Origin of the sequence: Burkholderia sp. BE12 (genome assembly GCF_002959955.1) — a bacterium.
Classification (GTDB): Bacteria; Pseudomonadota; Gammaproteobacteria; order Burkholderiales; family Burkholderiaceae; genus Burkholderia.
Genome location: NZ_PREY01000002.1, coordinates 113742 through 169517 on the forward strand (window position 1 = coordinate 113742; position 55776 = coordinate 169517).

A 55776-nucleotide genomic window follows, 5' to 3' on the forward strand; every position below is an offset into this window, starting at 1 on the left:
CGCAGCGATTCGCGCAGGATGCCGAAGCCCGAGCCCTCGATGCCGCGCAAGCCGAAGCCCGTGCCGTCCGATACGAGCGCGTAGTCGCGCTGCCCGAGGAACGTGAAATGATCGGCGGCCATCCATTCGAGGAATGCGCGCGCCTCGATGTCCTCCGCGGTCGATTCGCGCGCCTTCATCTCCTTGATCGTCGCGCGGACGATGTCGACGATCTTCGGCCAGTCCTCGACCGACGCGCGCACGTCGCCGAGCACGCGTGCGATGTCCTCGCGCAGCGTGTCGAGCAACGCGGCGTCGCCGCAGCGGTCGACTTCGAAATGGATGAACGACGCGAGCTGCGACTGGCCGTCGCTGGACGTCGCGCCGCCCGCGTCGACGCGCTCGATGCCGCCGCCGGCGCCGCGCCAGATGCGGAACACCGGATGCAGCGCCGAATGCAGCGCGAGCCCGAGACGGTTGATGGCCATCGTCACCGAGTCGACCAGGAACGGCATGTCGTCGTTGACGATCTCGATCACCGTATGGTCGGAATGCCAGCCGTGCTGTTCGAGAATCGGGTTGTACACGCGCAGGCGCTCGCTGCCGGGCACGAATTTCTGGGCGGTCTGCCAGTGCGCCATCGCGGCGCCGTACAGGTCGGCGATGCCGCGGTTCTGCAGATCGTCGGCATCGACGAAATCGTAGTAATGACGCAGGAAAGGTTCGACGATCCGGAAGGTGGCTTCGGGCAACCGAGCGCGCGCGAATTCGACGACGTCGGAGAGCAGGTGTGTGACCACTTCCTCGTTCTTCGCTTCCATGGCGGTCTCCGTCGGGTGGCCATTGGCTGCTGAGTCTGTCCGGCATTATGCGCCGATTGCGTGACAAAGCGATGTGCGGGCGCACAACGGGCGAGGGCCGGTGCTGTGGAAGCCGCTCCCAACGCCGCGACGGGCGGCGCGGGCCGGGATCATGAGAGTTCGGGCGACTTCAGGTCGGGGTGGCGTGCATGGAGCGGATTCATGAAGTCGACCAGCATCGTGGTCAACAGCGACGAAACGAATGTGCGATAGATCACGAACTCGGCGTCGGGACACGACGCTTTCACTGTCAGCAGGGAGCGGTCCAGATCGGCGCCCATTTGCAGGATCAGATCATTCAGCGCACGTGCGACGTGTTTGTCCGAAATCATGTGTTGCCTGTTGGTACGATCATTGGCGAATATTTCGCTCGGGTATTTCTCTCCGCGTTCGACGCCGCGGCAGGGTCTCGAGCGCGTTGCAGGTGGTCGGGTTGCCGACGAAAACAACAACGCTGCTTCGCGTACCAAGGAATAAATAATGATTCGTTATGCGAATATATTTGCATAAAAAATCTGCAGAAAATATTTGATTCACTTCGCAGTTGGATCGGAATGCTCCCTGGGCGCGGCGATGTTCTCGAAAGTTAGTGGTAGCGAGAATCGTTGTCAACGGCGATATATCGAGATAGCTGCCGGCGATCGGGTATTTGAAGAGGCTGCAGGATGTCGATCGAGAGGGCGGTCAGATCGGAACCGCATCGCGACCAGACGATGACGACGCGCTGCCCTGTTTCGGAAGCGCGTCGTTTTGGTGCGACGCGCTTTTAGAGCTCGTCGCTCCGCAGCTTCCCGGCGGTCGCCCAGTTCTCCTTCTTCACGTCGGTGATGATGATGTCGACCGAGCCCGGCGTGCAGCCGAGCGTCTCGCACGTGACGCGCGTGATCGCTTCGACGAATGCGCGCTTCTGCTCGACGGTGCGGCCTTCGAACAGCTGGATATTGAAAGTCGGCATGACACATGCTCCGGTTGGGATTGAACGATTGACGATGAACGATTCGGTGGGGTGCGGCGACGGCGTCAGTCGCGATACGACGGATCGATCCGGTCGAGCCGGCGCAGCAGCGCCGGCCATTCCAGCTCGCCTTCGATCGCGCCGCCGTCGCGCAGTTGTTCGGCGGTGCGGTCCGCGACGGCCGGGTCCGGCAGCACGAGCGACCCGCCGCCTGCCTGCGCGCGGATCTGGATGTAGCACGCCTTGATCAGCGTATCCATCAGCACATAGGCTTCGGCAACGGTCCGGCCGACCGTCAGCGTGCCGTGATTGCGCAGCAGCATCGCGGATTTCGCGCCGAGGCTCGCGGTCAGCCGCATGCCTTCGGCCGGCGAGAACGCGAGCGCTTCATAGTCGTGGTACGCGAGATCGCCATGAAAGCGCAACGCGTGCTGCGACGCGGGCAGCAGCCCGTCGCTCTGGATCGATACGGCGATGCCGGCCGTATTGTGCAGATGCATCACGCAGACGGCATCGGCGCGTGCGGTGTGCACGGCCGCATGCAGCGCGAAGCCGGTCACGTTGACGGCGTGCTCGCTGTCGCCGATCCGGTGGCCGGCCAGGTCGATCTTCACGAGGTTCGAGGCGCGCACCTCGTCGAACGTGAGGCCGAACGGGTTGATCAGAAAGTGGCCGGGCTCGCCGGGCACGGTCGCGGACAAATGCGTGTAGATCAAGTCGTCCCAGCCGTTCAGCGCGACGAGCCGGTAGGCGGCGGCGAGGTCGACGCGCAGCCGGCGCTCGGCGTCCGAGATCGGGCCGCTGGGCTTCACGGCATCAGGACGGTGTGCGAATGACATCGGGTTCTCCGAGGGTGAGGCGGCGCGCGACGGCTACGGTCACCCACGACGCGAGCGCGAACGGGGCCGTGAGCACGGGGATGCCCGCGCGCATCGCGAGCCACTGGATCAGCGCGGCGAGTGCGGCGGCCGCGAGCGCCGCACGCGGCCCGCGCGGCATCAGCGCCAGCGCGGCGAGCGCGCCGTTGAAGCCGAGCAGGCCGTCGGCGAACGCCGCGCCGCTTGCGCCGAGTGCGATCAGCAGCACGGTCGACACGAGCGCGCCGCCCAGCGCGAACGCGGTCGCGCGGCGGGATGCGACGGCGAGGCCCGCGATGACCAGCGCGCCGGCCCATGCGCCGTGCGCGAAGGTGGTTTGAGCGACGCCCGACAGCAGCGCGTCGGTTGCGGAAGCCAGCGTCAGCAGCGGGCCGGCGGTGGCGCCGTCCGCATGCTGCGATGCGACAAACGGGAGCCACAGCGCGGTGACGGCTAGGCACGGGCTCGAATATGGGCACTGGCGCCAGCGGGCGAGCGGCCTGCGCATCGTGCGCTGTACGAGTGCCGCGCCGATCGCGGCCAGCGGCGTCAGCCTGAGGGCGACGTGGGGATCGGGTGCGAATACAACGGCGATCAGCGCGGCCAGCGCGCCGTTGAAGCCATGCAGCCCCTGTTCGACGTCGCGGCGTTCGGCGCCCGTCAGCACGGCCGTCATGCTCGCCGCGGCCGAGCCGACCAGCGCCGCGCACGCGAGCCGCAGGTCGGTCAGCGCCAGCGCGACGAGCAGCAGCGCGCCGGTGAGCGCGTTCGCCTGCAGCACGATCTGCCCGATGCCGCGCAGCAGAATGCGCGGGTCGATCGACGGCGAGGCGGGGCGGGCGGTAGGCATGATGGCGGCGGAACAGGACGAGCCGCGAGCATAGGACACAATTCCATGCACCGGAATAGGGAATTCTGGATAGTCAGGATTTGTGGTCGATGCCCTGAAATGGGGCGTGAAAGGGATGTATTCGGGCGTTTGTTAGCGTTTTGGTTAGCTTTATACGGTTTATTAGCAAATTCGCGCCATTACTATCGTTTTCGCGCGCATCCAGCGATTTGCGCACGTCATCGCGCAATATTGCGGTCGTATCGACGCTCCACTAAGCGCCTCGAGCCTGCGTACGCTGCAGGCCGGCATTCTGGGCCACGATGCGTTTGGCTTGGGGGTGCGGCGTTCACCCGTCTTCGTGGGGCAGGCTACGATGCGCGAAAATATCGTGCATTACATTGCCCCCGCGTTCGAAGACGTGACGCCTATGCTGGCGGGGCTCGGCGAATTCGAGATAGCGACGCGAGGTGCCGAGCCGCTGGCACGTGCTGCTGCGTTGGCGTTCGGCTTCGTTTATATCCATCCCATGCGTGACGGCAACGGCCGGATTCATCGCTTCTTGATCAATGACTCACTGGCGCGGGACAAGGCGGTGCCGGATGGCGTGATATTGCCGATCTCGGCAACCATCACGAGCTCGACGGAGTTCCGTGCCGGCTACGATCGCACGCTCGAGGGGTTTTCTCGCTGTGTCATGCGGCGCTACGCAACGTCCTTTCGGTTCGGGGAACTCGTGACCTATGACGACGGAACGCGCAGCAACTTCGATTTCGACAGCTACGAAGATGCGCGTTTCGTCTGGCGCTATCCAGATCTGACGGCTCACGTTCTGTATACCGCGCGAGTCGTCGAGCACACGATTCGCACAGAGATGGCCGATGAAGCTAGAACACTGGTTATCTTTCAACTTGCCCAGGAGCGACTCAAGGAGGTCGTGGAGATGCCGAACCTGGATGCAGACCGGATCATTCGCTCCGTTAGGGAAAACGGCTGGCAAATCTCTCGCAAGCTCAAACAGCAGTATCCGCAGCTCGAGGACGAGCACAGAGCGGCGCGAGTCGTGGAAGCTATCCGGTCAGCGTTTGAGGGGCCGGACATAGACGTCGAACACAAATGACGCACGCTGGACTCGTCGACGGTGGCATTCTCGATTGCCGGGATTTGTGCGACGATGCCCCGCAATGGCGGAAACCGGGAGGCGGAACGATGCGTGAAGTGCGATGGGCGTCGCTCGAAGGCGACGGGGTCGAACATCTGACGTTCGACCGGAGCGGCGGCGCGATCGTCGTCGAAAGCGCGGTGGTCGGCCAGCGGTACGGCCGCGCCTACGGGCTTGCATATCGCGTCGAGTGCGATGCTCGATGGCGCGTGAGTTACGCCGTGCTCAAGGTGATGGGCGGCGGCACGCTTGAACTGCACGACGACGGGGCGGGGCATTGGCGCGACGGTTCAGGCCGTGCACTGCCGGAACTGGACGGTTGCATCGACATCGACATCGCGGCGACGCCGTTCACGAATTCGCTGCCGATCGGCCGCCTCGGTCTCGCGCGCGACGAGCGGCGGCCGATCGACGTCGCGTACATCTCCACGCCGGACCTGACGGTCACGCCGGTCAAGCAGGCTTATGCGTGCATCGAACCGGGCCGCCGCTATCGCTACGAAGGGATCTTCCGGAATTTCACCGCGGAGATGGACATCGACGACGACGGGCTCGTCGTCGATTACGAGACGCTGTTCAGACGCCTGCCGGCGCCGCCGACGGCGCGCTGAACCGCGGCGTTCGTCACCGCCGGCCGCTCCTGCGCGGACGCGAAGCGGTCGATCCGCGACGCGATCATGTCCGGGTGACGCAGCACGATCCAGTGCGTGCCGTCGATTTCCTCGCGCACGTGTTCGCCGAGCCAGCGATCGAGGCCGACCGACATCTCGGGCGTCACGTAGCGGTCGCGCACCGGAACCAGGATCTGCACCGGCGCCTGCGCGTACCGTTCGCGCGGCTTGCGGGCTCGCGCAAGGAAATTCGCACGGTACATCTGCATCCCGTTCAGCGCGTTCTTCAGTTGCACGGGATCGCGCTCGGCGCGCACGTGTTCGGTGATCTGGAGCCAGCGCGGCCACAGCGCCGCACCGCCGAGCCGCCACACCAGCGACGGTACGAGCGGCAGGTGGAAGAACGCGATGTACCACGACTTCAGGCTCTGCTTGACGCGCATCTTCGCGCGGAACACGTGATCGAGGCACGGGCCCGAGATCGACGTGTACGACGCGATGCGGCCGCGCCACGCAGGGTCGGTCACGGCCTCCCAGCACTGGATCGAGCCCCAGTCGTGGCCGACCAGGTGGAACGGCCGGCCGCCGCAGGTCGCGTCGGCCACGGCCTTCAGGTCGCCGGTGAGCCGTTCGAGCGTGTAGTCGGCACGGCGGCGCGGCGCATCGGATGCACCGGCGCCGCGCACGTCGTATGCGATCACGCGGTAGCGTTTCGCGAGCCGCGCGCGGATCGGCGCCCATACGGCCGCCGAATCGGGATAGCCATGCACGAGGATCAGCGGCGGCGCGCGACGCGACCCGCTTATGTAGACGGCGAGTTTCACGTCGCCGGACTGCACGGTCAGCATCTCGTGAGCGCGCGCCATGGCGTCATGCCTGCGCAACCGAATGCAGCGGCACGCGGCGCGGCGCGGCTTGCGCCGCATAGCGCGCGTTGGTCGCGTCGATGTTCTCGAGCAGCGTGTCGAGCCCCTGCAAGTACTGATGGTTATCGTGATCCCACGGGTGGAAGCCCGGGCGGAAGTAGTCGAGCCATTCGCGCGCGATACTCGGGAACACGCCGTTCTTCGGGCTGTACAGATACTTCACGAGGCGCCACATGCCGCCGAACTTGCCGTGTTCGCGACGGTGGGCGCGCATCAGCCGCACGTGGAAGTCGAACACGATGGCCCAGAAGAACACGGTCGTCGTCAGCATCGTGCCGGTGCGCAGCAGGTAGCTGCCGAGGCCCGGCTTCATCACGGTGCGCCACACGTCATAGGACACCGCCTTGTGCTCGGTTTCCTCCATCGCGTGCCACATCCACATCTGCTGGTAGCCTTCGACCGAACCGTCGATCCGGTGTTCGTGACCCGACAGCAACTGGTTCGCGAGGATCGCCGTGTAATGCTCGAGCGCGATCGTGATCGCGAGCTGCATCGAGTGCGGCAGCACCTTCTTGAACCAGCCGAGGATCGTCCACAGGCGCTTGTCGAGCTTGTGCGCGGGCAGGCCGGACGCCTGCAGCAGGTCGTTGTACTCGATGTGCTCGCGCGTGTGCATCGCTTCCTGGCCGATGAAGCCGAGCACCTGCTTCTTCAGCTCGGGATCCTCGATCCGGTCGCGGTAGTTGCGCACCGAATCCATGAAGAAGCGTTCGCCGGCCGGGAACAGCAGCGACAGCGCGTTCATGAAGTGCGTGACCGGCACGCCCTGCACATGCCAGTCCTTCGCGCGTTCGGGCGGCAGCGCGAAACGGATGTCGCGCCGCACGGGCATCATGTTCGGTGTCGTCATGATTGTTCTCCCTGATTGCCTGCATTGTTGTAGGTGGCGTGCACCGGCGCCGGCGCCGGCGTGCCGCGTGCGGCATGGCGGCGGGCCTTCGCGGCCTCGCGGCGCGTCGCGAGCACGACGAGCGCCTGGTAGGCGGCCGGCAGGATGCGCGCCATCCAGTCCGCGCCCTTCGCGTCGCGGCCGATCAGCACGCGGCGCTTGTTCTTGCGCACGCCGGCGAGGATCGTGCGCGCGGCGTCGTCGGCGGTCGTGATGAAGAACTTCTCGAAGCTGTCCTTGCCTTGCTGTTCGCTCTCGACGATGAAGCCGACCATGTTCTTCGCGACGCGGCTCGACTGCGCGATGTTCGTGCGGATGCCGCCCGGGTGCACGCAGGTGGCCGACACGCCGCACTTCATCATGTCGAGCTCCTGGCGCAGCGATTCGGTGAAGCCGCGCACCGCGAACTTGGTCGCGTTGTAGCCGCTCATGCCCGGCTGCGCGAAGATCCCGAAGATGCTCGACGTGTTGATCACGTGGCCGTCGCCCGATGCCTTCAGGTGCGGCAGGAACGCTTTCGTGCCGTGCAGGACGCCCCAGAAATTGATGTTCACGATCCACTCGAGATCGCTGTATTCCATGCCTTCGATCGTGCTCGACAGCGCGACGCCCGCATTGTTGAAGATCAGGTTGACCTTGCCGTGCTCCTTCGCGGTGTCGTCGGCCCACGCGAACATCGCGTCGCGATCGCCGACGTCGAGCACGCGCGTCGAGACACGCACGTTCGGCGCGATCGCGCGGACGATCCGTTCGGTTTCGGCAAGGCCGACGCCGTTCTTGTCGGCGAGCGACACGTGGCAGCCGGCCTGCGCGAGCTGGATCGCGAGCGCGCGGCCCATGCCCGAGCCGGCACCCGTGATCGCGGCGACCTTGTTGGCGAAATCTCTCATGTCGATGGCTCCTTGTCTGGCTCAGGCCGCTTCGGCGGACGTGGAAGCGGAAGCGGCCGGCGCGGCGACGGGCCGCGCGGTCGTGTCGTGCCGAGGCGCGCGATACGCGTGGTAATCGGCGATCGAGAAGCGCGCGGTTGCCTGGCGGAAGCGCCACGTGAAGCCCGGCCACAGTGTCGTGTTCTTGCCGGTGCGCGGGTCGAGGTACCAGCTCTTGCAGCCGCCCGTCGACCAGATCGCCTTTTTGAGCTTGCCCTGCAGGTCGCTGTTGAACTGCGCCTCGACGAGCGGGCGTACCTCGATCGCATCCGCGCGTTCGCGGTGCATCGCCTGCAGCGCGCCGAGGATGTATTCGATCTGCGACTCGATCATGAACACCATCGAGTTGTGGCCGAGGCCCGTGTTCGGGCCGACGATCATGAAGAAGTTCGGGTAGCCCGGCAGCGTCGTGCCGAGATACGCGTGCGCGCCGTCGCGCCACGTGTCGACGATGTCGAGGCCGCCGCGGCCGATGATCGCGCCGCGCGGATACGGATCGGCCACCTGGAAGCCGGTGCCGTAGATCAGGCAGTCGACTTCATGACGCTTGCCGTCGGCCGTCACGACCGCGTCGGCTTCGATGTGATCGATGCCGGTCGTGATCACGTCGACGTTCTTGCGCGACAGTGCCGGGTAGTAGTCGTTCGAGATCAGTACGCGCTTGCAGCCGAGCGTGTAGTTCGGCGTGACCGTCTTGCGCAGCTCCGGATCGGGAATCTGCTTGCGGATGTGGCGCAGCGCGAGCTTCTGCACGTTCTTCATCAGCGACGGATGGATCGCGAAGCCGAGCACGCGCGATTCGAGCATCCAGTAGATGCCGCTGCGCACGATCTTCTGCGTGAACGGCAGCGTGCGGAACAGCCATTTCTCGAAGCCGGTCAGGTTGCGGTCGGGCTTCGGCATGATCCACGGCGGCGTGCGCTGGAACAGCGCGAGCGCCTTCACGCGCGGCGCGATCTGCGGCACGAACTGGATCGCGCTCGCGCCGGTGCCGATCACCGCGACGCGTTTGCCTTCGAGCGCGTAGTCGTGATCCCACTGCTGCGAATGGAATGCGCGGCCCTGGAAGTTTTCGACGCCGGGAATCGCCGGCAGCGCGGCGCGCGACAGGCCGCCCATTCCCGACACCAGCACGCGCGCGGACAGCCGCTTGCCGTTCGCGAACGTGAGGCGCCAGCGTTGCGCGGCTTCGTCGTACTCGGCGCGCTGCAGTTCGTGATTCATCCGCAGGTGCGGGCCGATGCCGAAGCGCTGCACGCAGTCTTCCAGATACGCGCGGATCTCCGGCTGCGGCGCGAACATGCGCGTCCAGCGCGGGTTCGGCGCGAACGAGAACGAATAGACGTGCGATTGCACGTCGCATGCACACCCGGGGTAATGATTGTCGCGCCATGTGCCGCCGACCGACGCGGCCTTTTCGAGGACGACGAAGTCGGTCACGCCCGTTTGTTTCAGGCGGATCGCCATCCCGAGACCGGCGAAGCCGGTGCCGATGATGGCGATGTCGATGGTTTCGTCCAGGCCGTCATGGCCGGGTGGACCGAAAGGCAACGTGCGAGCATTCATCCGGGTGTCTCCGATTTGGCTCATTTCTGAATGTTACATTGTTTGATGTAACGATAGAGGGTGAGCCCGGAAACCGCAAGAGGCTAGAAGCGGCGCTCTAAGGGCCGGGAACCACGCGGGAAAAGGCTGAGCGGGGTTTGGAACGGTGCGCTTTCCGCGATGCGGGATGAGCGGAAAAGGCCGTCGACAGGGCGAGTCAGGGAAGAAGCATGACCGCCGGCGTGCGGCGGCCTGTTTGAAACGGTATCAGGGACGGATCGATCGGGCGGCCGTCTCATGGAAAACCCCGGCCACGATCGTGACCTGCGCGAGCGCATAGAGGCTCCAGATCCCATAGTCGATGCCCGGAAAACCGCCGAGGAACCGGCCGACGCCGATCAGCGTGTCGGAGCCGACGAAGATCAGGCTGCCGATCGCGACCAGCGGACCGCGCGTGCGGGCGGCGAGCGCGAAGCTCGCCATCACGCACAGCACGAGCATGTAGACGGCGACCGGCGCCAGCAGCTCGCCGAGGTGCGGGAAGAACGCCGCGTAGAACGCCGGCGCGGCGATCCACAGCCCGACGAGCGCAACGATGCGCCAGCCGTGCGGCCGCGCGCGCCACCGAAAGAAAATCGCGCAATAACACAGGTGCGTGAGCAGGAACGCGCCGAGGCCGAGGACGAACGACAGCGGCCAGTCGGGCAGCGCGAGCAGCACGTCGCCGAGTACGGCGGTCGCGAGCGCCGTGCACAGCCACGCGCGTTCGCGCGGCGCGCTGCAGGTGCTGCCCGCCGCGAGCAGCAGGATGCCCATCGCGGCTTTCGCGGCGGCCTGGCCCGGATAGGGCGCGGCGGCGAGCGACAGCCCGTAGAGCAGCGCCGCGGCGATGGCGAGCGGCCAGAGCCGGCGGTAGGCGGCGGGAAGTGTGGCGATCAAGGCGGGTGTCTCCGGTTCGTTGTCGTCCGCGGCGGACGGCGCGGTCGACGGCGCGGCTGCCGGCCATTATCCGGAAGAACCGGTGCGCGAAAACCGGCGAATCCTTCTAGGAAACGACCGCGACGGGCCGCGATGCCGCCATCGGATTTTTCCGCACGTTGCCCCGGTTGAACCGGGGCAATGGCTGCGAATCGGCTTGCTATGATCGCCGCGGTATTGCCGTTGCCGATGTCCCGCCTCGCGTCGCGACTGGATGCGCGAGCCGGTGCATGCCCGATGAATCCATGCCGTGCCCGGCCCGCGTGCGCAGTCGAAGCGGGGCCGCCCGGCCACCACGAAAACAAGCCCGACCATGACCGAACTTCTCCACGGCGACGGTGCGATCCGTCGCACGACGCCGTACGGTTCCTCGATCGAAAACACCTATGCGGGCGTGCTGTCGTTCATGCGCCGCAACTACTCGCGTGCGCTCGACGGTGTCGATGTCGCGATCTCGGGCGTGCCGCTCGATCTCGCGACGACCTATCGTTCCGGTGCGCGGCTCGGGCCGGCCGCGATTCGCGCGGCGAGCGTGCAGCTCGCGGAGCTCAATCCGTATCCGTGGGGCTTCGATCCGTTCGACGATCTCGCGGCCGTCGACTACGGCGACTGCTGGTTCGACGCGCACAACCCGCTGTCGATCAAGCCGGCGATCGTCGAGCATGCGCGCACGATCCTGCGCTCGGGCGCGAAGATGCTGACGCTCGGCGGCGACCACTACATCACGTATCCGCTGCTGGTCGCGCACGCGGAGCGCTACGGCAAGCCGCTGTCGCTGATCCATTTCGACGCGCACTGCGATACGTGGGCCGACGACGATCCGGACAGCCTCAATCACGGGACGATGTTCTACAAGGCGGTGAAGGAAGGGCTGATCGATCCCGCGACGTCGGTGCAGGTCGGGATCCGCACGTGGAACGACGACTTTCTCGGAATCGAGCGGCTCGATGCCGCCTGGGTGCATGACCATGGTTCGCGGGCGGCGGTCGAACGGATCGTCGAGATCGTCGGCGCGCGGCCTGCATATCTGACGTTCGATATCGATTGTCTCGATCCCGCATTCGCGCCGGGAACGGGGACGCCGGTGGCCGGCGGGTTGTCGTCGGCGCAGGCGCTGGCGATCGTGCGGGGGCTCGGGGCGGTGAATCTGGTCGGGGCGGATGTGGTGGAGGTGGCGCCTGCGTACGATCACGCCGACATCACGGCGATCGCGGCCGCGCATGTGGCTTGCGATCTTCTCTGCTTGTGGCGGCAGAAGAAGGTGGCGGGTCGCTGAAGTCGGTGAACGGACGTGTGAGGCAGGAGGCCGGTGGGCAGCTTGCCCGCCGGTTTTTTGATGGCCGTCTGCGCTGATATCGCGAGTACGTCGTCAACGTCCGCGCGAGAGGGCGCAGCTTGACGACGACATCGAAGGGACGATCCGGAAGTTCGAACCGACCGCACCGACGACTCATGCGCGATGAGTGCCGGTACTGGGGGCGCTGCCGTCAACCGCGCGTATCGACCCAGTTGCGTGCCCAGCGCGCCGAATGCGCCAGCGCCTGCGCTTCGCTCGTGAAGTAATCGAGCGAATAGAACTGGTAGCGGCCTTCGTCGTGCGCGCTATCGGCACGTTCGAGCAGCAGATTGGAAGAAAAACGCCCGTCGGGCAGGCGATGCGCCGAGGGTTGGACGGCATAGCCGTTGTACTGTTGAATTCGTTGGTTATGCATTTTAATTTTAATGATGATCGAGTGCGCGCGTGCCGTGCGAAATACGCACGGGTATGCCGATTCAATGCCATTGCGAGCTGAATCTGACGCAGTCGGAAAGCGAAAATAAGGCGTTGCGGCCGGAGGGGGGATGAAGTGCAACGAGACGTGTGGCGCTGGGCAAGCTGCTAACTAAACCGATGCAGCTCAAGCCGATCGCGCCAACTTTAGGAGACGAAGCTCCGTGAGGATGTCGCTGCGACCCGGCGTCCGTCGCGGGATGCCGGGCCCTTCAAACGTTACAGCGGCTGGATGTTGGCCGCTTGCAGACCCTTCGGGCCTTGCTTCGTTTCGAAGCTCACTTTTTGATTCTCAGCCAGCGTCTTGAAGCCGTCGGTGCGAATTTCGGAGAAGTGAGCGAACAGGTCGTCGCCGCCCTTGTCCGGAGTGATGAAGCCAAAGCCTTTGCTGTCGTTGAACCACTTGACGATACCGGTATCCATGAAGATTCCTTGAGAAAAATATACGAAGATTTGCTCTGTTGAAGAGCGCCTGAAGCGTCAAGGAGGGAGAGGACAACGAATACCGCTGGGAGGAGCGAGCAATTGATGAACAGCAATCGGACTTCTTGGACTTCGACGCATACATTAACCGCCGGGCGGGTTGGCGTCAACCGATAACTTGTAACTGTTTTCGCGGCGCGGCCGTTACCGTGAGCGCAGCGATGCGACGGCGTCCGGCTGGAATGAGGGCCGACCGGCGCTGCCGGCCGTTCGCCGACCCATGCGAGCGGCGGTTCTCCCCTGCAACGGCCGCCGGTCTTTCCGCGAACCGGATACGCACGCGTTGTAGCGACGAGCCGACGCATGCATGACGGGGCGGCGGCCCTATGCGTCGTCGCCGTCGCCTTGCGTATCGCTCGTACCGGAGTGCCGCGCCGCTTCGTCGCTGAGCTTCTTGTCGAGGATCGTCGCGACCCGCCCGCCGAGATACGCGCTGGCGGCAGTTTCGAGTGCGCGGTTCGTCTCGCCTTCGACGAACACGGCCGCGAGCGGGCGCAAGCGCCAGATCGCGTCGACCAGTTCGGGCACGTCGGTGGCCGGCGGCAGCGTGCCGGCGTCGTAGCGGTCGAGCCGCTTCACGACGAGATCGACGAGCAGCCGCGCGATTGCGTCGAAATGCGGCCGCGCGAGGCTGATCACGTCGAGCAGCTCGCGCGGCGGAATCCCTTCCTTCGTCATCGCGGCCGCCGCCTCGAGCAGCGCGGGGCTTTTCGCGACGAACGACAGGCCGTGCCGTTCGAGCAGCCCGAGCTCGGTCACGCGCGACAGTTGCGTGGTCGCCTGCGGGCCGAACATCTGGGCGAGCGCGGCGAGCGAATAGGTTTTCGGCAACTCGTGCGACCAGCGGCTGCCGATCGCGTTTTCGAGGCCGAGGATCGAGCGCAGGTCGTGGCCTTCGTCGATCGCCTTGATCAGGTCCTGGATGTTCGACAGCGTGTAGCCGCGCGCGAGCAGATGGTTGATCAGCTTCAGGCGCGCGACGTGCGTGTCGTCGTAGATGCCGACGCGCCCGCGTTTCTCGGGCGGTGCGAGCAGCCCGCGATCCTGGTAGGCGCGGACGTTGCGCACGGTGGTATCGGACACGCGCGCGAGTTCGTCGACCGTGTACTCGTTGCGGGAATCCGGCGCGGCCTCGTCGGGCGTGGAATGAGTCTGTTTTGACATGCGGCCATTCTAGCGCGGGGCGGCAGGCTCGGGCGAGGCGGGGCGCGTGTTCGCGCCGTCGCCGAGCGGGCGCTGCAGCAGCGCCGTGTCGATCCAGCGGCCGTGCTTGAAACCGACCGCTTTCAGCAGGCCGGCCGGCTCGAAGCCGAACGCGCGATGCAGCGACGTCGAGCCGCCGGTGCCGCCGTCGGCGATCACCGCGATCATCTGTCGCCACGGGCCGCCTTCGCAGTGGGCGATCAGCGCCGCGAGCAACGCGCGGCCGATTCCGCGCCCACGCTGGGCATCGTCGATATAGATCGAATCCTCGATCGTGAAGCGGTACGCGCTGCGCGTGCGGTACGGCGTCGCGTAGGCGTAGCCGGCTACGCGGCCGTCGCATTCGGCGACGAGATACGGCAACCCGTGGCGCAGCACCGCGTCGCGGCGTGTGCGCAGTTCGGCGACGTCGGGCGGCGTTTCCTCGAACGACGCGACGCTGTGGTGAACGTGGTGCGCATAGATCGCGTGGATCGCATCGAGGTCGGCGTCGGTCGCGTCGCGCACGACGCAGGCGAGAGCGGTAGGCATGGCGGCAGGGCGAGTGAAATCAGAACGCTACCATGCCGGCCGCCGCCGCGCGTGGCAAAGCCGTTTGCGGTGTCGGCGGCTTACAGCCGGCCGTCCGCCGCATGCACCGCGTCGGCGATCGCGTCGGCGACGCGCTGCACGCGCGGCGAACGGCGCACGTCCGGATGAACGACGAGCCAGATCTCGCGCTCGATGTCGCAGCGCGGCGCGGCCGTCAGCTCGACGAGCGGCGCACCGGCGTGCGCGGCCGGATCGTCGACGAGAAACCGCGGCAGCAGCGCGACGCCGGCCCCGGCTGCGCACGCGCGATGCTGCGCGGCCAGGTCGTTGGCGATGAACGCAAAACGGCGTCCGGCCGCGAAGCGTTCGAGCCATTGCTGCTGCGGCGTTTGCGCGAGCGCATCGTCGTAGCCGACGAATGGCCAGGTGTCGGGCGGCGCGTCGGCCCATTCCGGCGCCGCGCACAGCGCGAAGCGCATCGTGCCGAGCCGGCGCGCGGCGAGCCCCGGTTCGCTTGGCCGCGACAGCCGCACCGCGAGATCGGCTTCGCGCGCGTACAGGTTCGCCGCATGCATCTCGCCCATCAGGTCGATCCGCAGCGCCGGCCATGCGCGCTGCGCGCGGGCCAGGCGCGGCGCGAGGAAATGGCTGGCGAATACCGGCGACGCCGATACGCGCACCGCGCCGTCGAGCGCGGCCGCGCCTTGCGCCGCGCGCGCGAATGCATGCGCGTCGGCTTCGAGGCGCGCGGCGTGCTCGGCGAGGTGCAGCCCTTCGTCGGTCGGCGGCCAGCCGCGCGGCAGCCGGTCGAACAGCCGGATCCCGAGTGCCGACTCCAGCGCGTCGATGCGCCGCGCGACCGTCGAATGCTGGACCTGCAGCGCCCGCGCTGCCGCCGACAGGCTGCCGCCGCGCATCACCGCCACGAAGTAGCGGATGTCATCCCAGCTCATCGGCAGCGCGGGCGCGGCGGCAGACTCGTGATCGGTCGAATTTTGCACAGTAGATGGGTGTTAATCGTGAATTCCGTTCGATTATGCACGATGAGATGATCGTGTCACTTCATTCAATAGCGAGGAACGTCATGACCCAAACCGCCAACGCCATCCGGATCGGGATCGACCGTTACGGCGACGCCAGCGTGCTGCGCCGCGTCGATGCGCCCGTCGCGCCGCCCGGCGCCGGCGAAGTACGGATTCGCCAGACCGCGATCGGCGTGAATTTCGTCGACATCTATTTCAGGACGGGCGCGCACGCGTTGCCCGCGCTGCCGGCGGCACTCGGTGTCGAGGCGGCCGGCGTGATCGACGCGGTCGGGCCGGGCGTGACGGATCTCGTGCCCGGTCAGCGCGTCGCGTATGGCGGCATGCCGACCGGCAGCTATGCGAGCCTGCGAACGATGCCGGCCGAACGCGTGCTGCCGATTCCCGACGGGCTGAGCGACGAAGCCGCCGCCGCGGGACTGCTGAAGGGGATTACCGTCTACATGCTGCTGCATCGCGTCCGGCAGGTCGGCGCCGGCGATACGGTGCTCGTGCATGCGGCGGCCGGCGGCGTCGGGCTGCTGGCGACGCAGTGGGCGCGCGCGCTCGGCGCGCGGGTGATCGGCACGGTCGGATCGGCCGCGAAAGCCGCGCTGGTGCGCGCGCACGGCGCGGAAGCGGTGGTCGATTATCGCGAGGAGGATTTCGTCGCGGCCGCGCGTGCATTCGGCGGCGGGGCGGGCGTCGATTACGCGATCGACGGAATCGGCGGCGACGTGCTGACCCGCACGCTCGGGGCGGTTCGTCCATTCGGGATGGTCGCGAGCATCGGGCAGGTGGCCGCGATCGGCACGCGGCAGACGTTCGATCTCGACGAATTGGGCCCGGCCCGTTCGATTGCGCTTGCGCGGCCGAGCGTGCTCGGTTTCATCGCGCGCGACGTCGGCGCGTATCGGGACGCCGCGCGTGCGACGCTCGACCGGCTGGCGGGCGGAATGCACGTCGAGATCGGCGCGCGGCTGCCGCTCGAACAGGCGGCCGATGCACACCGGTTGCTGGAGTCGCGCGCGACGACGGGCGGTGTCGTGCTGCTGGCGTGACGGCGGGCGCGGGCGGCTCGCGAGGCGGCTCGACGGTCGCTCGGCGAGCCGCGGGCGCTCAGTTGTGCTTGCGCAGCGGTGCATCCTCGACGAACCACGCGAGCACGAACGCGATCGCGATCACCGTCGCGGCCGACAGATACACGACGTGCAGCGAGCCGGCGAACGCGTGCAGGTACGCGTCGCGCACGGCGTCCGGCAACTGGTGCACGGCGAGCGGGCCGAGCGCGGCTGGCAGCTCGGTGCCGGCCGGCAGCGCGTTCATCATCCGCGATTGCAACCCGTGCGAAAACAGCGCGCCGAATGCGGCGACGCCGAGCGAGCCGCCGATCGAGCGGAACAGCGTCGCGCCCGACGTCGCCACACCCATGTGCCGGAATTCGACCGTGTTCTGCACGGCGAGCGTCAGCACGGGCATCACCATCCCGAGCCCGATCCCGAGCAACGCCATGTACGCGTACATCGTGTGCAGCGGCGTATCGAGCGTCAGCGTCGACAGCAGCGCCATCGCGACGCCGCCCATCAGCGTCCCCGCGATCGGAAACGGCCGGTACGATCCGAACCGCGAGATCAGCCGCCCGCTGACGATCGAGGTCACGAGCATCCCGCCCATCATCGGCAGCAACTGCATGCCGGCCTGCGACGGCGTCGAACCCTTCACGACCTGCAGGTAGAGCGGGATGAACGTGACCGAGCCGAACAGCGCGATGCCGACCACGAAGCCGATCAGGCTGACCAGCACGAAGGTGCGATGACGGAACAGCTCGAGCGGCATGATCGGCTCGGCCGCGACGCGCTCCTCATAAATGAAGCCGCCGATCGCGACGAGACCGAGCACGAGCGTCATCCACAGCTGGGGCGACGTCCACGGCAGCAGCGAGCCGCCTTCGCTCGTGAACAGGATCACGCAGGTGAGGGCGGTCGCGAGGAACGCGGCGCCCATGTAGTCGATCCGGTGCTTCACGTGCGCGGTGTGCGGCCGGAACGCCATGCCGATCACCGCGAGCGCGAGCAGGCCGAGCGGCAGGTTGATCGTGAAGATCCAGCGCCAGGAAAGATGCTCGACCAGGAAGCCGCCGAGCAGCGGGCCGACGATCGTCGCGAGGCCGTAGACGCCGCCGAACATCCCCTGGTAGCGCGCCCGGCGATCGGGTGGGACCAGATCGCCGATCGCAGCCATCGTGACGACCATCAGGCCGCCGCCGCCGAGCCCCTGCAGCGCGCGCAGCACGATCAGTTGCGTCATGTCCTGCGCGATGCCGCATAGGGCGGAGCCGGCGAGGAACAGCACGATCGCGACCTGCAGCACGATCTTGCGGCCGTACAGGTCGCCGAGCTTGCCGTACAGCGGCAGCACCACGGTGGACGACAGCAGGTACGCGGTGACGACCCACGACAACTGATCGAGCCCGCCGAGTTCGCCGACGATCGTCGGCAGCGCGGTCGACACGATCGTCTGGTCGAGCGCGGACAGCAGCATGACGAGCAGCAGCGCGGCGACGATCAGCCCGGTCGGCGCGTCGCGGCGGGCCGCGTCGGCGGCCGGCGGAGTGAGGAAAGTGTCGGTTGTCATCGAGATATCTGCCATGGCAGGGAATTGAATCGAAATATAGCCATGGATGGTTGACTAGTCAATTTCTGCTCAGCCTCGATATGTTGCAGTCGTAACCGGAGATTGCCGCCCCAGGAATTGACCCCGATCAGCTGCAAAGCAGGGACGGACTCAAGTTTTTTGCAGGCAAACCGTAATACAGCATGCCGCGGACCGATTGCCGCGGCACTTTTCATCGCTCACGTGCCGTCATGAACCTGAACGCCCTGTTTTCCCGTTTCTCGATCCGTACGCGGATTTTCTCCACGCTCGGCCTCGTCGCCGTGCTGCTCGTCGTGTCGGGCCTGATCGGCCTCGCGGGCATGCAGAGCTCGAACCGCGCGCTCGACGAGGCCTATACGCGGCAACTCGCCGCAAAGACCGCGCTGTCCGCGGCGAGCCTGAACCTGACGATCGTGCGCACGACGCTCGACCGCGCGCTGCTGCACCCGGAAGCGCCGGACGTACCCGATCTCGTGAAGAAGGCCGAGGGCTATCTCGCGAAGGCCGACACGGCGTGGCGCAACTACGCGGCGATGCCGCACGGCGACGACGAAGGTCCGCTCGCGAGCCGCCTCGATGCCGCGCGCCAGGCGCTGATCGGGCAGGCGCTGAAGCCGCTGATCGACGCGATTCGCGAAGGGCGGCGCGACGAAGCCGACCGGTTGCTGATGACGGTCGCACCGCCGCTGTCGGTCGCGCTCACGCAGGCGACCGACGCGCTCGATGCGTACCAGGCCGCGCGCGGCAAGGACGTGTACGACACCGCGCAGACCTATTACGGCTGGATGCGCATGGGCGCGATCGCGGGCATCGCATTTGGCCTGGCCGCGTGCCTCGGTTGCGCGATCGGCCTGCATTTCGCGATCACGCAACCGGTGAATCGCCTGCTGTCGCATTTCCGCCGGCTGTCGGACGGCGATCTCACGTCGGAAGTGCGCTGGTCGTCGCGCGACGAGATGGCCGAACTGGTCAAGGGCGTGACCGGCATGCAGCGCAGCCTCGCCGATACGGTGCGCCAGGTGAGCCAGGGATCCGAGGCGATCTCGACGGCGACGCACCAGATCGCGGCCGGCAACACCGACCTGTCGCAGCGCACCGAGGAACAGGCGTCGGCGCTGCAGGAGACGGCCGCGAGCATGGAGCAATTGACGGCAACGGTAAAGCAGAACGCCGACCACGCGCTCGAGGCGCAGGCCTGCGCGGACAGCGCGGGCGAGATCGCGACGCGCGGCGCGACGGTCGTCGGCGAGGTGATCGGCACGATGAACGAGATCGACCGGAGCTCGCAGAAGGTCGCCGACATCATCGGCACGATTGAGGGGATCGCGTTCCAGACCAACATCCTCGCGTTGAATGCGGCGGTCGAAGCCGCGCGCGCGGGCGAGCAGGGCCGCGGCTTCGCGGTGGTCGCGGGCGAGGTGCGCACGCTGGCGCAACGCTCGGCGTCCGCGGCGAAGGAAATCCGCACGCTGATCGGCGAATCGGTCGAACGCGTCGCGACCGGCTCGCGGCTCGTGGGCATGGCCGGCACGACGATGCAGGACATCCAGCAGGCGATCGGGCGCGTGACGGGCATCATGACGGAGATCGCGGCCGCATCGAGCGAGCAGCGCGACGGGATCGAGCAGGTGAACCGCGCGGTGTCGCAGATGGATCAGGTGTCGCAGCAGAACGCGGCGCTGGTCGAGCAGGCGGCCGCGGCGGCCGCGTCGCTCGAGGAACAGGCGGATGGGCTGCGTCGCGCGGTAGGGGCGTTTCGGGTGGCTTGACGGACGGTGGCCGGCGGCGGGGCGGGCACTCGCCTGCAGTCGTTGCGCGCCGCGCAACGGCCGCTCGCCCGCCGCGTCAACCCGCCGCGAGTTGCGCGGCCGCCCGTGACGACGCGACGATCAGCAGCTTCATCGTCGCGCGCGTCGCGCCGACGAACAGCTTGCGCGCGGCACGCGCGTCGAGCGTGTCGAAGTCGACTTCGGTCAGGATCACGCACGGCGCCGATTGGCCCTTGAAGCGGTAGATCGAATCGAGCAGCACGTCGCCTTCGCGATACTCGGGGTTGCCGAACAGATCGTACTTGCCGGTGAAGCGTTTGATCCGGTGCGGGCCGAGCTGGTCGAGCGGCGCCAGCACCGAGCCTTCGCGGCCGCGGTACGACAGCACCGCGATGTCCTGCTTGCGGAAGCCGAGCGACAACGCATGCGTGATCGCACGCTTGGTCGCGTCGATGCAGGCTTGCGCCAAGGCGTCGTCCGACGCGCCATCTTCGCCGTATGCCGACACCGACGGATCGGAGCCGTCGAACGGGCTGCCCGAGCGCAGTTCGGCCGCGAGCGGCTCGGCCCGGCCGACGACGTCGCGCACGAATTCGAGCAGGTCGCGCGGGCTGCGGTAATTCGTGAGCGCCTTCAGCGTGATCCAGCCGGGCAGCGCGACGGGTTCGCGCATGTACAGGTTCTGCAGCGGATCTTCCAGCCACCACCATGCGCCGTCCGGCGCGAGCAAGCGCTCCAGCGCGGCCGCCCACGGCGCGTGGAAATCCTGCCCTTCGTCGACCACCAGCACGTCGAAGCGCCAGCGTTCGGGAATCGGCGTTTGCGCGAAGCGCGCCTCGAGCCGCTCGAATTCGCCGGGCACCTGGAAGTCGGGCGTATAGCCGCCGTCGCGCGCGACCCAGTCGCACAGCTGGTGGTAGTTCGCGATCTTCGCGCCGGGCGGCGCGATGCGCGCGATGTAGTCGGCGAGCGGCCGGTTGAAGCATACGTAGAGCACACGCTGGCCGGCCGCGACGGCATCTCGCATCACCTGCACCGCGAGCTGGGTCTTGCCCGAACCCGCGGTGCCGGTGACGCGCAGCCGGAACGGCGTGAACTCGAGCTGGCGCGCCCATGCGGCGAGCCCGCCCGACAGCCGTGTGACGAGCGTGCCGGCCTGTCCGACGAGCGCGCTCGTATCGGGCGTGAGCGCGAGTTCGTCCGCGAGGAAATGGTGGAGCTTCGGCGCGTTCGGAAAGGGCTCGTCGTCCTCGGGCAGGATCTGCAGGATCACTTGCGCGAGCTGCGCCTTGCGCGACGCATCGACGATGCGCTCGGGCGCGACGCCGGCGATCGACGCGTCGCGGATCGAATAGTCGGGGCAGTACAGCAGCGCCTCGACGCCGTAGACGCCCGCGCCGAGCGCGGCCGTCAGGCGCCGATGCAGCGTCTCCTGCGTGCGCGCGAGCTGGATCGGGACATTGCGCTCCTTCTGCAGGTAGACCTTCACGAGCCCTTTCGGGGTTTCGCGCAGGAAGCCGGCCTTCTGCTCGATCAGCAGCACGCGGCCGGCCGGACTCACGACGACGAACGCGGCTTCGCCGAACACCGAGAACGCCTGGTCGGCGCGCGTCCAGTGGACGCCGTGATACACGGTGTAGCCGTCGGGCAGCGCGTGTTCGAGCGCGGCGAGCGTCTCGCGCTCGCGTTCGGCCGCGCCGGTCGCGGCGAGGCTTTTCCAGTCGTCGGGGATGAGGCGGGCCATGGAGTCGGGCGGCGGATGCCGGCGTGCGCGTGAACGGGTGCGGCTATTGTACTGAGGAACCGCTCCATGCCCGCGACGCTGCGCGTGCGTTGGCCGTTCGACGGGCGGCCGGCCCGTCGGACGTCAGCCGCGCGCGAGGCGCTTCGCGAGATCGGCGCTGAGGATCGCCATGCGCGCGGGTTTTTCGTAGCACACCACGTCGAACGCGCGGATCACTTCGCTGATGTCGGCTTCGCTCGCGCGGCCGGTGAGCAGGTCGCCCGTCAACACGAAAATCGGCGCGCCCGGGTTGTCGGACGTGCGCACGGCCTTGATCGCGGTCGCGGCCGTCCCGTCGTCGAACAGCCATTCGGTCAGGACCGCGTCGAAGGCCTGGCCCTGCAGCGCGTCGACGAAGGCCGCGAGCCCGTCGAACGCGGCCGTCGCGAAACCCTGCCGTTCGAGATAGCGGCACAGCTCGGTCGCGCTGACGCGATCGGGGTCGATCACCGCGACGACGAGCTTGTCGCTCTCCGCGCGGCGCGGATAGATCTCGATCTTGTGCACGTCGTACGCGTTCTGGTACAGCACGCCGGTATGGCGCAGCACGCGCCAGCGGCCGTTCTGTTCGTACGCGACGAACTCGGGGCGCGCACCGGCTTCGAGCGGCGCGCCGATCCATGCGGTGCACGGAATCTCGGCGACGCCCGCATACAGGACGGCTTCCTGCGAATAGGCGCCGACCATGCCGGGGTCGAGCGTTTGCGCGCCGAACAGCTGGGCGGCGGGTTCGCCGTACGCTTCGGCGACTTTCTTGATCTGCGCGAGCGTCCAGGGGCTGCTGCCGCGCAGTTTGCGGTGGCCTTGCGAGAAACTCAGATCGAGGATGCGGCACAGCTCGGTGGTCTGCTGGCGCTTGCCGATGCCGTTGCGGGTCATCAACTCGCGCACGCGCTCGGCAACCGCGAGGGAATCCGTGGTGATTGCTTCAGTGGTCATGCTACGGGGACGGATCGTGACGTTCAGAACGACGCCTTGCGGCAGTCTCGGCGGACAGTCTTCATGACGTCCAATGGCGAGCCGACCGGCCACGCACGGAAAAGATAACTTTACCGCAAAATGGTCGTCATTCAGTGTGGTGAAAGGTGCGTTTGTGTGAAAGGTGTGTCATGAAGTTACGCCCGGCCTGCCGCGGCGCGTATGCGCGACGGTGCGTTCGACACCTTCCGGTCTGCATTTCGATGGGCTCGGATGCGATTCCATACGAGACGGCAAGTAATCGCCGCATGATGCACCAACGCGGGGCGTGTACTCGCTCGGCCCGACGTATTCAACTCATTTTTACAGGATATCGCGCAGCGGACGGTCGAGGCCCTCGTCGGACGATCGATCGATAGTTTCCTCTAGTGAAACCGACGTGGATACATTTTCGAGGCCCGCGCAGCCGCATGCTACGATTTTGCCGTCTCAAAAAAGTGTTGAACCGATGCAGAAGAAATTCTTGATGCGCGGATACGAAATGAACTGCGAGCCGCGCGTGACGGAGGCCGGCAAATACGCCGCGCAGGTCGAGGTCACGAAAGTGGGTTTCAGCCGTGAGGCTGCGTTCCGCAAGCTGGGTGAATTCGAGACCGAAGCCGAAGCGGTCGCATACGCGAGACAATTCTCCGAAGAATGGCTGAGCCGCTATGCGTAGTGCAGGGCATGCCCGTGCAATGCGGGCGTCGGGTCGGCCGGCGGTGCGGCGCCCCGAACGACGGGAAATTGCTGCCTGAATATTGCGAATACGTCCGGAAATTTGTAGATTGACGACTCCTGTTGTGAGGTATCGACCGTCCGAAGGCGACGCAATCGGAGACTGCGAATGTCCACTTTGTGCATGCAGACCGTCGTTCACGGCAAAACTGTCCAGATCGTGCTGTCGCCCGAGCAGCGCACGGCCAGGATCGACATCATCGATGACGAAGGCGGCAGCTATCCGCCCCGCACGATGAGCATCGAGCGGTACGTCAACGCGGGCATGGCCGACGACGAAATCGCGCGGCATGTTCTCGAAGTCGTCACGATGTCGATCGAGCAGCTTGCGAGGCTGCAGCCGTTCGATCGCGCGGCAGGCACGCAAACGCGCTATTCGCACTGAGGGCGCCGGCGTAGCGGCGGCCTCCCGCGCAGACCGCGAAGTCCTGGGCCGAATGGCCGCGTGGTTTATCGAGCGCTCGACATGTCGCCGTCGACGCCATCGAGCCGGCACGCATCGAGTGCGCGTTCGCGCTACGTCGGCATGTACATGAACGGCTCGCCGTCGTCTCGCTCGACGGACGACAGCCGCCGAAGCTGACCCAGCGCGAACGGCTCCGGCATCGATCGGGCATCGTCCGTCATTACATTTGCAGTCCTGATCGATAAAAATCCGGATGGGCGAGGGGGCATCGTGTCGGGCATCGCTCCCGTCGGCGCAGCAGTTCGCGTTACGCTCGGCGAGCTTGCATTGTCGAATGGCATTTCCGCGACCGCGTTGGGTGTCGGCGAGCCGGCATCGGCCGACAATTCCACCGCTGCCGGTATCGACGCGCAAGCGACGGCAACCGTCGGTACAACATGCGGCCGCGGCGCCGTGGCATCGTCAGGCCGCGCCACCGCGGTCGGCGTCGATGCGATGACGGACCCCGAAGGGATGGCCGAATGACGGTCTTCTGAAATTTATCGCTTCATGTGACGACGTTGCCGCGATAAGCTTTGCCGGTCATGCATCGATACCCGACAAAAAACAATGACCACCACCTATCCGCTGCACGACGCATTGAGCCACGCCGATACGGCGTTTCCGCTTGACGCCGACGTCGTCATCGCCGGCGCCGGCATCATGGGCTGCGCGGCCGCTTACTACCTCGGCCTGCGCGGCCTGAAAGCCGTCGTGCTCGACAAGTCGCGCATCGCCGGCCAGCAATCGACGCGCGCGTGGGGCTTCGTGCGACAGCAGGGGCGCGAATCGGCCGAAGTGCCGCTGATGATGGCCGGCATGCGAATCTGGGAAGGCCTGGAGCAGGCGCTCGGCTTCGATCTCGAATGGCGGCAGGGCGGCTGCCTCTACATGGCGGACAACGAAGACGACTGGGCCTCGTTCCAGGGGTGGCTCGCTGTCGCGCGCGAGCACGGGCTCGACACGCGCACGCTGACGCGCGCACAGATCGACGAGCGCGTGAGCGGGCTGTCGGCGCACGCGCGTACCCTCGGCGGCTTGTATACGGCAACCGACGGGCAGGCCGAGCCGCGTCGCGTGGCCGCCGCATTCGCGGCGCGCGCGACCGAGGCCGGCGCGCGTTTCTTCGAAGGATGCGGTGTGACCGCGATCGAGACGGCCGGCGGCGCGGTCGTCGGCGTCGCGACCGAACGCGGCACGATCCGCACGCGTCGCGTGATCTGCGCGGCCGGCGCGACCAGTTTCCGGCTGCTCGACGGCGTCGGCATCCGGCTGCCGCAGCAGGCCGTGCGCGGTACCTGCATGCGCACCAACGTGGTCCCGCCGGTGTCCGCTGCGACGGTGTGGGGCCATGGTCTCGGCATTCGGCAGCGCAAGAACGGCGCGATCAATCTCGCCGACGACATGCAGGTCGACGTCGATATGACGCTCGGCCATCTGCGCGGATTGAGCCTCTTCTGGCCGGAATTCTGGTCGCAGCGCGACAAGTTCCGGCTGCACCTCAATGCGTCCGCATGGCGCGACGTGCTCGCACGCATCAACGGCGCGACCGGGCCGATCGAGCCGCGCGATCCGCAGCCCCAGCCGAATCGCGCGCATGCGCCGCGCGCGCTCGCGAAGCTCAAGGCGATCTTTCCCGCGCTGAAGGATGCGCAGATCGTCGAGGCATGGGCCGGCCTGATCGACGTGTTGCCCGACGGCATTCCGGTGATCGATGCGCCCGGCACGCCGGCGGGGCTCGCGATCGCAACGGGGTTCTGCGGGCACGGTTTCGCGATGGGGCCGATCGTCGGCCGGCTGCTCGCCGAATGGGTCGACACGGGAGCGCCGTCGCTCGACCTGTCGGCGTTTCGCGCGCAGCGTTTCGTCGACGGGACGATGGTGCGGCCGCGCAGCATGCTGTGACCGGCCGGGCGCACGCGTTCCCGTCGTAGAATCGAGCCCGCATCCTTCAGGAGACTTCCCGTTGGCAACGCCATCCGATCAGCGCCGCTCGTTGCGCTTGCGTCTGCGTCGCGCCCGCAATCCGTGGCAGGCGCCGCGCGCACGCACGCTGTTCACGCGCCCCGCGACGTCGCCGCAGCGCACGCTGCTGTTCCGTCTCGGCGCGGTCGTGCTGTTGTGCACGCTTGCGTTCGTCGTGCTGTATCTCGATCGCGACGGCCTGCGCGATTCGACCAAGAGCACGCCGATGACCGTGGCCGATCTCGTGTACTTCACGATGGTCACGGTCGCGACGGTCGGCTACGGCGATATCGTGCCCGTCACGGCGCGGGCGCGCCTGCTCGATGCATTCTTCATCGTGCCGATCCGCATCGGCATCTGGTTCATTTTCCTGGGCACGGCGTATCAGTTCGTGATCCAGCGCGTCGTCGAGGAATTCCGCATGAAACGCCTGCAGAAGCAACTGTCCGATCACATCGTCGTGTGCGGTTACGGCCTGTCGGGGTCGATCGCGGTGCGCGAGTTGCTGGAGAGCGGCGTCGATCCGGCCACGATCATCGTGATCGATTCGCAACAGCAGGCCCTCGAGGCGGCGACGTCGCTCGGCGTGACGGGATTGCTCGGCGATCCGGCGCATGAGGATCTGCTGCAGCAGGCGCAGGTGCGCGCGGCGAAGGCCGTGATCATTTCGGTGACCGACGATCCCACCGCGATCCTGCTGACGCTGTCGGTGCGCAGCATCGCGCCCGATACGAAGATCGTCGTGCGGATCCAGGAGAATCTGTACCAGCGGCAACTGCGGCAGGCCGGCGCGGACGTGATCGTGTCGTCGACGAAGATCGGCGCGCTGTTGCTGGCGGATGCGGTCCATAGCCGCTACATCGTGCCGTTCGTGAACGACATGCTGTCGACGCGCGGTCGCGCGACGCTGATCGAGCGCGAGGCGCTGCCGCACGAGATCGGCTGCATGACCAATGTCGTGCCGGGCGCGATCGTGGTCGGGCTCGACCGCTGCGGGAAGATCCAGTCGTTTTACGAGGATCCGCCGTGCCGGATCGAGGCGGGCGATACGCTGGTGGTGATTCAGTCGTCGCGGATTCCGGATGCGGATGCCTGACGGAGCGCGATAGACTCACGTCAGCGGGGTGCGAACTGGACGACTCGCGATCCGGCTCCGTCGCGGAGCCCGTCATCCCGTCGTTGCCCGCAACCTCGCAGGTCAACGCACGGGCGTCGCCGCGGCCAGCATGCTGCGCAGGAACACCATGATCATGTGCCCGATCGGCACCTCGGACAAAACCGACTGCTGCAGTGACAAGCCTTGCGAGAGCCCCATGAACGACACGGCCAGGACGGTCGGCGATTCGGGCGGCACTTTCTTCAGCCTCGCGAAAATCTGTTCGATGCAATAGGCCAGGCCGTCACGGTGGGTGTCCAGCAACGCCTGCGACGCCGTTGCAAAAGCGGGATTGCGGCGCCCCTGAAGCTTGAACTCGACACCCAGCACCGACCATTCGGGTTCGGCATCTACCGTCTTCGACCAGACTTCCAGCGCATTCAATATGTCTTCCCCGGACGCGGACGGGTCGCTCAGCGCCCGGGCGATGTCGGCCACTTGCGTCTTCGAGCGCTCCTGCATCAGCTCGACGAACAACGCCTCCTTGCTGGCGAAATTCGAATAGAACGCGCCCTGCGTGTAGCCGGCCTCGGCCGCGATATCCCTGAGCGACGTGGCGCCGAAACCTCGGTCGACAAACAGCCGCTTCGCCGCGGCAAGCAAATGTGCACGGGTCTGCAATCGACTTTCTTCGCGGCTCAGCCGCGGGGGAAGGGGCGCCATGTTCATGGCGGGAAGGATATCAGTTGATATTTGAGATGGATACCATTACGATCTCATTTCATATATCACTTGATATATGAAATGCAGGGCGCGATTGTGTGCCGGGATGTTCGTAGTGGGGCTTGCCTCGGGCGGACGATCGTTTCGGCAGGACGCGTCTGCCTGTTTGCAGCATCGGGGTATTTGCCGCGGCGCGGTGCTTCGCTTCGCAGATTCGCCAACTGCGCGTGTCCTGTGATCCGGCGCGCAGAGGTGCGTCGCATGCCGATCAAGTGAGTATCGCCATGGCGGGGCGTTGCAAGTCAATCTATTAGTCGTGCGAATCGTATTGATTTTCATGCAAATGCGGGGCAGGAAGCAGAAGATGAACGCGAGCAAGACCTATGCGCAGCTCGTTGCCGAGCTGGACGAACTGGACGAGGAAATCGAGCGCGCACGCGCGCGCGAACGCATCGATGCGATCGCGAAGGTTCACTCGCTGATGGACACCTATGCGATCAAGCATCGCGACCTGGTCGGCCGCAACGGCCGCCGAGGCTCGTATGTCGTGAAAGATCTGCCGGCGCGGTATCGCGACCCGGAAAGCGGGAAGGAGTGGAGCGGGCGCGGCAATGCTCCGCTCTGGATCAGGGGCAAGGATCGCCGTCGGTTCGTCATATGCAAGCCCCCGTCCACTGGCAAGAAAACCAAGGCAAGCTGATGGAGCATGACGGGATCGCCACCCGGCGACCGACACGTACGACCGGGCGAAGGCGCATGGCGTCGACGCGACACGCCGGCTATCCGATCCGGATGAAACGGGCGCCGCACACTGTCAGGCCGACGATCCGAGGCTCGGACAGGCGTTCATCTGCGACTGGCTGGCGGCGCGGCTGGGCATCGACCAGCGCGAAGCCCGACAGCGCACGCCGGCATTGACCTGAACGACGGGGCGCGTTGACCTCCGGGAGGAGGCCCGCTGTCGCGGGCGACGTCTGCCGGAGCGGGCCGCCGCTCGTGTTTATCCGCGCCCGATGAACGGCATCGCGGTCGCCATGATCGTCATGTTGAGGATGTTCGTATCGAGCGGCAGATTCGCCATCTGGACGATCGCATTCGCGACATGCGCGACGTCCATCCGCGCCTCGGGCGCCAGGCTGCCGTCCGCTTGCGGGACGCCTTGCGTCATCCGTTCCGTGAGCGACGTCGCGGCATTGCCGATGTCGATCTGGCCGCACGCGATGTTGTACCGGCGGCCGTCCAGCGCCAGCGACTTCGTGATCCCGGTTACCGCGTGCTTGGTCGCCGTGTACGCGATCGTATCCGGGCGCGGGGCGTGCGCCGAGATCGAGCCGTTGTTGATGATTCGGCCGCCCTGCGGCGTCTGCGTCTTCATCAGCCGCCACGCGGCCCGCGCGCACAGAAAGACACCGGTCAGGTTCGTTGCGACGACGCTGTTCCACACGTCGAGTTCGTATTCGTCGAGGGAAACGACCGGGGCATTGCGGCCGGCATTGTTGAACAGGACATCGAGCCGGCCGAACTGCTGCGCGATCCGCGCAAACGCGTGGTCGACCGAGGCTTCGTCGGTGACGTCGGCGGGAAACACCTGCGCATCGCCGCCGGCGGCGCGGATTGCGTCCTGCGTTGCGCATAACGATGCCTCCGTGCGCCCGAGCAGCGCGACGGTGAAACCGGCCTGCGCGAGCGCGATGGCCGCGGCGCGACCGATGCCGGAGCCGGCGCCCGTGACGGCGGCGAATTTCTTCGAGACGGACATGGCTTGATTCCCTGCGGGTTGAGTGACGGGGAGGTGGCCGACGGTCGATGCCGTCGCCACTCCGGCAATGTAGTCGAAACGCACGGCCTGCCTGTTGATGCGGAGCCGCGAAGCGCGATTGACCGCGCGACACGCTCTCGCGATCGGTCGACTATACCGCCGTGTCGTTTGGCGCGCCCGGCAGCAAATCAATCCGGCTTCGCGTCAGGCATTGTGGCCAGGTCGCCGCCACGCCGTTGTGCGCGACGATGACGAAGTTCGTGAATGCGCGATCGGAAACGAGCATTTTCCCTTTGCCGATGTGCTGGCCGATAAAGGCGATGGCGGGTTCGATCGGCAGAAAATCGCCGATCTTGCGACGAACGTGGATCACGACGTCCGCGGAACCGATCGTCGACAGCATCTTCCAGAGAAGGTCGCGATCGACGCTGCCAGTCGACAGCAGATGGATCCATTCGCATTTGACCAGATCCACGTCGGGACGATGTTTGAGATAGAGCGCATGCACGCGTCTGGGATTCATTGACTCGGTCTCCGTGACGGACGATTGCCATGATCATTTCCGCCGCGCGGGTGCGGCCTTTCGCGTTCGCGCGCCCGTGTCCGCGAACAACTCGACCACGACGTTGCGCAGCCACCGGTTCCCTTCGTCCTGATTGACCCGCGCATGCCAAAGCATGTGGATCGGTGCACCGGGCAGCGTGACGGGCAGCGCACGCCAGCCGAGCGAGAACGGCGCGGCGAGCTGTAGCGCGAGATGCTCGGGCACCGTCGCGATCAGGTCGGTGCGCTGCAGGATGTAGCCCACGCTCATGAAATGCGGCACCGTCAGCCGCACCTGGCGCTTCACGCGGCGCCGCGCCAGCCATTCGTCCACTTGCCCGTGTCCGGTGCCGGCCGACACCACGACCAGATGTTCGGCGTCGCGCCATGCGTCGACCGTCAGCGGCGCCCCCTCGAGCGGGTGCCCGCGTCGGAACAGGCACACATAGCGTTGATCGAACAGCCGGCGCTGATAGAAACCGCCCTTCAGTTGCGGCAGCAGGCCGATCGCGAGATCGACGCGGCCGTCGGCCATTTCGTCGCCGAGGTTGATGCTCGTGTTGCGGACGGTGTTGAGCGCGATGCCCGGCGCCGCATCCGACAGATGTTCGAGCAGCGCGGGCAGGAAGACGACTTCGCCGATATCGGTCATGCCGATGGTCAGCGTGCGCGTGGCGAGCCGCGGATCGAAGCCCCTCTCGGGATTGAGCGCGGCGTGCAGCGTCGCGAGCGCTTGCGACACGGGTTCGGCGAGACGCAGCGCGAACGGCGTCGGCACCACACCGCCGGGCCCGCGCACGAACAACGGATCGCCGAGCCGGCGGCGCAGCTTGGCGAGCGCGTTGCTGACGCCCGGCTGGCTCATGTTCATCTGCTCGGCGACGCTCGACACGCGCCGTTCCTGCATCAGCCGCTGGAAAAGCAGCAGCAGGTTGAGGTCGATATCGCTCAGTTCCATCGGTTTCGCGTGGCCCGGTTCATTGCATTCGGTGATGAAGCAGATTCATTTCATTTTATTGCGGGATAAAAGTCCACTCCTGAAAATACCGATACGGCGCGTGCATTCGACATGGCCGCCGCGCAAGCCGCGCATCTCATCCACGAATATCGGAGACACCTTCATCATGCAGACGAACCTGAAGATCGCGATCGTCGGCGCCGGCATCGGCGGCCTGACCCTCGCGCTCGCATTGCGCGAGCACGGCATCGACGCGCAGCTCTACGAGCAGACCACCGCGTTGCGCGAAGTCGGCGCGGCCGTCGCGCTGTCGGCCAATGCGACGCGCTTCTACGAACGCATGGGTTTGCGCGCGGCCTTCGATGCGGTATGTGCGGACATCCCGGGCCTCGTCTATCGCGACGGGCGCAGCGGCGCGGTGATCGGCCATCATCGCGGCGAACCCGACTATCGCGGGCAATTCGGCGGCGCGTACTGGGGCGTGCATCGCGCGGATCTGCAGGCCGTGCTGTCGACGGCGGTCGGCGCCGACTGCATTCATCTCGGTCATCGTCTGGTCGACCTCGCGCAACACGCCGATCGCGTGACGCTGTCGTTCGATAACGGCACGCAGGTCGACGCCGATCTCGTGATCGGAGCGGACGGCGCGCGTTCGATCACGCGGCGCTGGATGCTCGGCTACGACGATGCGCTGTATTCGGGCTGCTCGGGCTTTCGCGGCGTGGTGCCGGCCGCGCGCATGAACCTGCTGCCCGACCCCGACACGATTCAGTTCTGGATCGGGCTGCACGGGCATCTGCTGCACTATCCGATCGGCGACGGCGGCGACCAGAATTTCCTGCTGGTCGAGCGGCATCCTTCACCGTGGCCGTCGCGCGACTGGGTCATGCCGTCGGAAGAGGGCGAGCAATTGCGCGTGTTCCGGGACTGGCATCCGGCGGTGGTGCAGATGATCACCGCCGTGCCGATCAGCCAGCGCTGGGGGCTGTTCCATCGTCCGCCGCTCGGCCGCTGGAGCCGCGGGCGCGTGACCTTGATCGGCGACGCTGCGCATGCGCTGGTGCCGCACCACGGGCAGGGCGCGAATCAGTCGATCGAGGATGCGGTGGTATTGGCCGCGCAGTTGGCGAAGGCCGGGCCGGGCAACTGGCGCGAAGCGCAGGAAGCATACGAGCGGCTGCGTCGCGGCCGGACGCGCAAGGTGCAGTACGCGTCGATTTCCGCGGCCGACGTGCTGCATCTGCCCGACGGGCCGGCCGCACAGGCGCGCAACGCGCGTCTTGCCGGGCGCGACAGCGTGCTGCATCACCTGGACTGGATTCATGATTTCGACGCGCTTGCCGAGGAGCCGAGCGAACGGCAGGGCGGCACGTGGCTTTGAGTCGCCCGGGCCGGACCGGGGCGGCCGGGCGCCGTGCGCGCTTCGCGGCGTGAAATCAGGCCGCCGGCTCCGCGCGTCCCTGCCGAAAGGCCGGTTCCCTCCGGGAGAGGGGCGCAATCGCGAGCCCGATCAGATCGACCGCTACTTCACGCACTCCAGCGCATATTTCAACCCCTGCCCGAGCAACCCGCGCCAGACGTCCCACGTATGCCCGCCGTCGACGATGCGCAGTTCGGCCGGGTTCTGCGCACGGCGCAGGTGCGTGTACAGCACGCTCGATTCCGCCTGGATCGTCAGGTCGTCGTCGCCGGCCGCGATGAACATCGGCACGCGCCAGTTGCGCGCGAAATAGCCGCGCAGCAGCGCCGGGTAGTTCAGCTCGTGCCACACGCGCGAATCGAACTGCCGGTCGCCGAACACGCCGACGTAGCGCGCGGCGGAATTGAGCGGCGGCTCGTTCGCATAGATCGCCGGGCTCAGCAGCATCGCGCCGCAGAACAGGCCCGGCTCGAGCAGCGAGAAGCGCAGCGCGCCGAAGCCGCCCATCGACACGCCGCCGATCGCACGGCCCGCGCGCTGGTTCGACACCGCGAAGTGCGCTTCGACCTCGGGCAGCAGGTCGTTGAGGAACGCGCTCTGCATCTTCTCCTTGCGATCGACGTACCAGTCGGTGCCGCCCTGCGGCATCACGATCACGACGGGCGGGATGTCGCGGCGCTCGATCAGCGTGTCGGCGGTGGCCTGCAGCCGGCCCTGCGTGACCCAGTCGTTCGCGTTGCCCGCGTTGCCGTGCAGCAGGTACATCACCGGGTAGCGGGCGCCTTCCGGGTTGTAGCCGGGCGGCAGGTAGACCGTGTACGACCAGTCGCGCTTCAGCGACGCCGACCGGAACGTGCGCAGCACGACGCTGCTGCCCGGATTGACGGATGGCTCCTGCGCGGCCGACGGCGTCGTCGCGGTCTGGACGGCCGGCGGCGCGGGCGATACCGCGGGAGCAGGCGCTGCCGGCGGCGTGGCATGGGCGGTGGCGACGGAGCCGGCGATCAGGGCGAGGGCGAACGGAAGGGCGAGTCGGCGCATGGCGAATCGTTTCAGGAGAGGCGCCGGCTATCGTAGCAGCGGCGCATGACGGCGCGGCGCGTCATTGCCGCGAACGGAACGGCAGCCGCGCGACGAGCGGCCCGTAGAGTTTGGCGACGAGATACAGCAGCCCGATCGCGACGGCGTCGGCGGTCAGGCCCAGCGGCACGTCGAGATAGCCTTCGGTCGCCTGGTAGAGCAGCGAATCGACCGCGAGCGAGATGCCGGTGCCCGCGACGAAGCACAGCAGCCCCTGCCGGCCGATCGTGCCGATCCACGGCATGGCGTGCGCGACCTTCTTCATCCAGCCGAGGTGCACGAGCTTGGCGGCGAGCCACGCGATCGCGAGGAAGTTCACGAGCCGCAGCGCGCCGAGATTCTGCTTGATCGACGGATCGGTGGGGAACGGCTCGATGCGCAGCCGGTAGTACGCGCCGGCCGCGACGACCGCGAGCGACGCGGCCGTCAGCAGCCAGCCTTGCGGTCTCGGCGCGAGCGTCTGGTAGACGGGCTGGCAGCGCGCGATCACGCCGAGCACGAACAGGAACTGCCACGCGAACGGATTGAAATCCCACGGCGCGCCTTCGACGGTCGGCAAAAAGTGCGCGACGTGCGGCGCCGCGTACCACAGCGAGCCGCTGAACGCGAGCATCAGCCACGGCTGCGTGCGCGCGAGCGGCAGCGCGAGCGGGACGAGCAGCGCGAAGAACGCGTACATCGGCAGCACCGACGCAAGGTACGGCTGGCGGCGGAACAGCAGGATGTCGCGCAGCGCGGCGAGCGGCTTGTGCAGCAGCCCGTCGAGATCGTTGGTCGGCATGTTCGGGCCGTCGATCGCGAACGCGTTCAGCGCGGCGGTGATCAGCAGCATCAGGCCGGCCGTCACGAGGAACGCGCGGTAGATTTCGAACGCCCGCCGGATGAAACGCTGGCGCGCGGCGGCCTCGTCGTGCCGCTCGGCGAGCGAGTTGTACGCAATGGCGGTCGCGAAGCCGCCGAGGAACACGAATACCTCGGCCGCGTCGCACAGCGCGTACGCGTGCAGCGTGACGCGCGACAGGATGCTGCCGCCGATGTGGTCGACGACGATGACGAGCAGCACGAGGCCGCGGAAGAAATCGAGCTCGGCGTAGCGGCCGGCCCGGGCGGCCGCGGTCATCGGCGCGCCTTCCGGCGCGGGCCGCGGGCACGGCCGGCACGCGCCGCGCATGAATCGGGGTGAAGCATGACTTCGTGAAGAAATGGCGAACGGATGCGCATTGTGCCACCGATGCGACGCCTACCGGGTTTACGCGGATGGCGGGCCGGCCGGCCGCTGCCGATAAGCCCGCTCAGGCGGTCCGCGCAACCGGGCAGTTGGACGAGCGCAACGCTTTGCGCGCGACGATCAGCACCCGATGGACGGACGGTTTGCGTCGTGACACCATTTTGTCCTCACGCGGCCGCACACCGCGTCGTCCGCCCTGCGGGCCATCCATACCCAGAACAGATCAAACATTCGCCGGGCGTTCGGCCCGCCCGGCCCTCGGCTCCGGAGAACCGTCATGAAGAAGCACGTCATTTTTGCCGCCGCGTTCGCTGCGTTCGCCGCGCCGGCCTTCGCCGAGAGCAGCGTGACGCTGTACGGCGTGATCGACGAAGGCTTCAATTACACGAACAACGTCAACGTCAATGGGGTCGGAAAGACGAATTACCAGCTCGCGAGTGGTTACGCGCAGGGTAGCCGGTGGGGCCTGAAGGGCAGCGAGGATCTCGGCGGCGGGCTGAAGGCGATCTTCACGCTGGAAAACGGCTTCGACGTGAACAACGGCCGGCTCGGCCAGGGTGGCCGCATGTTCGGCCGTCAGGCGTTCGTCGGGCTTTCCGAGTCGCGCTTCGGCACGCTGACGCTCGGCCGCCAGTACGATTCCGTCGTCGACTATCTCGCGCCGTTGACCGCGAACGGCAACTGGGGCGGCACGCTGTTCTCGCACCCGTTCGACAACGACAACACGGACAACTCGTTCCGCGTCAACAACACGGTCAAGTACGCGAGCCCCGACTGGAACGGCCTGACGTTCGGCGGCACGTACAGCTTCAGCAACGGCACGGGCTTCTCGAACAACCGCCAGTACAGCATCGGCGCGCAGTATTCGCTGGCCGGGCTGCAGGTCGCGGCCGCGTACCTGCAGGCGAACAACCCGGGCGTCGGCAGCGCGGGCGCGATCGCGGCCGACGACGCGAACTTCGTCGCCGATCGGCTGCGCATCTTCGGCGGCGGCGTCAACTACACGTTCGGCCCGGCCACGGTCGGCATCGTCTATACGAAGACCGACGTGAAGAATCCCGTGTCGACGGTCTACCTGCCGGCGTCGACGTTCGCCGGCCTCGGGCTGACCGCGACGAAGTTCCAGAACTTCGAGATCAACGGCAAGTACCAGCTCACGTCCGATTTCTACCTCGGCGCGCAGTACGTGTACACGGACGGCAAGTACGATGCCGCGGCCGGCTCGTTCAAGCCGAAGTACCACACGGTCGGCCTGATGGCCGACTACAGCCTGTCGAAGCGCACCGACGTCTACCTGCAGGGCGCGTGGCAGAAGGTGGGCGGCGACAAGACGGGCACGGCAGCCGACGGCGGCTATGTCGTCGGGACGGACGGCCCGTCGGCGTCGTCGAACCAGTTCGCGGTGCGCGCCGCGATCCGCCACAAGTTCTGATCGCGCGCCGGCGCCGGGGCGAAGGGCTCCGGCACGGCCGCCGTCAGTCCGCCCGGCCGCCGAGCGTTTCCGCGAGCCAGTCGACGAAGATCCGCACGCGCGGCGCGAGATGCCGGCCGTGCGGAAACACCACCGACACCGGCAGCGGCCCGGCATTCCATTCCGGCAGCACCTCGACCAGCGAACCGTCGGCGAGCAGCGGCGCGAGCCCGTCGCGCGGCGCCTGGATCAGCCCGAGACCCGCGAGGCAGCACGCGAGATACGCCTGCGAACTGTTGACCGACACGACGCTGTGCATCTTCACCGTGTGCACCTCGCCCGAATCCATGTCTGCATATTCCCAGTCCAGCTCGCGGCCCGTACGGCTCGAGAAATAGCCGACCGCGACATGGTCCGGCAGTTCGTCCGGCGAGCGCGGCGTGCCGTGGCGCGCGAGATAGGCAGGCGACGCGCAGTTGATCTGGGCCATCTCGCCGACGCGCCGCGCGACGAGCGACGTGTCGGACAGCACGCCGACCCGCACCGCGCAGTCGATGCCGTCCGCGACGAGATCGACGAAGCGGTCGGTCGTGCTGATCACGACGCGCAGATCGGGGTAGCGCGCGTGAAAATCCGGCAGCGCCGGAATCACCCGGTTCAGCGCGAAACGTTCGGGCAGGTCGACGCGGATCATGCCGCGCGGCGACGCGCCGGCATCCTCGAACAGCGTTTCCACGTCGTCGAGATCGGCCAGCAACCGCACGCAGCGCTCGTAGTAGGTCGCGCCCTCGGCGGTCAGCGCGACGCGCCGCGTCGTGCGTTGCAGCAGGCGGATCTTCAGGTGCTTTTCCAGATACTGGACGGCGTTGCTGACTGTCGGGCGCGGCAGCTGGAGCTGCTCGGCCGCTTTCGTGAAGCTGCCGAGATGGGCGACGCGCGCGAAGATGCGCATGGCTTGCAGGTGGTCCATGTGGGCGAAAGCCTCGGCGGGAAAGGGAACAGGCTCCATTGTTAATCAGCGTCGAATGGTTTGGTGGAGCGTTTCCCGTTTATCGCGCGGCGCCGTGCGCTCAGAATCCGTTTCATCCACTCACCATTCGAAGGAAACGGACATGGACATGCGTCAACTGGGCCGCACGGGCCCGCAGGTATCGGCGATCGCGCTCGGCTGCATGGGGATGTCGGATTTCTACGGGCCGGCCGACCGCGACGAAAGCATCGCGACGCTGCACGCGGCGCTCGATCACGGGATCACGATGCTCGATACCGGCGACTTCTACGGCATGGGCGACAACGAGATGCTGATCCGCGACGCGCTGCGCGGCCGGGCGCGCGACCAGGTGCGGATCAGCGTGAAATTCGGCGCGCTGCGCGATCCGGCCGGCGGGTTTGCCGGCTACGACGCGCGGCCCGCGGCGATCCGGAACTTCGTCGCGTATTCGCTGAAGCGGCTCGGCACCGACTACCTCGACATCTACCGCCCGGCACGCGTCGATCCGGCGGTGCCGATCGAGGAGACGGTGGGCGCGATCGCCGATCTCGTGAAGGCCGGGTACGTGCGTCATATCGGCCTGTCGGAAGCCGGCGCGGACACGATCCGCCGCGCGGCCGCCGTCGCGCCGATCGCCGATCTGCAGATCGAATACTCGTTGCTCTCCCGCGGGATCGAGGCCGAGATTCTGCCCGTATGCCGTGAGCTCGGCATTGGCGTGACGGCCTATGGCGTGCTGTCGCGCGGGCTGCTGGGCGGGCGCTGGACTGCGGCGCGGCAGGGCGAGCGCGATTTCCGCGCGGCGAGCCCGCGCTTCCAGGGCGAGAACCTCGCGCACAACCTCGCGCTCGTCGACGCGCTGCGCGCGATCGCCGACGAGAAGGGCAGTAATCCGGCGCAGGTCGCCATTGCCTGGGCGCTGTCGCGCGGTGCCGACATCGTGCCGCTGATCGGCGCGCGCAAGCGCACGCAACTGCAGGACGGTTTGCTGGCGACTGAATTGCAACTAACGGTTGATGATCTCGCCCGCATCGAAGCGGCGGTTCCCGCCGGGGCGGCTGCCGGTGAGCGCTATCCGGCCGCTCAGATGGCGCACCTCGACAGCGAGCAGAGCCGGGGGTGATCACGGGGCCGGATCGACGGGCCTGAACGCCCCGTCCGACCGGCCCGAGCCAGCCTCAGGCAAAACCAGATGGCGGGCGGCAGGGCGGGCAGGCACCATCGGCGCCGTGCTCACCGAACGGAATGTCTGCCATGCAAATTCATACGCTGACGATCATCGTGCTGGTTTTTCTGCTGGCCGGCGCGGTCAAGGGCATGATCGGGCTCGGGCTGCCGACGATCGCGATGGGTCTGCTGACGCTCGCGATGCCGCCGTCGGCCGCGGCGAGCCTGCTGCTCGTGCCGTCGTTCATCACCAACGTGTGGCAGTTGGGGCTCGGCCCGTCGTTCGGCGCGCTGCTGCGCCGGCTGTGGCCGTTGCTCGCGGGCCTGACGGTCGGCACGCTGACGGGCGGGCTGCCGGCGCTCGCGGCCGGCAGCACGTGGACGCACGCGGCGCTCGGCGTGGTGCTGGTGCTTTACGGGCTGTGGGGGCTGGCGGCCGCGCGACTGCCCGCGCCGGGGCGCCATGAAAAATGGCTGTCGGCCGTGGTCGGCTACCTGACGGGTGTCGTGACGGCCGCGACCGGCGTGTTCGTCGTACCGGCCGTGCCGTACCTGCAGGCGCTGCGGCTGTCGAAGGACGATCTGATCCAGGCGCTCGGGCTGTCGTTCACCGCGTCGACGATCGTGCTCGGCCTGCAGTTGCGTGTGACGGGCGCCCTGCAGACGGTCGATCTCGGCGTGTCGGCGCTCGCGCTCGTGCCCGCCCTGGCGGGAATGGCCGGCGGGCAATATGCGCGGCGCGTGATGAGCGAGAAGATGTTCAAGCGCTGCTTCTTCGTCGGGCTGATTGCGCTCGGCGCGTATATGGCGGGGTCGGGATGGTGGTGAGCGCGCGCCCGGCCGCCGAATGATCCCGAAGCCGGTTTCGGCAGCCGGCTTCGGGATCGGTCACGGGTCGCGCTTACATCGCTTACGCCGGATCGGCGTACCTCAGCGTCCACCCGAGCGTGCGGGTCGCGCCCGCGCCGAGCGCGAACGGCTTCGTCGTGCAGGCGAAGTTCGAATGCAACTGCCCGATCGGCGTCGTCGACAGCGGATTCGTCGTGCCGTTTGCCGTGTCGAAGGCGGACAGTGCGCAGTTGTCGAACCCGGATGCCGCATAGCCGGTCGCGGCGCTGTTCGCGTACGTCACCGACACGCCGTCCCCATTGGCCTGCGTCGACGCGAAATCCGCGAACGACGTGAAGTCCGTTTCGACCGCGAGGTTGCCCGCGAGCGTGCCCGAACTCAGCGTATCGCTGCGCGAGACCGTGCCGTGCGCGAACGTCAGCACCGTGTGCACCTGCAGGTCGAGATCCGTCGTATAAGCGGCGTTCTTCGACGCGAGGCGGAACTTCGTCGTATCGAACGACACGATCACCTGGCCGTTGCTTTGCTGCACGTTCAGGTTCCGGTAGTACGTGACGGGAACGTAGGTCTTTGTGTTGTACGTCACCTGCGGGAGCAGTAGCGCGTAGCCGAGGTCGGTCGTGCCGTAGATCAGCTTGTCGGAGAACGGCACCGGGTAATACGGCGTGTACGAGTTGTAGTCGGGCGCCTGGCTGAGGTTCAGGTTGATCACGCGCCGGCCGTCGCGCACGGTGAGCAGCGCGGCGCTGTACGGATGCGCGGCGTCGCCCGGCTGGTTGTACCAGGTGAGCGTGTAGCGCGGCAGCGCGTCGAGCCACGCGCGGTAGTCCGCATCGGCCATCGGCGCCTGGCCGCCGAAGCCGAGCTTGTTCCACCACGCGTTCACGTACAGATACTGGTGCAGCAGGCTGAAGTTCTCGCCCATCACGCGCGGCTTGCCGCGATACGTGTCGGTGCCGCGACCCTTGACCCACATGTTGACCGACGGCGTCGGCAGGGACGGGTCGTACCAGTAGGTGTCGAAGCGACGTGCGGCCTGGTAGATGAATGCATACGCAACCTGTTTCTCGCGATCGGTCAGCACGCCGGCATTGGCCGCGGCCGTCAGCACCTCCATGAACGCGGAATCGCCGTACGGGCCGATCGAGCGGCCGTAGTTGAAGCCCTGGCCGTCGGTGTTCAACTGCGGCAGGATCAGGTCGACCGACTTGCGCAGATAGCCCTTCAGCTCCGGCGTGAGATTCGCTTCGTTGCCCATCTCGAACGTGCGCTCGACCACTTCGCCGATCAGCAGCGTGCTGTAGCGGTCGAAGCGCGCCTGGTCGTAGTAGGTCGTGTGCGTGTTCGATGCTTCATCGGAGAATCCGCCCGACGAGTCGTTGCGGATGTGGTTCGTCAGCGTGTACAGCAGTGCATCGCGCGCGCCCATCGTCGCGACCGCCGGATCGGTCTTCGACGCGAACGACGGGCTGCTCCAGCCGAGCTTCTGGCGCAGCCCGGCGATTCCGTAGGACACCGCATAGTAGTTCTGCGCGGTGTTGAGCGACGCGATGTCGATCGGCGTGCCGGCGGCCGGGCACGTATTGGTCTTGCCGCTCGCATCGGGGCCGAACATGTCGCAGAACGTGAGCCGCTGCTGCAGCGTCGCGAGCATCGCATCGCTGAAGACTTCGTTGAGCATCCCGTGCGCCTTCAGGTTGTTCAGCGCGACGAGGTAGTAGTACTCGCCCCACGACGTGTTCGCGTACGCGTAGTTGCTGCCCGACTGCGCCATCATCGCGGTCGTGATCGTCTGGTACGTCGCGAGGTAGCTCGCGTATTGCGGATCGTTCTTCGACTTCATGTCGATCAGGATGTACGACAGGCCGAGCGCGAGCTTGCCGGGCAGGAATTTGTCGCCGGTATTCGTGTCGAGCACGTGGACGGGCGTGCCGTCGCCGAGATCCATCACGACCTGCGTGAAGTCGGACGATTTCCGGATCAGGTCGAACAGCGCGCGCATCTGGCCCATCATCGTGAGGGAAATGTTCGTGCCGGCCGGCACGCTGGTGTCGGGCGCGCCATAGACGAGCGCCTGCAGCGAGTTCGATGCGAGCGCGGGCGGAGTGGACGGAGGGGGCGACGGCGGCGTGTCGGTCACGTCGTTGCCGCCGCACGCGCTGACGAGCACGACGGAAAGGACGCCGACAGCGGCGCCGAGCGCGAATCTGCTGCGCGGATGCATGGTGTCTCCAGTTTCGAATAGTGGTGAAGGACGGGCACGTGTGACCGATGCCGCGCTCGATGCCCGTACCCGGCTTCCGCCTCGCAACCCTGATCCCTGAAGACGGACGGCCTGAATCACAAATCGAGCGGGCACGCGTTCCCCTTGCGCGGGCCATGATCGACGTCGCGCTCAATTGATGGAAAACGTTTTCCAAATTTAGGCATCGATCCGCATGATGTCAATGAACTTTCACATCGGATGCGACGGTAGAAACCCGAATGGCGGAAGCGGAGGGGGCGGGAGGGAAATCGGAATTACACGAAAATCGCCGGGATTTTTCTTTGTCGATCGAGTGTTCGTCGCGTGACGGCGATCGGCTTTGAAGCGGCGTGCGGGGGCATGGAAAAGAAACGGGTTCTCGATGAGCTATGAGAGAAAACGTTATCCATACGAATTGAAGTGCATCGAGCCGCCACGGCCACCGGCCGCCGCAGGCGCCGCCCTCCGTTTCGACGACGGTTAAAGCTGCTTCTCGATCGCCGCCTTGTCGATCACCGACCACACCTGGCGGATCTTGCCTTCGTGAAACTCGTAGAACACGTTCTCGGCGAACGTGACCTTGCGGCCGTCGACGGCGAGCCCCATGAACGTCCCTTTCGGCGAACACGCAAAGCGCAGGCGGCACGCGACGTGCGGCGGCTCGCACGCGAGCAGCCGGATCTCGAAACGGAGATCGGGAATGTCGCGGAAGTCCTGTTCCAGCATCGCGCGGTAACCGGCGAGGCCGAGCGGCCGGTCGTTGTGGATCACGTCGTCGGACACGTATTCGCCGAGCGCCGTCCAGTCCTGCCGGTTCAGGCAGTCGATATACGCGCGATAGCGGGTTGCGAGATCGGTATCGGTCATGGCCATGTCTCCGAGTCGAGGGCGACGCGTTACCGCGGCGGTGCGTTGCCCGACAAAAACGCGACGAACTCGCGCGTGTACTTCGGCAGCGCGTCGAACGACCGCGCGCAGAGCGTCAATTTCCGATGACCCCACGGATCGGACAGTTCGACGAGCCGCACGTCCATCGTCTGCATCGCGCGCTCGGCCGCATGCCGCGACACGATGCCGATGCCCACGCCGCTCGCGATCACGCGGCAGATCGCGTCGAAGCTCTTCAATTGCACGCGATAGCGGATCCGTTTGCCGAGCGCCCGCGCCTGATCGGCGAGATGCACTTGCAGCGCGCTGCCGTCGGTGAGGCCGATGAAGTCTTCGCCGGCGATGTCGTCGAACGCGACCTTGTCGCGCGACGCGAGCGGGTGCGCGGCCGGCACGACGACGATCAGCCAGTCTTCGCGGAACGGCTTCTGTTCGAGGCCGCCGAGCCCGACCGAATCGGCGACGATGCCGACCTCGGCCGTCTTGTTGCGGATCGCATGCACGATCTCCTGGCTCGAGCGTTCCTCGACGCTGATCGACAGCTTGGGGTGGCGGGGCAGGTAATCGGCCAGTGCGTCCGGCAGGTATTCGCTCAGCGACGCGGTGTTGCACAGCAGCCGGATATGGCCGCGCAGCCCCTGGCCGTATTGCTGAAGCTCGCCGCGCATGTGATCGATCTGCTGCAGCACGGTGCGGGCGTGATGTTCGAGCGCGCGGCCCGCATCGGTCGCCTGCGCGCCCGACTTGGTCCGGTGCAGCAGCGGCACGCCGAGTTCGTCCTCCATCCCGCGAATGCGCTCGCTTGCCGCCTGCAGCGTGATGTGCGTGCGTTCGGCGCCGCTCGTGATCGTGCCGGCTTCGCAGATGTTCAGGAAGAGCCGCAGGTCGGTCAGGTCGAAGCGCATGGTGGGCGAAGCGAGGGTGAGAATGGCCGATAAGTTAGCAGGAACCGGCGCGCCGGTCTCAGGGCAAGCCTGAGACCCGGTTCGCCGCTTCCGCATTTTCGGGGTGCGATCGGTGGCCGATGATGGACGCACATCAATCGGGGAGCCTGTCATGCAGATCGATTCGTCCTGGGGCGTGTCGTTCAAGATCGCGTTGCATCTGCTGTTCCTGTGCATCGGCATCGCATGGGCCGGTGCCGAATTCGTCGCATGGTTGCGGTGAATGTTGCGTCTCGAGCCTATTGAAACATCGCGACCATAGTTTTTTGCGACGAAAATTCTTCCGTTTTTCTGCGGAAAGACCATCAAGTTTTTCCGGATCGGACCGTATTACCGGTAGCGAATGCCGGCCGGCATCCGGTCCGTGATCGTTTGTCATCATTGTTTGCATCCGGTTACACGTCGGCCGTTCCGTTTTTGAGATGCTTGAAAGATTGTCAAACCGGAGTCGGATCGTCCATGAAAACGCGCGAGATTCACCGCAAGGCGGCGTGGCTGTCGGGCCTGGCCGCCGTGCTCGTCATGGCCGGTTGTGCAAGTACGCAGTCCGTTCCGCCGAGCGACACGCTGGCGGGGCAGCCTTCCGATTCGAGCCCGCCTGCCGCACCGCCGGCCGCCACGATGCCGCCCGCCCCGATTCTCGTCGCGCAAAAGTACGTCGTGAAACGCGGCGACACGCTGACGGGCATCGCATCCGCGAACGATTGCAGCGTGGTCGACTTGCGCACCTGGAACAAGCTGACCGCCAACGGCCGGCTGCGCATGGGGCAGGTGCTGCGCATCGTCAAGCAGCAGCCGCTGCCGCCGGCGGGCACGACGGGCACGCAGGCCGTCGCGAGCAATGGCGCGGGGAGTAATCCGGCAACCGCGCAGGCCAGTTCGCAAGCCGCCGCATCGACCGCGAGCGATCGTCAGGTCGTCAAGGAAACCAGGCGTCATGCGGGCGGCGTCGCGCTCAAGTGGCCGGCAACCGGCAAGATCGTCGACGGGTTCCGGCCCGGGCAGAACCGCGGCATCCAGATCGCCGGCCGACCGGGCGACACGGTTCGCGCCGCGGCCGACGGCCGCGTGATGTACGCGGGCACCGGCCTGAACGATTACGGCAGCCTGATCATCGTCCAGCACAACGCGGATTTCCTGACTGCCTATGCGCACAACCGCAAGTTGCTCGTGAAGACCGGCGACATCGTGCATCAGGGCGATGCGATCGCCGAGATGGGCGACCTCGACAACTCGCGCGTCGCGCTGCTGTTCGAAGTGCGACGCGACGGCAAGCCGGTGAATCCGATGCCGTATCTGCCTTCGTCGCAAGGATGAAGCGCGGCCGTTTCGCTGGAACGCGACGGCGGTCGCTGCTACGCTAGGTGTTCATGCGAATCCCGCCTTCGCGCGGGGCCGACGGGCGTCTTTCGGGGATGCGCGGCGAATGCCGTCGCGGGCCGGCCGTCGGCGTGAACGGTCGCGCGTCGCCGATGCGCGGCCGCGTTGCTTCGAGCCACCGTTTCCGACAGAACAGATCTCATTCATGGAACATTCTCCGACACGCCGCTCGCTGTTGCTCGCCGCCGTTGCCGCGCCGTTCGTTGCCGCGTGCACCTCCGCGCCGGTCGCCGACCAGGGGCGCGCCCATACCGCACAAGCCGAACTCGCCGCGCTCGAAAAAGCCTCGAACGGGCGGCTCGGCGTCGCCGCGCTCGATACGTCGAACGGCGTGCGTATCGCGCACCATGCGCGCGAGCGCTTTCCCCTGTGCGGCACGTATGCGGTCATGGCGGCCGCCGCGATGCTCGCGCGCGGCTCGCTCGACGCATCGCTGCTGCCGCGCCGCATCCTGTACCGCCGCTATGAAATCGTGTCCGGCTCGCCGATTACGGAAAGCCACGTCGACACCGGCATGACGATCGCGCAGCTGTGCACGGCGATGCTGCAGTCGGGCGACAAGGGCGCGGGCAACCTGCTGATGGGCGTGCTCGGCGGCCCGCAGGCCGTCACGGCGTTCGCGCGCGAGAGCGGCGACACCACCTTCCGCCTCGATCACTGGGAACCCGAACTGAACAAGGCCGCGCCCGGCGACGAGCGCGACACGTCGACGCCGGTCGCGATGGTCGACACGCTGCAGCGCCTGCTGCTCGGCGAGGTGCTGCACGAGCCGCAACGCGCGCAACTGACGGAATGGATGGTGGGCGGCGCACGCGGGGCGACCGGCATCGCGGCGGGCGTGCCGCCCGGCTGGCGCGTGGCCGACAAGGCCGGCACCGGCGGTTTCGGTACGACGACGGATATCGCGGTGCTGTGGCCGCCGTCGCGCGCGCCGATCGTGATGGCCGTGTCGTTCACGCAGCCGGACGCCGCTGCCGCGGCGCGCGCGGATGTCGTCACGGCGGCGGCGCGCATCGCGGCGGGCGCCTGACCGCGACGGCCTGAGCATCCAGCGTCTCGCGCAAAGCCGGCGTTTGGCTTATCGTGTCGGTCAGCGCGCGCCGGTGTCGGCGCGCGGCCCTTCCGCGCCGTTTCCTGTTTCCCGTTCACCATGCGCCGACTTCCGCCCCTGCACGCGCTGCAGATCTTCTCGACGGTGGCTCGCCACCGCAGCTTCACGCGCGCGGCCGAGCAGCTGTGCATTACGCAAGGCGCGGTGAGCCGGCAGATCCAGACGCTCGAGGCGCATTACGGTTTTCCGTTGTTCAAACGGCATGCGAAGGGCCTCACGCTGACGGCCGAGGGCGAACAGTTGTTGCCGGTGGTCGAGGAGAGCTTCGCGCGGATCGAGGACATCTCGATGAAGCTCACGCGGCAGCGCACCGATCTCGCGCTGAAGGTGCCGACCTGCGTGATTCGCTGGATGCTGCCGCGCATCATGCGCTTTCAGGGCGAACATCCCGATCTCCACGTGCAGATCACGACCGCGTGGCAGCACGTCGTCGATTTTTCGAGCGAGCCGTTCGATGCGGCAATCGTCTACGGGACGTCGCCGGGCCCGGGCGTCGTCGCGCTGCCGCTGTTCGACGAGCGGCTGACACCCGTTTGCGCGCCCGAGTTGCGGCAGGCGTCGCCGCTCGGCGCGGTCGGCGATCTCGCGCGCCATACGCTGCTGCATCCGACGCGCGACCACCGCGACTGGCGCGCATGGCTCGACCATGCGGGCGAGCGCGGTGTCGATCCCGCGCGCGGGCCGACGTTCGACACGCTCGATCTCGCGACGAACGCGGCGATGCAGGGCTTCGGCGTCGCGATCGGCGACGTGACGCTCGTCGACGACGACGTCAGCGCGCGCCGGCTCGAACGGCCGTTCGACGTCGTGCTCGAAACGGGCGCACGCTACTTCTTCGTCTACCCCGAGAACCTCGGCAGCCAGCAGAAGATTCGCGCGTTCAGCGACTGGATCGCGCGCCATCGCGACTGACGCGCGACGGTTCCGCAGCGGCTTCTACTGATAGGTCACGACGGCGATCATCGGCGCGCGCGCGTTGCCCGGGCGGCCAGGTAAAACGATTGCGCGCGAGGCCTGCGTAAAGGTCGTGGTCCTGATCGTGCGCAGGCTGGCCGCGTCGACGAACGCGACTTGTCCGCTCGCAGGGCGCGGGCAGTCGGGGCGCACGTACGCATGCGCGGCGTCGGCCGTATCGAGCGCGAATGCGCACGGCGGCTCGACGATCATGCCGGTGAAGTGGATGATGCCGGACGCGCCGGCGGCAAAAGACGAGGACGAGGCCAGAAGCGAGGCAGCCAGGGCAAACGAGGCGGCAAATAGACGATGCTTCATGACAGGCTCCAGAGAGGAAGCGCGTCGCAGCGAGGCCGCTCGAATGGCAGTCCGTCAACGCTGCGGTGCTGTATGCGTAAACGGCAACTTCATCGAACCTCTTGAGTGGGAAACCGGAAATAGCGGCGATGAGCAAACGACGCCGGGTTCCTTCAATCAATTTATCTCAAATTTGTGCGCCCGCAAGTCAGGGTATTGCCGATGACGTAAGCTCCAGGGAAGCGCGCCGGTGGACGCACGATTCGCCGGTGAATCGTTGAGTGCTCAACGAATCGACGATCCCGGGAACGACGATGCGCGAAAAGCAAAACGGCCGCTCGTGTGCGACGAGCGGCCGTTTCGACCTGGAGCGGTGGGCGGTATTCAGCCCGTGCGCTTGCGGATCGCACCCACGACGACGAGCAGGATGATCGCACCGATGATCGACGCGATCCAGCCCGCACCCTGGCCCGGTGCATACCAGCCGGCCGCACGGCCGACGTAGCCGGCGACCAGCGAGCCGACGACGCCGAGCACGATGGTCATCAGGATGCCCATCTTGTCGTCGCCCGGCTTGAACGCGCGGGCGAGGAGGCCGACGATGAGCCCGACGACCAGGGTTTCGATGAATTGCAGCATGAACGCCTCCCTATTGCTGTGCTGTTGACGAAAGGAAGTTGACCCGTGCGGTGCACAAGGGTTCCATGCGGCGGCAAGCCGGCGCACGGCGTGCGAAGTATCGCATGCGTGCGCGTCCGGCGGATGTCACGTGGCAGGCGCGTCGGCCACCGGATCGAGACGGCGGTAGCCTTCGGTCGCATTCAGCAGCGTGCGCGTGTAGTCGCGTGCGACCTGCCCGGCCCGCACGTCCTCGATCCGCAGCTGCTCGACGATCTCCCCATGCTGCATCACCGCGACGCGCTGGCACAGGAAGCCGATCACCGCGAGGTTGTGGCTGACGAGGATCATCGTCAGGTTGCGTTCGCGATGCAGGCGGCGCAACAGGTTCAGGATCTCGGCCTGTACCGACACGTCGAGCGCGGACGTCGGCTCGTCGAGCAGCAGCACGCGCGGCTCGACGATCAGCGCACGCGCGATCGCCACGCGCTGCCGCTGGCCGCCCGACAACTGGTGCGGATAGCGGAAGCGGAACGTGGGGCCGAGGCCGACCTCGGACAGCGCGCGGGCGATCCGCGCATCGGCGTCGCCGATCGCATGGATCGACAGCGGCTCGCGCAGCGTCTGGTCGACGGTGAAGCGCGGATGCAGCGACGCGTACGGATCCTGGAACACCATCTGCACGTGGCGGCGGAACGCGCGATCGGGCGCGTCGCCCACCGGCCGGCCGTCGATCGACAGGCTGCCGGCCGCGAGCGGCACGAGGCCCGTCAGCGCACGCAGCAGCGTCGACTTGCCGGAGCCCGATTCGCCGACGAGCCCGAACACCTCGCCGTCGCGTACCGCGAAGCTCGCGTCGCGCACGGCGTCGACGTGACCCGTGCGGGTCGGGAAACGGATCGATGCGTGATCGACGTCGATCATCGTGCGGCCTCCTGTCGATCGGCGCGTGCGGCGGCCGGCGATGCGGGATCGAGCCATGCCGGGTCGCGCCGCAGCACGGGCAGTTCGTCGGGCGGGTTCGCCAGCGGCGGGTTCGCGGCGAGCAGCCCGCGCGTATAGGGATGCGAGGCGTCGCGCAGGTCGCGCGCGGCGCAGGTTTCGACCACGCGGCCGGCATACATCACCGCGACGCGGTCGCAGAACGACATCACGAGCGGCAGGTCGTGGCTGATGAACATCAGGCCCGTGCCATGCCGCGCGATCATCGCGTCGAGCACCGCGAGCACCTGCATCGACACCGCGACGTCGAGCGCGGAGGTCGGCTCGTCGGCGATCAAGAGGCGCGGGCCGGTCGACACCATCATCGCGATCATCACGCGCTGGCCCATGCCGCCCGACAGCTCGTGCGGATACGCATCGGCGACGCGCGCCGGGTCGCGGATCTGCACGGCCTCGAGCGCTTCGACGATCCGCTCGCGCAGCGCGCGGCCGCGCAGGCCCGGCTCGTGCAGCCGGAACGCTTCGCCCATCTGCTTCGCGACCGTCATCACCGGGTTCAGCGAATATTTCGGGTCCTGCAGGATCATGCCCATCTGGCTGCCGCACAGCCGCCGGCGCTCGCGCGGCGACATCGCGCGCAAGTCGTGGCCCGCGAAGCGCATCGTACGCGCCGACCAGCGCGCGGCATCGGGCAGCAGGCCGAGCAGCGCGCGGCCGGTCAGCGACTTGCCGGAGCCCGATTCGCCGACGATGCCGAGCCGCTCGCCTGGCGCGAGCGTCAGCGACAGGTCGCGCACGGCGTCGGTGACGCTGCCGTCGTGCCCGCGGAAACCGATCTTCAGCCCGTCGATCTCGCAGAGCGGTGCCGGCGCGGCGGTGGAATTCATCGACATGTCATGCTCCATGGCGGGGATCGAAGACGTCGCGCAGCCCGTCGCCGAGCAGATTGAACGCGAGGCTCACGAGCAGGATCGCGATGCCGGGCAGCGTCGCGACCCACCATGCGTCGAGCAGCACGTTGCGGCCCGACGCGACCATGAAACCCCATTCGGGGCTCGGCGGCTGCGCGCCGAGGCCGAGAAAGCCGAGGCCCGCGACGGTCAGGATGATGCCGGCCATGTCGAGCGTCGCGCGCACGATCACCGAGGACATGCACAGCGGCATGATGTAGCGCAGCAGGATGCGCGGGCCCGACGCGCCTTGCAGCCGCGCGGCATGGATGTAGTCGGCCTGTGCGATGCGGATCGTCTCCGCACGCGCGAGCCGCGCATACGCGGGCCACGCGGTAATCGAGATCGCGACGACCGCGTTGATCACGCCGGGGCCGAGCGCAGCCGCGAATGCGAGCGCGAGCACGATCTTCGGGAACGCGAGCGCGATGTCGGTGATGCGCATCAGCACGCTGTCGACGAAGCCGCCGCAATAGCCGGCGGTCGTGCCGATCAGCAGGCCGATCGGCACGACGATCACGACGACGAGCAGCGCGATGCCGAGCGTCAGGCGCGACCCGTCGATCAGCCGCGAAAGGATGTCGCGGCCGAGCTGGTCGGTGCCGAACCAGTGCGACGGCGAGCCCGGCGGCAGCAGCCGGTCGCCCAGCACCTGGCGCAGCGGATCGTGCGGCATGATCAGCGGGCCGACGAGCGCGACCGCGATCAGCGCGACCAGGATCGCGAGCCCGAACAGGTTGAGCGGATTCGTGGCGAACCGGCGCCAGCGACGGTACGCGAGGCCGAGCGCGGCCTGCGAGCGCGATGCCGGTGCGTCGGACAACAGCCACGCGCGCGGGGACAGACGCTCGGCGCTCATGATCGGACGACCTTCGGCATGGACGATGAAAGAAGCAGGATGGAAGCGGTCATGTCGGGGCGGCCCTCAGCGCGCACGCGGATCGAACACGCGGTACAGCGCGTCGGTCAGCAGGTTGACGGTGATGAACATCGCGCCGATCACGAGCGTCGCGCCGAGCACCGCGCTCATGTCGGCGTTCAGCAGCGCGCCGGTCAGGTACGAGCCGAGCCCCGGCCATGCGAACACGATCTCGGTCAGCACCGAGCCTTCGAGCAGGTTGCTGTACGTGAGCGCGATCACGGTGAGCAGCGGCACCGCGATGTTGCCGAACGCGTGCCGCCAGATCACGCGACGCTCGGACAAGCCCTTCGCACGCGCGGTGACGATGTATTCCTGGCTCAGCTGGTCGAGCATGAACGAGCGCGTCATGCGGCTGAGATACGCGACCGAGTAGTAGCCGAGGATCGCGGCCGGTAGTGCGATGTGCGACACCGCGTTGCGAAATACGTCCCACTCGCCCGCGAGCGCCGCATCGATCAGCAGGCTTCCGGTGCGCGGGTCGACCATCCCGTCGTAGACGGGATCGAGCCGGCCGGGGCCGCCGACCCAGTGCAGCCGCGCATAGAACAGCAGCAGCCCCATCAGTCCGAGCCAGAATACCGGCACCGAATTGCCGATCAGCCCGACGAAGCGCGCGATGTGATCGATCGGCCGGTTGTGCTTCACGGCAGCCGCGACGCCGAGCGGCACGCCGATCGCGATGCCGATCAGCGTCGCGATCGTCGCCAGTTCGAGCGTGGCCGGGAACACGCGCTTGATGTCGTCGAGCACCGGGTTCGCGGTCAGCAGCGACACGCCGAGGTTGCCGTGCAGGACGTCGCGCGCATAGATCAGGAATTGCGTGACGAGCGGCTTGTCGAGCCCCAGCGCGATGCGCTCGGCCGCATATGCGGCGGCCGATGCGCGATCGCCGAGGATCGCGAGCACGGGATCGATCGGCACCTTGCGGCCGATCACGAACGTCAGCGCGAGCAGCCCCGCGAACGTGACGGCGAGCGTGAGCGCCCAGCGCAGCACGCGCAGTGCCCAGCGCACGGCCGGGCGCCGCGCGGGCAGCGTGCGCAGTGCTTCGAGGGAGGAGGCGGGAGTCGACATGCGGCGAATCTTATTGCTTCTTCAGGTTGCGGTACGACACCAGATCGTTGATCGGCCCGACCTCGAGCCCGCTGACCCCGGGCCGCGTCGCGACCTGCGCGACTTTCTCGAACATGATCACGAACGGCGAGCGCGCGAGCACTTCCTTCTGCATCGCCTGATACAGCTGCGCGCGTTTCGCGGCGGCGGGCTCGGCGAGCGCGGTGTCGGTTTGCTTCGTGAGCTGCGGGATGTCCCAGCTGTTGCGCCAGGCCAGCATTTTATAGCTCGACTTGTCGGAATTGTCCGGATTCCACGCGAAACCCTGCGCGTTGCTGTGCGGATCGATGTAGTCGGCCGACCATTCGCCGATGTAGATGTCGTGCTGGCGCGCGCGGTATTTCGCGAGCGTCTGCTTGTTGTCGCCGGGGATCAGCTGCACCTTGATGCCCGCCTGCGCGAAGTTCGCCTGCACGGCCTGCGCGATCTCCGTGTACGGATAGTCGTTGCGCACGTCCATCGTCACGGAGAAGCCGTTGGGCACGCCGGCCTTCGCGAGCAGCGCCTTCGCCTTCGCGACGTCGAGCTTGTACGGGTTCGCGTTCAGCGTGCCGAGGAAACCTTCGGGCAGGAAGGTCTGATGCACCTTGTAGGTCGTCTTCACGACGTTGCTCTGGATGCCCGCATAGTCGACGAGCCATTTCAGCGCTTCCTGCACGTCGGGTTTCGCGAGCGTCGGGTTCTTCGTGTTCAGGCCGAGATACAGCAGCGTCGCCTGCGGCGATGCCGCCACCTTCGCCTTGCCGGACTTCACGACCGACGCCAGATCGTCGGGGCTCAGGTCGCGTGCCACGTCGACGTCGCCGTTTTCCAGCAGCAGGCGCTGGCTCGCGGCTTCGGGCACGTGACGCAGCACGATGCGCTTCATCGCGAGCGGCAGCCGGTAGCCGTCGAAGCGTTGCAGCACGAGGCTGTCGCCGGCCGTCCACTTGACCAGCTTGTATGCGCCGGAGCCGGCTTCGTTGGTCTTCAGCCAGCCGTTGCCGAAGTCGTTGCCCTGCTGGTGCGACAGCAGCAGTTTCTTGTCGAGCACCGATGCGGGCCACGAGCCGAGCACGTTCAGCACGAAGGTCGGCGCGTACTTGCGGTCGGTCGTGATCGACACCGTCGCGTCGTCGAGCTTCTTCACGTTCGCGGCGACGTTCGCCTTGGTGAGGCCGATGCCGGTCAGCACGGCGGCCGGCCCCTTGTCGAGCAGCACCGCGCGCTGGATCGACCACGCGACGTCGTCGGCCGTCAGCGGGTTGCCCGAGTGGAACTTGAGGCCGGTGCGCAGCTTGAACGTATAGGTCAGCCCGTCGGCGCTCACCGTCCACGACTGCGCGACGTCGCCGTTGAATTTCGACGGATCGCGCAGGTCGACGCGCACGAGCCGGTCGTACGTGTTGGCGACGTATTCCTCCGGCACCAGCTCGTAGATCTCGCCTGGATCGAGCGTCGTGAATTCGTCGAGCAGCGTGGCCATCACGAACAGGTCCTTCGGCGTTTCCGCACGGGCGGCGGACAGCGGAACGGCGGCGAGAATGGACGCGGCGGCGAGCGCCGCGACGAGCCGGGATGTCGGGAATTTCATGTGCGCTCCATCGGTCGTTGAAGTCGTTGAACGTGAACGGAAAAGAGGGCATGCATCGGCGTTACATCAGGCGCCACGGGCCGCTCGCCGCGTTGTCGATCTGCGGCAACGCGCGAGAGCCGGGCAGCTCGTAGTGCCACCATTCGCTGTCGATGTGCGCGAAGCCGGCCGCGTGCATCACGCCGAGCAGCAGCAGACGATTGCGTTGCACTTGCTCGGGCAGCCCCGCGTGAAAGTGGCCCGATGCGGCGACCATCTCGTCGAAGCCGGTGCCCATGTCGAGCGGCTCGCCGTTCGTGCCGACGAGCGTCAGGTCGAGCGCGGTGCCGCGGCTGTGATTCGAGCCGCGGCCGAGATCGGCGACGAAGTTCGGATCGGGCAGGAAATCCCATAGCACCTGCTGCGCTTGCGGCGGCCGGTAGGCGTCGTAGATGCGCAGCGTGAAGCCGGCCTGCGCGGCGACGTCGACCGCGCGGCGCAATGCGGCTTCGGCCGGCGCCAGCAACAGGCAGTGCGCACGGCGGTAGATCGGCTTGCCGGTCAGGTTGCGCTCGGTCGCATAGACCAGATCGATGTCGACGCGATGCGTGGCGGGCGTGATTTCGACGAGGCGGTGATCGTTCATCGGCGGTTCAGTTGGGTTCAGGCTCGCTCAGGATTCGAATTGGTCGAACGTGTGCTGCAGTTCGCGGTTGCGCGCGACGCGCCGGTCGATCGCGGGGCCGAGGCGATCGACCACGGCCGTGATCAGCAGGTTGAACAGGCAGGTGAGCGGCGCGAGCGAATCCCAGAACTGGCCGACGTCGGTCTTCACCTGGAGCAGGTCGGCCGGCCATTCGCGCGCCCACGGGCACGACAGATCGGTGACCAGCGCGAACGGCTGGCCGCGCTTGGCGGCCGCCTGGCAATAGCGGCGCGCGCTGCGCGAATACGCGCGCGTATCGGTGACGACGCAGTACGGCCGTTCGAATTCGGAGTTCAGCGAATCGACGTACGAGCCCGACTGGCCGTCGGAGTAGAACACGCGCGGGCGCAGGTATTCGAGGTAGCTGCTGAATGCGTTGCTGATGCCGCGCGTCGACTGGATGCCGAGGATGAACACCGCGTCGGCATGCGCGATCCGGTCGGCGACCTGCGCGAACACCGGGCCTTCGGCCAGGCGGTACACGTGGCGGATCGCGTCGAGTTCGCGCTCGAGCGACGATGCGAGGGCGCCGTCACTGCCGTTGCCGCGGTTGCGATCGGCCGGTTGCGTGCCGGCGATGCGGCGGTATTCGTCGAGCCGGTCGGTGATCATCCACGGGCGATCGCCGCCGCCGCGCAGTTCTCGCTTCAGGTCGTCGAGATTGCGATAACCGACGCTGCGCAGGAAGCGGCCGACCGAGATGCCGCTCGTGCCGGCCTGCTGCGCGATCTGGTCGGCCGTCTCGAGCCCGAGCCGGTCGAGGTTCGCGAGCATGTAGCTCGCGATGCGCTTGGCGGTCGGCGTCAATTCGGCATAGCGGGATTCGACGGTACGGGCGAACGCGCAGGTCATCAGTTGTTAGATCATTGTCGGCGGTTGATCGAATGTCATCCATCTAACAAAGCCAAAATCATTCGCGCCAGCGGATAAAAACTATGGCGTGAGGGCGGGCGATAGGGTCGAAAACCCTCTCGAGAAGCTGGGGCCGGCATACAAGGGTTCGCTTTTTATGTCTGTCAGACATATTTTACGTTTATGCGTATGAGAAATAATTTGCGTTTATGCCTGTCAGGAATATACTGAGTTTATTGCCTACAGGAATACGCGCCGTGAATTTCATCGTCAATACGCCCGCGCAACTGGGCGAAATCCTGTCTTCGGCGCGTCAGGCCAACGGCCTGACGCAAGCCGAAGCGGCAGTGCGAATCGGCGTGGGCCAGTCGCGGCTGTCGCTGCTCGAAACCACGCGTACCGAAAGCCTGTCGCTCAGGCAGTTGCTCGAGCTGACCGCGCTGTACGGTCTCGAACTCAGCATCCGCACCAAGGGCGAGCCCGACGCAGCCGCCGCCGAGTGGTAAGCGATGGGACGCAAATCGCACACTCGCGCGCTGTCGATCTGGACGAACGGCCAGAGGGTCGGCACATGGCGGATTCCCGTGCGCGGCGACATGGAACTGCTGTACGACGCCGGCTGGAAGCAGTCGGCCGTCGGTCGCCCGCTGTCGTTGTCGCTGCCGTTCGGTGTCGGCGACGCTCCGTTGCGCGGCGAACGCGTCAATCATTACTTCGACAACCTGCTTCCGGACAGCGACGCCATTCGGCGCCGATTGGCCGCCAGGTTCGGCACGGCGACGACCGAGCCGTTCGATCTGCTTGCCGCGCTCGGTCGCGATTGCGTCGGGGCGGTGCAATTGCTCGGCGAAGACGATGCGCCAACCGGCCTGGATCGCATCGACGGTACGACGCTGTCGGACGAGGACGTCGCACGCGTGCTCGATCAGGCGAGCGGTGTGGCGACGGGGGCCGAGGACGACGACGATTTCCGGCTGTCGCTGGCCGGTGCGCAGGAAAAGACCGCGCTGCTGTTTCACGACGGGCGCTGGATGCGCCCGCACGGTGCCACGCCCACGACGCATATTCTCAAGTTGCCGCTCGGGCTGGTCGGCAACAAGCGGGCCGATCTCACGGCCTCCGTCGAGAACGAGTGGCTGTGTCTCGCGATCCTGCGAGCGTTCGGCCTGCCGGCGGCGGGTGCGGAAATCGTGCGTTTCGGCGCGCACAAGGTGCTGTCGGTCGAACGGTTCGAT

The 55776-nt window shown here is 66.9% G+C and carries 56 protein-coding genes (2 of these 56 running past the window's edge); 19 read left to right on the forward strand and 37 right to left on the reverse strand.

The features are described 5' to 3' along the window. The 5 genes from C4B30_RS02590 to C4B30_RS02610 all read right to left on the reverse strand — a co-directional run. A protein-coding gene (locus C4B30_RS02590) for an NAD-glutamate dehydrogenase (RefSeq protein ID WP_105131631.1) crosses the window boundary here: on the reverse strand, positions 1–800 show its start. The gene continues 4042 nt to the left of window position 1, outside the view; only the first 800 of its 4842 coding nucleotides appear in the window; it begins with the start codon at positions 798–800; its stop codon lies beyond the left edge, outside the window. Positions 801–949: 149 nt separating this feature from the next. Beyond that, the gene (locus tag C4B30_RS02595; protein ID WP_105131632.1) at positions 950–1171 is read right to left on the reverse strand and encodes a hypothetical protein; all 222 of its coding nucleotides are present in this window, start codon (positions 1169–1171) and stop codon (positions 950–952) included. A gap of 434 nt (positions 1172–1605) precedes the next feature. Then, positions 1606–1794: a 4-oxalocrotonate tautomerase gene (locus C4B30_RS02600; RefSeq protein ID WP_105131633.1), complete on the reverse strand. Its 189-nt coding sequence runs from the start codon at positions 1792–1794 to the stop codon at positions 1606–1608. A 65-nt stretch (positions 1795–1859) separates the two neighbouring features. After that, complete coding sequence (locus C4B30_RS02605; RefSeq protein WP_105131634.1) at positions 1860–2633, reverse strand: class II aldolase/adducin family protein; 774 nt, start codon at positions 2631–2633, stop codon at positions 1860–1862. Beyond that, positions 2611–3501 (reverse strand): urea transporter, encoded by an 891-nt coding sequence (locus C4B30_RS02610; RefSeq protein ID WP_105131635.1) that lies wholly within the window; start codon positions 3499–3501, stop codon positions 2611–2613. Before C4B30_RS02610 ends, C4B30_RS02605 begins: the two co-directional genes overlap by 23 nt. Before the next feature lie 340 nt (positions 3502–3841). On the opposite strand from C4B30_RS02610, the gene C4B30_RS02615 reads away from it, so the two are divergent. Beyond that, positions 3842–4600: a Fic family protein gene (locus tag C4B30_RS02615; protein ID WP_325047894.1), complete on the forward strand. Its 759-nt coding sequence runs from the start codon at positions 3842–3844 to the stop codon at positions 4598–4600. An 89-nt stretch (positions 4601–4689) separates the two neighbouring features. Beyond that, positions 4690–5253, forward strand: coding sequence for a putative glycolipid-binding domain-containing protein (locus C4B30_RS02620; protein WP_105131636.1), 564 nt, complete (start codon positions 4690–4692; stop codon positions 5251–5253). On the opposite strand, the gene C4B30_RS02625 is transcribed toward C4B30_RS02620, so the two are convergent. The 5 genes from C4B30_RS02625 to C4B30_RS02645 all read right to left on the reverse strand — a co-directional run bounded on the left by C4B30_RS02625 (position 5205) and on the right by C4B30_RS02645 (position 10481). Continuing rightward, positions 5205–6119, reverse strand: a complete 915-nt coding sequence (locus tag C4B30_RS02625) for an alpha/beta fold hydrolase (RefSeq protein WP_105131637.1) — start codon at positions 6117–6119, stop codon at positions 5205–5207. The genes C4B30_RS02620 and C4B30_RS02625 overlap by 49 nt on opposite strands. A 4-nt stretch (positions 6120–6123) precedes the next feature. Further along, on the reverse strand, positions 6124–7029 hold the full coding sequence (locus C4B30_RS02630; RefSeq protein WP_027780916.1) for a metal-dependent hydrolase: 906 nt from the start codon (positions 7027–7029) through the stop codon (positions 6124–6126). Beyond that, positions 7026–7958 carry an SDR family NAD(P)-dependent oxidoreductase gene (locus tag C4B30_RS02635; protein WP_105131638.1) on the reverse strand — a complete coding sequence of 311 codons (933 nt, stop codon included), beginning with the start codon at positions 7956–7958 and terminating at the stop codon, positions 7026–7028. Before C4B30_RS02635 ends, C4B30_RS02630 begins: the two co-directional genes overlap by 4 nt. 21 nt (positions 7959–7979) lie before the next feature. Further along, positions 7980–9563, reverse strand: coding sequence for a flavin-containing monooxygenase (locus C4B30_RS02640; protein ID WP_105131639.1), 1584 nt, complete (start codon positions 9561–9563; stop codon positions 7980–7982). 246 nt (positions 9564–9809) lie between these two features. Beyond that, positions 9810–10481, reverse strand: a complete 672-nt coding sequence (locus C4B30_RS02645) for a lysoplasmalogenase (protein ID WP_105131640.1) — start codon at positions 10479–10481, stop codon at positions 9810–9812. Positions 10482–10833: 352 nt separating this feature from the next. Here C4B30_RS02645 and speB point away from each other — a divergent pair, with 352 nt between their 5' ends. Next, a complete protein-coding gene (speB, locus tag C4B30_RS02650; RefSeq protein WP_089501924.1) occupies positions 10834–11796 on the forward strand; it encodes an agmatinase in 963 nt (320 codons plus the stop codon). Between the two features lie 211 nt (positions 11797–12007). On the opposite strand, the gene C4B30_RS02655 is transcribed toward speB, so the two are convergent. The 5 genes from C4B30_RS02655 to C4B30_RS02675 form a co-directional block, all read right to left on the reverse strand. Further along, positions 12008–12232, reverse strand: a complete 225-nt coding sequence (locus C4B30_RS02655; RefSeq protein WP_089501923.1) for a hypothetical protein — start codon at positions 12230–12232, stop codon at positions 12008–12010. Between the two features lie 278 nt (positions 12233–12510). After that, the gene (locus C4B30_RS02660) at positions 12511–12714 is read right to left on the reverse strand and encodes a cold-shock protein (protein ID WP_027780910.1); all 204 of its coding nucleotides are present in this window, start codon (positions 12712–12714) and stop codon (positions 12511–12513) included. A gap of 384 nt (positions 12715–13098) precedes the next feature. Continuing rightward, on the reverse strand, positions 13099–13938 hold the full coding sequence (locus tag C4B30_RS02665) for a MerR family transcriptional regulator (protein ID WP_105131641.1): 840 nt from the start codon (positions 13936–13938) through the stop codon (positions 13099–13101). 9 nt (positions 13939–13947) lie between these two features. Next, on the reverse strand, positions 13948–14508 hold the full coding sequence (locus C4B30_RS02670; RefSeq protein ID WP_105131642.1) for a GNAT family N-acetyltransferase: 561 nt from the start codon (positions 14506–14508) through the stop codon (positions 13948–13950). Between the two features lie 80 nt (positions 14509–14588). Further along, positions 14589–15461, reverse strand: a complete 873-nt coding sequence (locus tag C4B30_RS02675) for a LysR family transcriptional regulator (RefSeq protein WP_105131779.1) — start codon at positions 15459–15461, stop codon at positions 14589–14591. Positions 15462–15592: 131 nt separating this feature from the next. Between C4B30_RS02675 and C4B30_RS02680 the strand changes: the two genes are divergently transcribed. Beyond that, a complete protein-coding gene (locus tag C4B30_RS02680; RefSeq protein ID WP_105131643.1) occupies positions 15593–16591 on the forward strand; it encodes a quinone oxidoreductase family protein in 999 nt (332 codons plus the stop codon). Between the two features lie 58 nt (positions 16592–16649). On the opposite strand, the gene C4B30_RS02685 is transcribed toward C4B30_RS02680, so the two are convergent. Continuing rightward, on the reverse strand, positions 16650–18164 hold the full coding sequence (locus tag C4B30_RS02685) for an MDR family MFS transporter (protein ID WP_105131780.1): 1515 nt from the start codon (positions 18162–18164) through the stop codon (positions 16650–16652). Between the two features lie 230 nt (positions 18165–18394). Between C4B30_RS02685 and C4B30_RS02690 the strand changes: the two genes are divergently transcribed. Further along, positions 18395–19954 carry a methyl-accepting chemotaxis protein gene (locus tag C4B30_RS02690; RefSeq protein WP_179235124.1) on the forward strand — a complete coding sequence of 520 codons (1560 nt, stop codon included), beginning with the start codon at positions 18395–18397 and terminating at the stop codon, positions 19952–19954. A 76-nt stretch (positions 19955–20030) separates the two neighbouring features. Here C4B30_RS02690 and C4B30_RS02695 read toward each other — a convergent pair whose 3' ends face one another. Then, the gene (locus C4B30_RS02695; protein WP_105131644.1) at positions 20031–21698 is read right to left on the reverse strand and encodes an ATP-binding domain-containing protein; all 1668 of its coding nucleotides are present in this window, start codon (positions 21696–21698) and stop codon (positions 20031–20033) included. Between the two features lie 123 nt (positions 21699–21821). After that, the gene (locus C4B30_RS02700; RefSeq protein ID WP_027780902.1) at positions 21822–22676 is read right to left on the reverse strand and encodes a helix-turn-helix domain-containing protein; all 855 of its coding nucleotides are present in this window, start codon (positions 22674–22676) and stop codon (positions 21822–21824) included. 487 nt (positions 22677–23163) lie between these two features. Between C4B30_RS02700 and C4B30_RS02705 the strand changes: the two genes are divergently transcribed. The 4 genes from C4B30_RS02705 (at position 23164) to C4B30_RS02725 (ending at position 26938) form a co-directional block, all read left to right on the forward strand. Then, the gene (locus tag C4B30_RS02705) at positions 23164–23373 is read left to right on the forward strand and encodes a hypothetical protein (protein ID WP_027780901.1); all 210 of its coding nucleotides are present in this window, start codon (positions 23164–23166) and stop codon (positions 23371–23373) included. Positions 23374–23541: 168 nt separating this feature from the next. Next, positions 23542–23817, forward strand: a complete 276-nt coding sequence (locus tag C4B30_RS02710) for a hypothetical protein (protein WP_027780900.1) — start codon at positions 23542–23544, stop codon at positions 23815–23817. Between the two features lie 630 nt (positions 23818–24447). Beyond that, on the forward strand, positions 24448–25782 hold the full coding sequence (locus tag C4B30_RS02720) for an NAD(P)/FAD-dependent oxidoreductase (protein WP_105131645.1): 1335 nt from the start codon (positions 24448–24450) through the stop codon (positions 25780–25782). Between the two features lie 61 nt (positions 25783–25843). After that, on the forward strand, positions 25844–26938 hold the full coding sequence (locus C4B30_RS02725; protein ID WP_027780897.1) for a potassium channel family protein: 1095 nt from the start codon (positions 25844–25846) through the stop codon (positions 26936–26938). Positions 26939–27040: 102 nt separating this feature from the next. On the opposite strand, the gene C4B30_RS02730 is transcribed toward C4B30_RS02725, so the two are convergent. Beyond that, entirely contained in the window at positions 27041–27667 is a 627-nt protein-coding gene (locus C4B30_RS02730; RefSeq protein ID WP_089501918.1) for a TetR/AcrR family transcriptional regulator, read from the reverse strand. 358 nt (positions 27668–28025) lie between these two features. Here C4B30_RS02730 and C4B30_RS02735 point away from each other — a divergent pair, with 358 nt between their 5' ends. Next, on the forward strand, positions 28026–28361 hold the full coding sequence (locus tag C4B30_RS02735) for an H-NS histone family protein (RefSeq protein WP_105131781.1): 336 nt from the start codon (positions 28026–28028) through the stop codon (positions 28359–28361). 300 nt (positions 28362–28661) lie between these two features. Here the strand turns inward: C4B30_RS02735 and C4B30_RS02740 are convergent, their stop codons facing one another. The 3 genes from C4B30_RS02740 to C4B30_RS02750 form a co-directional block, all read right to left on the reverse strand. Then, positions 28662–29420, reverse strand: a complete 759-nt coding sequence (locus C4B30_RS02740; protein WP_105131646.1) for an SDR family oxidoreductase — start codon at positions 29418–29420, stop codon at positions 28662–28664. 151 nt (positions 29421–29571) lie between these two features. Further along, complete coding sequence (locus C4B30_RS02745) at positions 29572–29943, reverse strand: hypothetical protein (RefSeq protein ID WP_105131647.1); 372 nt, start codon at positions 29941–29943, stop codon at positions 29572–29574. Between the two features lie 33 nt (positions 29944–29976). Then, a complete protein-coding gene (locus C4B30_RS02750; RefSeq protein ID WP_105131648.1) occupies positions 29977–30921 on the reverse strand; it encodes a LysR family transcriptional regulator in 945 nt (314 codons plus the stop codon). Between the two features lie 166 nt (positions 30922–31087). On the opposite strand from C4B30_RS02750, the gene C4B30_RS02755 reads away from it, so the two are divergent. Further along, positions 31088–32302, forward strand: coding sequence for an FAD-dependent oxidoreductase (locus C4B30_RS02755; protein WP_105131649.1), 1215 nt, complete (start codon positions 31088–31090; stop codon positions 32300–32302). Positions 32303–32443: 141 nt separating this feature from the next. On the opposite strand, the gene C4B30_RS02760 is transcribed toward C4B30_RS02755, so the two are convergent. Together C4B30_RS02760 and C4B30_RS02765 are read right to left on the reverse strand one after the other, a co-directional pair. Further along, positions 32444–33382 carry an alpha/beta hydrolase gene (locus tag C4B30_RS02760; protein WP_105131650.1) on the reverse strand — a complete coding sequence of 313 codons (939 nt, stop codon included), beginning with the start codon at positions 33380–33382 and terminating at the stop codon, positions 32444–32446. Positions 33383–33443: 61 nt separating this feature from the next. Further along, complete coding sequence (locus C4B30_RS02765; protein ID WP_105131782.1) at positions 33444–34541, reverse strand: OpgC domain-containing protein; 1098 nt, start codon at positions 34539–34541, stop codon at positions 33444–33446. Positions 34542–34926: 385 nt separating this feature from the next. Between C4B30_RS02765 and C4B30_RS02770 the strand changes: the two genes are divergently transcribed. After that, positions 34927–36081 (forward strand): porin, encoded by a 1155-nt coding sequence (locus tag C4B30_RS02770; protein ID WP_105131651.1) that lies wholly within the window; start codon positions 34927–34929, stop codon positions 36079–36081. Positions 36082–36124: 43 nt separating this feature from the next. On the opposite strand, the gene C4B30_RS02775 is transcribed toward C4B30_RS02770, so the two are convergent. Beyond that, on the reverse strand, positions 36125–37030 hold the full coding sequence (locus tag C4B30_RS02775; protein ID WP_027780888.1) for a LysR family transcriptional regulator: 906 nt from the start codon (positions 37028–37030) through the stop codon (positions 36125–36127). A gap of 142 nt (positions 37031–37172) precedes the next feature. Here C4B30_RS02775 and C4B30_RS02780 point away from each other — a divergent pair, with 142 nt between their 5' ends. Beyond that, positions 37173–38174, forward strand: coding sequence for an aldo/keto reductase (locus C4B30_RS02780; protein WP_105131652.1), 1002 nt, complete (start codon positions 37173–37175; stop codon positions 38172–38174). A gap of 131 nt (positions 38175–38305) precedes the next feature. Continuing rightward, positions 38306–39046, forward strand: coding sequence for a sulfite exporter TauE/SafE family protein (locus C4B30_RS02785; protein WP_027780886.1), 741 nt, complete (start codon positions 38306–38308; stop codon positions 39044–39046). Positions 39047–39128: 82 nt separating this feature from the next. On the opposite strand, the gene C4B30_RS02790 is transcribed toward C4B30_RS02785, so the two are convergent. From C4B30_RS02790 to C4B30_RS02800, 3 genes are all read right to left on the reverse strand, one after another. Further along, complete coding sequence (locus C4B30_RS02790) at positions 39129–41291, reverse strand: hypothetical protein (RefSeq protein WP_105131653.1); 2163 nt, start codon at positions 41289–41291, stop codon at positions 39129–39131. Positions 41292–41792: 501 nt separating this feature from the next. Beyond that, the gene (locus tag C4B30_RS02795) at positions 41793–42179 is read right to left on the reverse strand and encodes an ester cyclase (protein WP_027780884.1); all 387 of its coding nucleotides are present in this window, start codon (positions 42177–42179) and stop codon (positions 41793–41795) included. A gap of 29 nt (positions 42180–42208) precedes the next feature. Beyond that, positions 42209–43105, reverse strand: a complete 897-nt coding sequence (locus C4B30_RS02800) for a LysR substrate-binding domain-containing protein (RefSeq protein ID WP_089501908.1) — start codon at positions 43103–43105, stop codon at positions 42209–42211. A 498-nt stretch (positions 43106–43603) separates the two neighbouring features. Between C4B30_RS02800 and C4B30_RS02805 the strand changes: the two genes are divergently transcribed. The 3 genes from C4B30_RS02805 to C4B30_RS02815 all read left to right on the forward strand — a co-directional run bounded on the left by C4B30_RS02805 (position 43604) and on the right by C4B30_RS02815 (position 46547). Then, on the forward strand, positions 43604–44461 hold the full coding sequence (locus tag C4B30_RS02805; protein WP_105131654.1) for a peptidoglycan DD-metalloendopeptidase family protein: 858 nt from the start codon (positions 43604–43606) through the stop codon (positions 44459–44461). 208 nt (positions 44462–44669) lie between these two features. Further along, a complete protein-coding gene (bla, locus tag C4B30_RS02810) occupies positions 44670–45554 on the forward strand; it encodes a class A beta-lactamase (protein WP_105131655.1) in 885 nt (294 codons plus the stop codon). 120 nt (positions 45555–45674) lie between these two features. After that, complete coding sequence (locus tag C4B30_RS02815; RefSeq protein ID WP_027780880.1) at positions 45675–46547, forward strand: LysR substrate-binding domain-containing protein; 873 nt, start codon at positions 45675–45677, stop codon at positions 46545–46547. A 24-nt stretch (positions 46548–46571) separates the two neighbouring features. Here C4B30_RS02815 and C4B30_RS02820 read toward each other — a convergent pair whose 3' ends face one another. From C4B30_RS02820 to sapR, 9 genes are all read right to left on the reverse strand, one after another. Next, a complete protein-coding gene (locus C4B30_RS02820; RefSeq protein WP_105131656.1) occupies positions 46572–46907 on the reverse strand; it encodes a hypothetical protein in 336 nt (111 codons plus the stop codon). Between the two features lie 363 nt (positions 46908–47270). Next, on the reverse strand, positions 47271–47525 hold the full coding sequence (locus tag C4B30_RS02825; RefSeq protein ID WP_027780878.1) for a GlsB/YeaQ/YmgE family stress response membrane protein: 255 nt from the start codon (positions 47523–47525) through the stop codon (positions 47271–47273). 126 nt (positions 47526–47651) lie between these two features. Continuing rightward, a complete protein-coding gene (locus C4B30_RS02830; protein WP_105131657.1) occupies positions 47652–48428 on the reverse strand; it encodes an ABC transporter ATP-binding protein in 777 nt (258 codons plus the stop codon). Beyond that, positions 48425–49339 (reverse strand): ABC transporter ATP-binding protein, encoded by a 915-nt coding sequence (locus tag C4B30_RS02835; protein ID WP_105131658.1) that lies wholly within the window; start codon positions 49337–49339, stop codon positions 48425–48427. Before C4B30_RS02835 ends, C4B30_RS02830 begins: the two co-directional genes overlap by 4 nt. 1 nt (position 49340) lies before the next feature. Next, entirely contained in the window at positions 49341–50255 is a 915-nt protein-coding gene (gene nikC, locus C4B30_RS02840) for a nickel transporter permease (protein ID WP_105131659.1), read from the reverse strand. A 66-nt stretch (positions 50256–50321) separates the two neighbouring features. Then, positions 50322–51392 carry an ABC transporter permease gene (locus C4B30_RS02845; RefSeq protein WP_105131660.1) on the reverse strand — a complete coding sequence of 357 codons (1071 nt, stop codon included), beginning with the start codon at positions 51390–51392 and terminating at the stop codon, positions 50322–50324. A 10-nt stretch (positions 51393–51402) separates the two neighbouring features. Beyond that, positions 51403–53004, reverse strand: coding sequence for an ABC transporter substrate-binding protein (locus tag C4B30_RS02850; protein ID WP_105131661.1), 1602 nt, complete (start codon positions 53002–53004; stop codon positions 51403–51405). A gap of 61 nt (positions 53005–53065) precedes the next feature. Continuing rightward, positions 53066–53629: a D-alanyl-D-alanine dipeptidase gene (gene ddpX / locus C4B30_RS02855; RefSeq protein WP_105131662.1), complete on the reverse strand. Its 564-nt coding sequence runs from the start codon at positions 53627–53629 to the stop codon at positions 53066–53068. A 27-nt stretch (positions 53630–53656) separates the two neighbouring features. Then, positions 53657–54541 carry a sap1 transcriptional regulator SapR gene (gene sapR, locus C4B30_RS02860; protein WP_105131663.1) on the reverse strand — a complete coding sequence of 295 codons (885 nt, stop codon included), beginning with the start codon at positions 54539–54541 and terminating at the stop codon, positions 53657–53659. Positions 54542–54798: 257 nt separating this feature from the next. Between sapR and C4B30_RS02865 the strand changes: the two genes are divergently transcribed. Further along, entirely contained in the window at positions 54799–55047 is a 249-nt protein-coding gene (locus tag C4B30_RS02865; RefSeq protein ID WP_089501899.1) for a helix-turn-helix domain-containing protein, read from the forward strand. A 3-nt stretch (positions 55048–55050) separates the two neighbouring features. Then, a protein-coding gene (locus C4B30_RS02870; protein WP_089501898.1) for a type II toxin-antitoxin system HipA family toxin crosses the window boundary here: on the forward strand, positions 55051–55776 show its 5' portion. The gene runs 609 nt beyond the window's last position; 726 of the gene's 1335 nt are visible here — the first part of the coding sequence; it begins with the start codon at positions 55051–55053; its stop codon lies off the right edge, out of view.

Coding starts and splice junctions, on each gene's coding strand:
- C4B30_RS02595 (WP_105131632.1), bottom strand. CDS start 1,171: ATGATTTCGGACAAACACGTCGCACGTGCGCTGAATGATCTGATCCTG.
- C4B30_RS02600 (WP_105131633.1), bottom strand. CDS start 1,794: ATGCCGACTTTCAATATCCAGCTGTTCGAAGGCCGCACCGTCGAGCAG.
- C4B30_RS02605 (WP_105131634.1), bottom strand. CDS start 2,633: ATGTCATTCGCACACCGTCCTGATGCCGTGAAGCCCAGCGGCCCGATC.
- C4B30_RS02610 (WP_105131635.1), bottom strand. CDS start 3,501: ATGCCTACCGCCCGCCCCGCCTCGCCGTCGATCGACCCGCGCATTCTG.
- C4B30_RS02620 (WP_105131636.1), top strand. CDS start 4,690: ATGCGTGAAGTGCGATGGGCGTCGCTCGAAGGCGACGGGGTCGAACAT.
- C4B30_RS02625 (WP_105131637.1), bottom strand. CDS start 6,119: ATGGCGCGCGCTCACGAGATGCTGACCGTGCAGTCCGGCGACGTGAAA.
- C4B30_RS02630 (WP_027780916.1), bottom strand. CDS start 7,029: ATGACGACACCGAACATGATGCCCGTGCGGCGCGACATCCGTTTCGCG.
- C4B30_RS02635 (WP_105131638.1), bottom strand. CDS start 7,958: ATGAGAGATTTCGCCAACAAGGTCGCCGCGATCACGGGTGCCGGCTCG.
- C4B30_RS02640 (WP_105131639.1), bottom strand. CDS start 9,563: ATGAATGCTCGCACGTTGCCTTTCGGTCCACCCGGCCATGACGGCCTG.
- speB (WP_089501924.1), top strand. CDS start 10,834: ATGACCGAACTTCTCCACGGCGACGGTGCGATCCGTCGCACGACGCCG.
- C4B30_RS02655 (WP_089501923.1), bottom strand. CDS start 12,232: ATGCATAACCAACGAATTCAACAGTACAACGGCTATGCCGTCCAACCC.
- C4B30_RS02660 (WP_027780910.1), bottom strand. CDS start 12,714: ATGGATACCGGTATCGTCAAGTGGTTCAACGACAGCAAAGGCTTTGGC.
- C4B30_RS02665 (WP_105131641.1), bottom strand. CDS start 13,938: ATGTCAAAACAGACTCATTCCACGCCCGACGAGGCCGCGCCGGATTCC.
- C4B30_RS02670 (WP_105131642.1), bottom strand. CDS start 14,508: ATGCCTACCGCTCTCGCCTGCGTCGTGCGCGACGCGACCGACGCCGAC.
- C4B30_RS02675 (WP_105131779.1), bottom strand. CDS start 15,461: ATGAGCTGGGATGACATCCGCTACTTCGTGGCGGTGATGCGCGGCGGC.
- C4B30_RS02680 (WP_105131643.1), top strand. CDS start 15,593: ATGACCCAAACCGCCAACGCCATCCGGATCGGGATCGACCGTTACGGC.
- C4B30_RS02685 (WP_105131780.1), bottom strand. CDS start 18,164: ATGACAACCGACACTTTCCTCACTCCGCCGGCCGCCGACGCGGCCCGC.
- C4B30_RS02690 (WP_179235124.1), top strand. CDS start 18,395: ATGAACCTGAACGCCCTGTTTTCCCGTTTCTCGATCCGTACGCGGATT.
- C4B30_RS02695 (WP_105131644.1), bottom strand. CDS start 21,698: ATGGCCCGCCTCATCCCCGACGACTGGAAAAGCCTCGCCGCGACCGGC.
- C4B30_RS02700 (WP_027780902.1), bottom strand. CDS start 22,676: ATGACCACTGAAGCAATCACCACGGATTCCCTCGCGGTTGCCGAGCGC.
- C4B30_RS02705 (WP_027780901.1), top strand. CDS start 23,164: ATGCAGAAGAAATTCTTGATGCGCGGATACGAAATGAACTGCGAGCCG.
- C4B30_RS02710 (WP_027780900.1), top strand. CDS start 23,542: ATGTCCACTTTGTGCATGCAGACCGTCGTTCACGGCAAAACTGTCCAG.
- C4B30_RS02720 (WP_105131645.1), top strand. CDS start 24,448: ATGACCACCACCTATCCGCTGCACGACGCATTGAGCCACGCCGATACG.
- C4B30_RS02730 (WP_089501918.1), bottom strand. CDS start 27,667: ATGAACATGGCGCCCCTTCCCCCGCGGCTGAGCCGCGAAGAAAGTCGA.
- C4B30_RS02735 (WP_105131781.1), top strand. CDS start 28,026: ATGAACGCGAGCAAGACCTATGCGCAGCTCGTTGCCGAGCTGGACGAA.
- C4B30_RS02740 (WP_105131646.1), bottom strand. CDS start 29,420: ATGTCCGTCTCGAAGAAATTCGCCGCCGTCACGGGCGCCGGCTCCGGC.
- C4B30_RS02745 (WP_105131647.1), bottom strand. CDS start 29,943: ATGAATCCCAGACGCGTGCATGCGCTCTATCTCAAACATCGTCCCGAC.
- C4B30_RS02750 (WP_105131648.1), bottom strand. CDS start 30,921: ATGGAACTGAGCGATATCGACCTCAACCTGCTGCTGCTTTTCCAGCGG.
- C4B30_RS02755 (WP_105131649.1), top strand. CDS start 31,088: ATGCAGACGAACCTGAAGATCGCGATCGTCGGCGCCGGCATCGGCGGC.
- C4B30_RS02760 (WP_105131650.1), bottom strand. CDS start 33,382: ATGCGCCGACTCGCCCTTCCGTTCGCCCTCGCCCTGATCGCCGGCTCC.
- C4B30_RS02765 (WP_105131782.1), bottom strand. CDS start 34,541: ATGACCGCGGCCGCCCGGGCCGGCCGCTACGCCGAGCTCGATTTCTTC.
- C4B30_RS02770 (WP_105131651.1), top strand. CDS start 34,927: ATGAAGAAGCACGTCATTTTTGCCGCCGCGTTCGCTGCGTTCGCCGCG.
- C4B30_RS02775 (WP_027780888.1), bottom strand. CDS start 37,030: ATGGACCACCTGCAAGCCATGCGCATCTTCGCGCGCGTCGCCCATCTC.
- C4B30_RS02780 (WP_105131652.1), top strand. CDS start 37,173: ATGGACATGCGTCAACTGGGCCGCACGGGCCCGCAGGTATCGGCGATC.
- C4B30_RS02785 (WP_027780886.1), top strand. CDS start 38,306: ATGCAAATTCATACGCTGACGATCATCGTGCTGGTTTTTCTGCTGGCC.
- C4B30_RS02790 (WP_105131653.1), bottom strand. CDS start 41,291: ATGCATCCGCGCAGCAGATTCGCGCTCGGCGCCGCTGTCGGCGTCCTT.
- C4B30_RS02795 (WP_027780884.1), bottom strand. CDS start 42,179: ATGACCGATACCGATCTCGCAACCCGCTATCGCGCGTATATCGACTGC.
- C4B30_RS02800 (WP_089501908.1), bottom strand. CDS start 43,105: ATGCGCTTCGACCTGACCGACCTGCGGCTCTTCCTGAACATCTGCGAA.
- C4B30_RS02805 (WP_105131654.1), top strand. CDS start 43,604: ATGAAAACGCGCGAGATTCACCGCAAGGCGGCGTGGCTGTCGGGCCTG.
- bla (WP_105131655.1), top strand. CDS start 44,670: ATGGAACATTCTCCGACACGCCGCTCGCTGTTGCTCGCCGCCGTTGCC.
- C4B30_RS02815 (WP_027780880.1), top strand. CDS start 45,675: ATGCGCCGACTTCCGCCCCTGCACGCGCTGCAGATCTTCTCGACGGTG.
- C4B30_RS02820 (WP_105131656.1), bottom strand. CDS start 46,907: ATGAAGCATCGTCTATTTGCCGCCTCGTTTGCCCTGGCTGCCTCGCTT.
- C4B30_RS02825 (WP_027780878.1), bottom strand. CDS start 47,525: ATGCTGCAATTCATCGAAACCCTGGTCGTCGGGCTCATCGTCGGCCTC.
- C4B30_RS02830 (WP_105131657.1), bottom strand. CDS start 48,428: ATGATCGACGTCGATCACGCATCGATCCGTTTCCCGACCCGCACGGGT.
- C4B30_RS02835 (WP_105131658.1), bottom strand. CDS start 49,339: ATGTCGATGAATTCCACCGCCGCGCCGGCACCGCTCTGCGAGATCGAC.
- nikC (WP_105131659.1), bottom strand. CDS start 50,255: ATGAGCGCCGAGCGTCTGTCCCCGCGCGCGTGGCTGTTGTCCGACGCA.
- C4B30_RS02845 (WP_105131660.1), bottom strand. CDS start 51,392: ATGTCGACTCCCGCCTCCTCCCTCGAAGCACTGCGCACGCTGCCCGCG.
- C4B30_RS02850 (WP_105131661.1), bottom strand. CDS start 53,004: ATGAAATTCCCGACATCCCGGCTCGTCGCGGCGCTCGCCGCCGCGTCC.
- ddpX (WP_105131662.1), bottom strand. CDS start 53,629: ATGAACGATCACCGCCTCGTCGAAATCACGCCCGCCACGCATCGCGTC.
- sapR (WP_105131663.1), bottom strand. CDS start 54,541: ATGACCTGCGCGTTCGCCCGTACCGTCGAATCCCGCTATGCCGAATTG.